Genomic DNA, 44,771 nt, shown 5'->3' with positions numbered 1-44,771 from the left:
GGGTGGCCTCGGGAAGAGGCGCGGGTTACGAATCTAACGCAGTGAGGGCTTTCTCCCAAGCTGCCTGGTCACGGGGTTCGCCGGGGGCGTTCATTTCGGCGAAGCGGATGATGCCGGACTTGTCCACTACGAAGGTGCCGCGGTTGGCGAAGCCGGTTTTGTCGTTGAAGACGCCGTAGGTTTGCGCGATGGCGCCGTGCGGCCAGAAATCGGACAGGAGCGGGAAGGTGTAGCCCTGTTCGGCGGCCCAGATCTTGTGGGTCGGCGGCGGGCCGACCGAGACCGCGAGAATCTCGGCGTTGTCGTTCTGGAATTTGGGCAACTCGTCGCGCACCTTGCACAACTCGCCCTGGCAGACGCCAGTGAAGGCGAGCGGGTAGAACACGATCAGGACGTTCTTGCTGCCGCGATAATCGGACAGGCTGACATCCTGGTTGTTCTGGTCCTTGAGTGTGAAATCCGGTGCGGCCGTACCTACTTCGAGCGGCATGCGCGAATCCTCCTGTCTGTGATGCGTCCCGCGCCTACGCTGCGCGGCACGGGGCTCGCCTACCGGCCGCGGTGAGCGTCGGCTCCCGCAGCCACGATTCCGGTGCGGATTCGCGACAACACGACGCACGCCCCGGGTGAACCCCTGCCGCGCCGCGACTCAGCGCTGTTTGGAGGGCGTCTTGGGCTGGGTGAGCTTGATTCCCGTCCAGCCACCGAGACTGACCGGCGTGGTGGAGGTCAGTCCGGCCGGGGTTGCCGACTCGGCGATCTCGCTGGGGTCCACATGACCCGACTCCCCGGTCTTGGGGCACAGGACCCAGACGAAGCCGTCGTCGGCCAGCGGGCCGATCGCGTCCATCAGCTCGTCGACCAGATCCCCGTCTCCATCACGCCACCACAGCAGGACGACATCGACTACCTCGTCGGTGTCCTCGTCCAGCATCTCGGAGCCACTCCCCTCCTCGATGGCTGCCCGCAGCTCGTCGTCGGTGTCCTCGTCCCAGCCCAGTTCCTGAACAACAAGCCCCGGCGAAATGCCGAGCTTCTGAGCATAGTTGTGCGCGTCCGCCGCGGCGACCACGGTGGTGTCCTCCTCAACTCCAGACAATAGGTAGTTGCAAGCGAACATGGTCCAGCGCCACAACGCAAGCCGATCCGACCAAAATCTCGGCGAAATGTCGCAGGACCGTTCGGTGAACACGTCTGGGACCAGCATCTCCCCGCGTCTGGAACCGGGGCTGCCGTACCCGTGCAATCAGCTGATCGAACCGACCTCCTAGCGTGCCGAGCAGGCGTCACGCGCCGTGTTGAGAGCGTCGTTGACCCGCTTGCTGGCGTCGTTGAGCGCGCCGACCGGGGCGGTGTAGGTCATCTTCCGCGACTCCGCGGCCAACGCACGCGCGGCCGCCACATACGCGGTGAACTTCTGCGTCAGATCGGCAGGCAGGGCGTCACCGGAAGTGTTCACCCGGCCCTCGACCGTCTTGGCGGCGTCCTCGAGGGTCTGCGCCGCGCTGTCGCGCTTGGCGTCCTGATCGGGCGCGTTCGCGTCGTGGGCGTCGACGAACTCGTTGTACTTGGTGACCGCGACACTGGTCGTGCCCCGGAACGGCGTGCAGTTGTCGCTGATCGCCTTCGCCTGCGCGGCCGCCTTCTGCGAGGAGGTGGCCGCCGCTGAGGACGAGGCCATCTCGGTCCGATACGCCGAGGCCTCCACCTCGTTCGCGGTAGCGGTACCGTGAATGGAGCTCGAGCAGCCGGCCACCACCAGTCCCGTGCCGACCGCCACGGTCGCGCACATCAGTCCGAACCCGCGTGGGTCCAGCAGCTTCATCGTCCTCCCCGCTTCTCGACATCGACTGTGTCCAAGGGCACTTATGGATGCAAATGTTGCCTCGTGCACGGTACTGGATTTCCGGCTGACATGATGACCTGGGACGCATCATCGGCAAGGATGTGAGATGCGCCCTATCCGTTCGCGTCGGATAGCCCGCCCACCAGCGTGGCTACCCGGGGTTCAGCGCCAACAGCCTGTCCACCCCTGTACGAGGAGCATTGATTTTGACCGACCTGCTGCACCCGATGTCTTCGTCCGGTCCCACAGCCGACGGCCACGGCGACGCCGCACAGGCGCCCAACCGGCCCGCCGGGGCTCGCGTGCGAGTGATCCGCGAGGGGGTGGCGTCGTACCTACCGGACATCGATCCGGACGAGACCAGCGAATGGCTCGAATCCTTCGACGAGATGCTCGACCGCGAAGGTCCGGGCCGCGCCCGCTACCTGATGCTGCGCCTGCTCGAGCGCGCCGGTGAACGGCACGTCACCATCCCCGCCCTGACCTCCACCGACTACGTCAACACCATCCCCACCGAGAACGAGCCCTGGTTCCCCGGTGACGAGGAGGTCGAGCGCCGCTACCGCGCCTGGATCCGCTGGAACGCCGCGGTCATGGTGCATCGCGCCCAGCGTCCGGGAATCGGTGTGGGCGGCCACATTTCGACCTACGCGTCCTCGGCGGCGCTGTACGAGGTCGGCTTCAACCACTTCTTCCGGGGCAAGGATCATCCCGGCGGCGGCGACCAGGTGTTCATGCAGGGCCACGCCTCCCCCGGCATGTACGCGCGGGCGTTCCTGGAGGGCAGGCTGACCACCGATCAGCTCGACGGCTTCCGTCAGGAGTACAGCCACGGCGGTCCCGGGCACGGCCTGTCCTCGTATCCGCATCCGCGGCTCATGCCGGACTTCTGGGAGTTCCCCACGGTGTCCATGGGCCTGGGTCCGATGAACGCCATCTACCAGGCGCGGTTCAACCACTACCTGCACGACCGCGGCATCAAGGACACCTCCGATCAGCACGTGTGGGCGTTCCTGGGCGACGGCGAGATGGACGAGCCCGAATCGCGCGGCCTGATCCAGGTGGCCGCGAACGAGGCCCTGGACAATCTGACCTTCGTCATCAACTGCAACTTGCAGCGCCTGGACGGCCCGGTGCGCGGTAACGGCAAGATCATCCAGGAGCTGGAGTCGTTCTTCCGCGGCGCGGGCTGGAACGTCATCAAGGTCATCTGGGGCCGCGAGTGGGACGCGCTGCTGGGCGCGGACCGCGACGGCGCACTGGTGAACCTGATGAACTCCACCCCCGACGGCGATTACCAGACCTACAAGGCCAACGACGGCGCGTATGTGCGCGAGCACTTCTTCGGCCGCGACCCGCGCACCAAGGAACTGGTGAAGGGCCTGACCGATCAGGAGATCTGGAACCTCAAGCGCGGCGGCCACGACTACCGCAAGATCTACGCGGCGTACGCGGCGGCGCTGGCGCACCAGGGCAAGCCGACTGTGATCCTGGCCAAGACCATCAAGGGATACGGCCTGGGCAAGCACTTCGAGGCGCGCAACGCCACCCACCAGATGAAGAAGATGACGCTGGACGATCTCAAGGCGTTCCGCGACGTGCAGCGCATCCCGATCACCGACGCGCAACTCGAAGAGAACCCCTACCTGCCGCCGTACTACCACCCCGGCATGGAGTCCCCGGAGATCCAGTACCTGCTGGGCCGCCGCCAGGCGCTGGGCGGTTATCTGCCCGAGCGACGCACTGCGGCAAAGCCTCTGCAACTCCCCGGCGACGAGCCGTACCGTGGCGTGCGCAAGGGCTCGGGCAAGCAGAACGTCGCCACCACGATGGCGTTCGTGCGACTGATGAAGGAACTGCTGCGGGACAAGGAGATCGGCAAGCGGATCGTGCCGATCATCCCCGACGAGGCCCGCACCTTCGGTATGGACTCGTGGTTCCCTTCGTTGAAGATCTACAACCGCAACGGCCAGTTGTACACGTCGGTCGACGCGGAATTGATGCTTGCCTACAAAGAGAGCACCGTCGGGCAGATCCTGCACGAGGGCATCAACGAGGCCGGTTCGACGGCGTCGTTCACCGCGGCGGGCACCTCGTACGCCACCCACGGCGAGCCGATGATCCCGCTGTACATCTTCTACTCGATGTTCGGCTTCCAGCGCACGGGCGACGGCCTGTGGGCCGCGGCGGATCAGCTCGCGCGCGGTTTCGTGCTCGGAGCTACCGCCGGGCGAACCACGCTGACCGGTGAGGGCCTGCAGCACAACGACGGTCACTCGCTGCTGCTCGCCGCGACCAATCCGGCGGCGGTCGCCTACGACCCGGCGTTCGCGTTCGAGATCGCGCACATCGTGCGCGACGGCATGCGGCGGATGTACGGCGGCGGCACCACGCCGCCCGATCCGGCCGCGGTGCCGGGCACGCATCCGCACAAGCAGCAGGATGTCTTCGGCGGAGAGAACATCTTCTACTACATCACCCTGTACAACGAGCCCTATCCGCAACCGGCCGAGCCGGACGGCATCGATATCGACGGTTTGCTCAAGGGTCTCTATCTGTACAAGCGCGGCGGCGACGGTGACGTGCGCGCGCAGATCCTGGTCTCGGGCGTGACCGTGCCCGACGGCCTGCGCGCACAGGAACTGCTGTCCGAATGGGGTGTGCAAGCCGATGTCTGGTCGGTGACCTCGTGGAGTGAGCTGCGGCGCGAAGCGCTCGCCAAAGAGATTGCGGCACTGCGTAATCCGGGCGTCGCGGCGGAGGTTCCCTACGTCACCCGGGCGCTGTCGCAGGCGCAGGGGCCGTTCATCGCCGCCTCGGACTGGATGCGCGCGGTGCAGGACCAGATCCGCAAGTGGGTTCCGGGCGACTACACCACGCTCGGCACGGACGGTTTCGGATTCTCCGACACCCGTCCGGCGGCGCGGCGGGTGTTCAACGTCGATGCCCAGTCGATCACGGTGGCCACGCTGTCCGCGCTTGCCCGCACCGGTGCGATCGACGCGTCGAAGGTCGCCGAGGCCGCGGCCCGGTACCGCATCGACGACGTGGACGCCGCCGAACAGTCCAGCGCGACTGGCGAAGAGTAGTTGCCCGAGTTTCGCCACGGCGAATCCTCCGGGGCCCGATGGCACGTCGTCGCGCGGTCGAGACGCATACCTCGACCGCGCGAGGACGACCCGTGCCGGAAAGCGGTGCGGCGCTGTGTCCGAGCTGACACCGCCGGTGGGCAGGGGGCGCCCACAATTCGAGCCCGCCGCAGAGGACTATTGAGCCGTGGATCGTAAACCGCCGAGGCCGCGCCGGATATCCGAGTCCGATACCTCCACCTCGCACGAGGTGTATCTGCCGACCGGCGCGCTCTCACCCAATCGGCAGACCCGCGACCCGCTGCCGGACACGCTGCTCAAACGGGTCAAGCAGTTCTCCGGTCGGTTGTCCACCGAGGCCGTCGCCTCGATGGAGGATCGGCTGCCGTTCTTCGGCAGTCTGGACGCCGCTCAACGCGCGGGCGTGCAGATGCTGGTGCAGACCGCGGTGGTGAATTTCCTGGAGTGGCTACAGGATCCGGAGAGCGATATCCGCTTCAGCCTGGACGCCTTCCAGGTCATCCCGCAGGATCTGGCACGGCGGCTCACCCTGCGGCAGACCGTGGACATGGTGCGGGTGGCCATGGACTTCTTCGAACAGTGGCTGCCCGCGCTGGCCCGCAACGACCGGCAACTGGTGGCCCTGACCGAGGCCGTGCTGCGGTACGGACGCGAGCTCGGCTTCGCCGCGGCCTCGGTGTACGCCAGCGCCGCCGAATCCCGCGGCGCCTGGGACACCCGGCTCGAGGCCCTGGTCGTCGACGCGGTGGTGCGCGGGGACACCGGACCCGAAATGCTCTCCCGCGCGGCCACTCTCAACTGGGACGCCACCGCACCGGCGACGGTCATGGTCGGCACGCCTCCGAAAGATCAGGTGGCCGTGGTGAGTTCGGTGCACACCACCGCGGCCCGGCACGGTCGCGCGGCCCTGGCCGTCGTGCAGGGCTCGCGGCTGGTGATGGTCGTCAGCGGCCATCTCGGCGACACCTCCTATCCCTCCCCTTTCCTGACCGACCTGCTCGCCGAGGCGTTCTCCGAGGGCCCGGTGGTGATCGGCCCGACCACCCGCACCCTGTCCGCGGCGCATGCCAGCGCGGTGGAGGCGATGGCCGGAATGGAGGCCGTGGTCGGCTGGCGGGGCGCCCCGCGGCCGGTGCACGCCTCGGAACTACTGCCCGAACGGGCCCTGCTCGGAGATCGCGCTGCGGTCGAGGCCCTGAACGAGTATCTTGTGCTACCGTTGGCCGCCGCCGGGTCGGCTCTGTCGGACACTCTCGACGCCTACCTGGATTGCGGTGGAGCCGTCGAGACATGCGCCCGCCAGCTGTACGTTCATCCAAATACGGTTCGTTATCGCCTCAAGCGCATCGGCGAGGTCACGGGCCGGGATCCGATGAATCCGCGCGACGCGTACGTGCTCCGAATCGCCGCGACCATAGGCCGTCTGACACGAACGCGTAACGAATCGTCAACATCCGCCCCACAGGAACCTGTCGGCACAGCACACGAGCATCGGCTGTAACGCCATAGACGAGTCCGTCGATGGCGGGGATCGACTAGCCGTTTTGTGGAGTCCACACAAAAGCAGTCCGCAAACATCATTCGCGTCGACATCTCCACAACCCCCCGAAACGGTGTTGTCTAGAGAGGTGATCGCGTTGTTCGCCCCAGGACAGGGCTCTCAGACACCCGGCATGCTCGCGCCTTGGCTCGACCTCCCCGGCGCGCGTGACCGACTCGAACTCTGGTCCAAGGCCGCGGGCCTGGACCTGGTGCGGCTCGGCACCACCGCGACGGCGGAGGAGATCACCGATACGGCGATCACCCAGCCGCTCGTGGTGGCCGCCGCACTGCTCGCGTGTGCGGAGATACCGCAGAATGCGCTTCCGCCCGCTACGATCATCGCCGGACACTCGGTCGGCGAACTCGCCGCCGCCGCCGTCGCCGGCGTCATCTCCGCCGATGACGCGGTGATGCTCGCCGCGATCCGCGGTGCGGAGATGGCCAAGGCGTGCGCGCTGGAGCCGACCGGTATGTCCGCTGTGCTCGGCGGCGACGAGGCCGTCGTGCTCGCCCGGCTCGCGGAACTGGATCTCGTTCCGGCCAATCGCAACGCGGTGGGTCAGATCGTGGCCGCGGGTCGGCTCGATGCGCTGGCCGAACTTGCGGCGAACCCGCCGGAGAAGGCTCGCGTGCGTGCCCTTCCCGTCGCCGGGGCGTTCCACACCGCGTACATGGCTCCGGCCCAGGACGCTGTGACGAATGCCATCGCACAGATTTCCCCCGGCGAACCGACCCGGACCCTGCTGTCGAATTTCGACGGCAAACCGGTCAGCTCGGGCAAGGACGCCATCGAAAAGCTCGCGGCACAGGTGACCCGGCCCGTCCGGTGGGACCTGTGCACCGAAACCGTTCGCGCGGCAGGGGTTTCCGGGGTGGCCGAATTGCCGCCCGCTGGAACCCTGGTCGGCATCGCCAAGCGGGAGCTCAAGGGCACCCCGAATCTGGCGTTGAAGACCCCCGAGAACATCCCCGCGTTGTCCGACCTGTCGGCAACCGGCTAGCTTTTCTGCGGCTTGCAGTGATGCAACCGCAACCGAGTGGATCGAAACGTTCGCCCACCCGGTTCCGAAAAAGTAAACAGACCCCGTCCGAAATGAGAACAAAGAAGGGAGCCACGCAGTGGCCGCTCTGACCCAGGAACAGATCGTCGAAGAGCTCGGCAAGATCATCGAAGAGGTGACCGGTATCGAGCCCTCCGAGGTCACGATCGAGAAGTCCTTCGTCGACGACCTGGACATCGACTCCCTGTCGATGGTCGAGATCGCGGTGCAGACCGAGGACAAGTACGGCGTCAAGATCCCGGACGAGGATCTGGCGAGCCTGAAGACCGTCGGCGACGCCGTCGCGTACATCCAGAAGCTCGAGTCCGAGAACTCCGAGGCCGCGGCCGAGCTGAAGGCCAAATTCGGCGCGGACTCCGAGTAGGACCGATACCGTGACCACTCCTTCCACTCTGAACGGGAACTTCCCCAACGTCGTCGTAACAAGCCTGGCGGCGACCACGTCGATCGCGGGTGACGTCGATGCGACGTGGAAGGGACTCCTCAACGGCGAGAGCGGCATCGACGTTCTCGAGGATTCCTTCGTCGAGGAATACGACCTTCCGGTCCGCATCGGCGGTCATCTGAAGGTTCGGCCCGAGACCCTGCTCAGCCGGGTCGAGTGCCGTCGCATGGCGTACGTCGAGCAGCTCGCGACCGTGCTCGGTCGCGAGGTGTGGAAGAACGCCGGCTCTCCGGAGGTCGACCCGGAGCGCCTGGGCGTCGCCATCGGCACCGGGCTGGGCGGCGGCGACGCGCTGATCGATTCTGTCGACAAGCTCAAGAACGGTGGTTATCGCAAGATTTCGCCGCTGGCGGTGCAGATGGTCATGCCGAACGGGCCGTCCGCCGTCGTGGGCCTGGAGTTGAAGGCCAGGGCGGGAGTGGTCACTCCGGTCTCGGCGTGCTCATCGGGATCCGAAGCCATCGCGAACGCGTGGCGGATGATCGTCATGGGCGACGCCGACGTGGTTGTCACCGGTGGCGTCGAGGGTTATATCGACGCCGTGCCGATCGCGGCATTCTCCATGATGCGCGCGATGAGCACCCGTAACGACGACCCGAAGTCGGCCTCGCGTCCCTTCGACAAGGATCGCGACGGTTTCGTCTTCGGTGAAGCCGGTGCGCTCATGGTCATCGAGACCGAGGAGCACGCCAAGGCGCGTGGAGCAACGATCCACGCACGGCTGATGGGAGCCGGAATCACTTCCGACGGTTTCCATCTGGTCGCCCCCGCCCCGGACGGGCAGGGCGCGGCACGCGCGATGACACGGGCGATGCAGACCGCTGGTCTGAGCAAGCAGGACATCACCCACGTCAACGCGCACGCGACCGCGACGCCGATCGGTGATTCGGCCGAGGCGAACGCAATCAACCTGGCCGTGGGCAACCATGCCTCGGTCTACGCGCCCAAGTCCGCCCTGGGCCACTCGATCGGCGCGGTCGGCGCCCTCGAGTCGGTGCTCACCGTGCTCAGCGTTCGCGACGGCATCGTGCCGCCGACGCTGAACCTCGAGAACCAGGATCCGGAGATCGATCTCGATGTCGTGCACGGCGAGGCTCGCCGCCAGGACATCGCGTACGCGATCAACAACTCGTTCGGCTTCGGCGGTCACAACGTGGCGCTCGCCTTCGGCCGGTACTGAGTTTCGCGGTCAACTCCACAACGAATCCCCGTGCGGCCTTCGGCCTCGGTCGACCCGGCTCCGAAGGCCGCACGGGGATTTCTGTTTCTCACACCCCCATCAGCTCGACTCACAGCCGCGTCAGCGACTCACCATCGTCTCGAGGAGAGAACGCGATGACCATCATGGCTCCCGCGCAGGCGGATGCCGTCACCGATCCCCGGGATCCGCTGGGCCGGTTGCAACGGTTCTTCGATCCCGGCACGGTGCTTGCGTTGCATCCCCGCGACAAGTCCGGCGTGCTGGCCGCCATCGGCGAGGTGGACGGTGTGCGCACCGTCGCCTACTGCTCGGACGCCACGATCATGGGCGGCGCGATGGGCATCGAGGGATGTAAGCACATCGTCGACGCGATCGACACCGCCATCGAATCCCGGCTGCCCGTGGTGGGCATCTGGCATTCCGGTGGCGCCCGGCTGGCCGAGGGCGTGGAGGCCCTGCACGCGGTCGGCCTGGTCTTCGAGGCCATGGTCCGCGCGTCCGGCCTGGTCCCCCAGATTTCGGTGGTGCTCGGCTTCGCCGCCGGTGGCGCCGCCTACGGTCCCGCGCTCACCGACGTGGTCATCATGGCCCCCGAGGGCCGGGTCTTCGTGACCGGTCCCGACGTCGTGCGCAGTGTGACCGGCGAGAACGTCGACATGGCCACCCTCGGCGGCCCGGATACGCACCACAAGAAGTCCGGTGTGTGCCACATCGTCGCCGCCGACGAATCCGATGCCATGCATCGTGGTCGCCGTCTGGTCTCGATGTTCGCCGAGCAGGGCGAGTTCGACATGGTCGCCGCCGAACACGGCGATGTCGACCTGAAGGCGATGATGCCCGAATCGGCCAAGCGCGCCTACGACGTCAAGCCGATCGTGCACGAGCTGCTGGACAACATCAACGGCGAGTCGACGTTCGAGGAGTTCCAGGGCGGTTACGCCCGCAGCATGGTCACCGGCCTGGGTCGTCTGGCCGGGCGGACCGTCGGCGTGCTGGCCAACAACCCGCTGCGCCTGGGCGGGTGCCTGGATTCCCAGAGCGCGGAGAAGGCGGCGCGTTTCGTGCGGCTGTGCAACTCGTTCGGTATCCCGCTGGTCGTGATCACCGACGTGCCCGGCTACCTGCCCGGTGTCGGCATGGAGTGGGAGGGCGTGGTGCGCCGCGGCGCGAAGCTGCTGCACGCCTTCGCCGAGGCCCGCGTTCCGCGCGTGACCCTGGTGACCCGCAAGATCTACGGCGGCGCGTACATCGCGATGAACGCCCGCTCGCTCGGCGCGACCGCGGTATTCGCCTGGCCGGGTTCGGAAGTCGCGGTCATGGGGGCCAAGGCCGCCGTCGGCATCCTGCACAAGAAGGCCATCGCCGCCGCGCCCGAATCCGAGCGCGAGGCGCTGATCGAGCGGCTGACCGTCGAGCACGAGCAGATCGCCGGTGGTCTGGGCCGGGCGATGTCTATCGGCGTGGTCGACGAGGTCATCGATCCGGCCAAGACCCGCTCCACCATCGCCGCCGCGCTGGCCGCCGCGCCCGCCCGGCCGAGTCATCTCAAGAATATTCCGCTGTAGCCCGGCGGACATCTCTTCCACTACAACGATTTGCGGGTGGTCTCCTCGGGGGCCACCCGTAAATCATTACCTCACAACAGAATCGAGGGGGACGCATGGATGACCTGCGTGAGCGGCTCATGGCGGTCCTGGACGAACTGCACGCCTCCTATGCCGAGCAGACCGCCCTGCGGGCCGAACTGACGCGGGCGCGGGCCGAGCAGAGCGCACTTGCCACCGAATTGCGTTATGCCCGAAGCGAATTGGACAACACCCGGACCGATACCGCGCGGTTGCACGCGGACTATCTGCGCATCCAGGGCGATTACGTCCAGATGCAGTACGAGCAGATCGATATGCGGCACGATCTGATCGCTGTCGAACATCTGGTGACGGTGCGGCTGGCCGCGCAGGAGGAGGAACTGCGGCTGCTGCGGGGACGCGAGCTGCCGCCGGAGGGCTGAATTCCTCCCGGCCGGAACATTCGCCGCGGTCAGGGCTCGGTCGGGTCCGGTTCGTCGGAGTATCCGGTGACGGTAAGTTCGATCAGCAGCAGTTTGGGCGAGTCCGACGTGGGGACCAGGGTGCCCACGGCATCGGCCACGGTCCAGCCGCCGCCGTTGCGGCGCAGACGAATTCCGGTCAGGCGCCCGCCCGTCTCCTGTGCCCGGACGGCCCGGCCGATCTCGGCGAAGATGCGCGCGACGTCGTCCGGGTGCGGGGTGTCGCGATCGTCGACCACACCCTTCCACTGGATGTCCGGTACCGGATCGGTGACCCAGCGGATCAGCCGGACCTTCTCCACATCGGCGAGCACCAGATGGGAGCGGCCGGGACGCTGGCGGCCGAGCGCGGCGAGGGCCGCGGTGTCCACCGAAGCCGGTTCGGGCGCAAGGAATTCGGTGACGTCGTGCAACAGTCCGCGCCACCGGGTGAGATCGGTTCCGGTGCCGTTGCGCAGTGCCATGTGGTAGCGCCGCGGCGTGCCGCCCACGCAGGCGGTGACATCGCCCGCCCAGCGCATCCGCTCCTGCGGGTCGAGCGTCTGCAGGATCAGCTCCATCGAGCCGTCGCACCGCCGCACGTGCCGGAACGCCTCCGGAACCGTCCAGTGCGACCTGGATTCGGATAAATTCCATCCGAAAGGGTTGTCCGCCAGATGGATCGATCGCCGCCGGGACGAATAGTCGAATGCGACAACCGAATACGGTTCGGGCAGCTCGGATCCCACGGCGGCGCTGCGCACCTGCACCGCGTAGACCTGCCCATCGGGGCCGAACACCGGTGAGGCGCACACGATCTCGACCTGTTCCGCATCGCGCGAACGGCGTCGTGCCGCCATCTCGACGGACTCCCCGCGACGCCAAACCGGTTCGATCATGCGCTGCACCTCGGGCCGCAGCACCCGCGCCGCGGACCGCCAGCGCGCCGGGCGCTCGTCGACCGCGAGCACGGTCCGGTCCTCGTACTCTCCCAGTGTTTCGATCAGTACCCGGCCGCTGTTCACTCCACCCCTCCTCCTCGGTGCCGGAAATCGACTCTGCCACACGGCTGCGCCGGGTTCGCCGAGAGTCGCTCGGGGCACTGCCCGGAAGAGCGGATCAGCCGACGTCGCGGCGCAGCCAGGTGACCTCCGCGCCCTCACTGCCGATGCGGAACGGTTCGAGATCCTCGTCCCAGGCGGCGCCGAGGACCCGATCGATCTCGGCTGCGATCTCGACGGGGCTGTACCGGCCCCGCTCGCGCGCCAGACGCACGATCTCCCGCAGCCGCATCTCCCCGACCATCACATCGCCGTTGGCGCTCATCGCACCGCACCACAGGCCGAGTCCGGGCACGAAGCTGTAGCGCTCGCCGTCGACGCCCTCACTGGGATCCTCGGTCACCTCGAAACGCAGAACCGGCCAGGCTCGCAACGCATTGGCAATCTTCGATCCGGTACCGGCCGGACCTGCCCACTCGGTGGTTGCGCGCAGTTGTCCCGAGGCGGCGGGTTGCGCGGTCCACCGCAATTGCGCGGGCGATTTCAGCGTCGAGGCGAGCGTCCATTCGATGTGCGGGCACAGCGCGGCCGGCGACGCGTGGATATGCACCACTCCAGACGTCGCGTCCGCGAACTGACTCGTTCCGCGCACCAGTAACACCTCCAGCCTCGACCTGGAACGTCTTCCCCAACGATCGGTCGAGCTGGCGTTGCCCGAGTGTACTGGAGTGTCCGGAGTTACGTGTGTTACTTTGCCGACGTGTCGCGATCCGCCGAGATCTCGGCCAATATCGAGTCGCTCAGCGGCGGCCAGGCCGCGCGAGCCCAGTCGCCGAAATTCTCGTCGCTCAGCGCCACGCACGCCACCCCCTGCGCGGGATCCACCCACAGGAAGGTGCCGGATTGCCCGAAATGGCCGTAGGTGCGCGGTGAATTCGCACTTCCGGTCCAATGGGGAGTCTTGTGGTCGCGGAGCTCGAATCCCAGCCCCCAATCGTTGGGGCGCTGCGAACCGTAGCCGGGCAGCACTCCATTGCAGCCAGGAAATTGCACGGTGATGGCTTCACCGAGAGTTTCCGGAGAAAGCAAACTCGGATTGAGCAACTCACCGGCAAAACTCAGCAGATCGGCGGTCGTCGACCGGGCGCCGTGGCCGGCCGAGCCGTCCAGAGCCGAGGATTTCATCCCGAGCGGCTCGAATACCGCCTCGTGCAGATAGTCCTTGAACTCGATCCCGGTCTGATCGGCCACGAACCGCGCCAGCACCTCGAACCCGGAACTCGAGTAGATCCGCCGCGTCCCCGGCTCGGCCATGATCACGGTGGTGTCGAAGGCCAGCCCCGAGGTGTGCGCCAGCAGATGCCGCACCGTCGACCCCGGCGGCCCCGCCGGTTGGTCCAGTTCGACCGCCCCCTCCTCCACCGCGACCAGAACCGCATAGGCGACAAGCGGTTTCGTCACCGAGGCCAACGCGAACTCCCGGTCGAGGTCCCCCTCGGTCGCCAGGTTCCCCGTAGCGGTCGCCACGCCCGCAGCCGCATGCCCGACCGGCCATTCCCGAATCTGCTCCAACGCTCGCACGCAGATCAGCTTAGAACTCGCCATTTCGCCACCGCCCCGGGACCGCTCCCCTCGCTGCCGGGACGTCAGCGTTTCGAAAGACGCCGCGAGACTTGCATGTCGAGTCGGAGGTCGGCGGACACTTTCGGGTGTTCCGGTGAGTCACAGTCACCGATGCTCTTGCCGGATCGGCTCACCCGTCGGCATCGCGGATCACGACGGTCAGGCCTGGATGTCGTGCAGGTGGTGGACGAGGTCGTGCAGGAAGTAGGTGGCCATGGTGTCGACGGTGAACAGGGAGCCGTTGCTGCGGCGGGCGGCGCGGCTGCGGTCGGCTTCGGGAACGGATTCGAAAGCGCGGGAAACGGTTTCGGCCGCATCGGTCAGTTCGGCGGCTACCGTGGCGGGTGTCTGCGCGAGGTAGGCGCCGGCCTCGGCGGTGCGGTCCTGGTCCCAGTTCGCGAAGACGGGCAGTCCCTCGGCGGACCCGGTCGTCGCCTCGAACGCGGTGATCGCGGGCGGGGTGGCGGGATTGCCCAGGGCGATGTCCAGGCGGTATCGGAACATTCGGCATACGTCGCGGACGTGGGCGGCGTATTCGATTGGGGCCCAGGTGGATTCGTCGGGGCGTACGGCGATGTCCGGGCGCTCGAGGGCGGCGGCGAAACGCGCGGCGGCGGCGCGGGTCAGGCCGGGCACCGCGTCATAGGCGATGGCCGGGCCGTCGAATCCGCATTCGGGGCAGGACTCGTCCAGCACCCAGGTCCAGTCTTTGTCTTCGGCAACGATCGGCATGACCGGTAATCTAATCTGGCCGCAAATCATCTACCACAAATAAACCGCCAAACCTCGTCGAGATGCGGCCGCACCCGACGAGGACGACGATTCACTCCACCAGTTGATTCGCCTTCTCGAACAGTTCCAGGGTGATCGCGTGCAGGAAATCGCCGACCTGCTCGGGGGCCTTGCCGGCGAAGGCGCGGGCGTGGGTGCCCTCGAGCACGATGCCGAGTTTGAAGCAGGCCAGGACCGTGTACCAGGTGATATCGCTCAGGTCGCGGCCGGAGAACTTGCCGTAGTGCGCGATCATCTCCTCGGCGGTGGGCAGCCCGCCGACCTGGCCGAGCGTGCCGAACAGGCCCGCACCGGCGGTGCCGGGCTCGGGGCGGGTCGCGATCTGCCAGCCCAGGTCCAGCAGCGGATCGCCGATCGTCGACATCTCCCAGTCGACCAGCGCCGCCACCTGCGGACCGTCGTAGCGGAACATGATGTTGGCCAGATGACAGTCGCCGTGCAGGATTCCGGGCTCCCACCGAGCGGGCCGGTTGCGCTCGAGCCACTCGCCGACCCGTTCCACACCGCGGATCTCCGGACCGGGGTAGCCCTCGTTGGCGCTGTAGGAGTCGAGTTCGGCGAGCCAGCGCGGCACCTGCCGCTCCAGGAAGCCGTCCGGCTTGCCGTAGTCCTCGAGACCCAGCTCCCGGTAGTCCAGCGCGCCCAGCCGGGCGATCGCCTCCACCGCTGACAAACCCATCCCCCTGCGGATCTCCGGGTCACCGGCGTGCAGTTCGGGCAGTTCGTTCTGCGGGTTGAAACCGATGATCGGCTCCATCAGATAGAACACCGCGCCCAGGACGGATTCGTCCGGACAGGCCGCGATCACCTCCGGCGCGCGCACACCCGTCCCGGCGAGCGCGCCCAGCAGCCGCGCCTCCCGGCGGATCACGTCATTGCTCTTGGCGCGCAGATGTTTCGGGCCGCGTCGCAGGACGTAGTCACGCCCGGCGCGGGTGAACCGCAGCATGATGTTCTGGGTGCCGCCGCCGAGCGCGCTCACGCCCTCGAACGGCCCGCCGGGCAGCCCCCGCTCTTCCATCCACTTGCCGACGATCGCGAAGTCGACCACATCACGGTCCACATCGGCCGGTTGCACCACAGACATGTCCCACATTGTGCACCAGAGGACACGCGAAACTGAAGGCACACGCCCTCAATAGGCCGTCCGACCTGCCCGGCCACACGGACTACGGTGAACCCATGCGCAAGACCCGCCCCGGGGTCCGACCGGGGCCCGCATCAGATCCCACCGAAGGCACCCGATCGACGGCCGCTGATCACGAACTCCCCACCGCACCCGCGGCCGGATCGCCACACAGCGGGTCTATGCCGACCGGACGCGCCGAGTCCCAGCGCAGCGCGATAGCCGCGACCACTCGGTACCAGTCCGCAACCGGGGAACCGCCGATCACGCTGACGGTGCTGCATGAGCGGATCGATCGCGCACTGGATGCCGAGGCGGTCTTCCTGGCCCTGTACCGAGAGTCGGCGACGGCGTTCTGGCTCGACAGCACGCATGCCGAACCGGGGCTCGACCGGTTCTCCTATCTCGGGGACGCGACCGGTCCACTGGCCGAGACGGTGCGGTACCGGGTGGGCGCGGGGCGGGTGGAGATCGCTCGGCGGGCGGGTCGCACTACCGTGCCGGGCAGCGTATTCGATTATCTGACAAGACAATTGGCCCGCACCGAAATCGAATTCCCGGATGTCCCTTTCGATTTCGTCGGCGGATACGTGGGCTATCTCGGCTACGAGATGAAGGCCGACTGCGGCGCGTCCGCCCGGCATCGCGCACCCACGCCCGACGCGCAGTGGATCTTCGCCGATCGCCTGATCGTCGTCGATCACGTCGCGGAACACACCTATCTGGTCGCCCTGGCCGACGCGGACACCCTTGCGGCAGCGGATGATTGGCTGTCCACGACCCGGGCGGCCCTCGCGACGCTGCCCGACCGGGCCACGCCGATCCGGCTCGAGCTCGCGGCCGACGAGGGGGCCGTGGAATCCCGGCTCACCCGGGGCAGGCAGCGCTATCTGGCCGATATCGCCCGGATCCACGCGCAACTACGGGCCGGTGAGACATACGAGGTCAACCTGACCGACAGTGCCTACGTCGAGCGGGACTGCGACGGGCTGGCGGTGTATCACGCGCTGCGGCGCTCGAATCCGGCCCCCTACGCGGCGTTCCTGCGATTCGGCGAACTCGAGGTCGCCTGTTCCTCGCCGGAGCGATTCCTGAAGGTGGACCGCACCGGCGTGGTGGAGACCAAGCCGATCAAGGGCACCGCACCACGTGGGAACACCCCCGAACAGGACGAAATCCTGCGCCGCGCGCTGGAATCCGATCCCAAGACCCGCGCGGAGAACCTGATGATCGTCGACCTGCTGCGCAACGATCTGGGCCGGGTGTGCGAGCTGGGCAGCGTGCGCGTCGCGGCGCTCATGCACACCGAGACCTACACCACGATGCATCAGTTGGTGACCACCATCCGCGGCCGCCTGCGCCCGGAGGTGGACGCGGTGGCCTGCCTGCGCGCCTGCTTCCCCGGCGGCTCGATGACCGGTGCGCCGAAACTGCGCACCATGGACATCATCGACGACCTGGAAACCGAAGCGCGCGGCATCTATTCGGGCACCATCGGATTCCTCGGCCTGGGCGGCACGGCCGATCTGAACATCGTCATCCGCACCGCGGTCCGGTACGGCGGGCGCTGGCGGGTCGGCGCGGGCGGCGCGATCGTGCTGGATTCCGATCCCGAGCAGGAGTACCACGAGATGGTGCTCAAGGCGACCGCCGCGCTGCGCGCCGTCACCGAGGTCGCCGCGGCGCATACGCCTGCCTGAACGAGCGAACCGGCGGCACGCCGGCCGAGCGCCGGCGAGGCGCAGCCGTGGGCAGTCCTATTTTCCTCGTCCCCGCCCGCGCCGGCGCCGATCGATCGGCTCCGACGGGGCGTTCTCCCGTCCGGCGAGACGTCCGATCATCGATATACCCGGCAACCGGGACAGGCGGTTGAAGACCTCCTCGCCCATCGACACCATCGCCTCGAGCCGCGGCAGCAGCCGGTCGTAGGCCGCGAACGCCGGATCGGCCAGCGCCAGGGTCCGGTCCAGGCGGTCGATGGTCCGGTTGAGCCGATCGATCGCCATCGAGAGGTTCTCGATCAGATCCGGCAGCTGCGCGGCGAGCTGCACCGAGGCCGGCGGCAGCCGGATCGCGGTATCGAATGCCTGTCCGGCGGTCACCTGCGCGGCGTCCAGGGCCTGTCCGGCCGCCCGCTGCGCCGCCTCCGCCGCGGCCTGGGCGGCGGCGATCAGCTCACCCGCGCCGGGCACGCGGGGCGTTCCGGGCTTGCGGGCGGGATCCTTCGGATCGCTCATGCCCCCATCGTGCCGCATCGAGCGCGTCCCGCCCGCGCACGACAGACCCTACGGTCTGTCGGTGTCGCCTGGCATAGTTCCACGACGATGACTTTCACCGACAACGGCGCGACGCCGATACCGACTTCGCTGCTGAGCGTGGAACTTTCGTGGCGCTCGGCCCACGCGCTGGACGCGCATGCGCTGTTGCTCGGCGAGGACGGCCTGGTCCGCACACCGCGCGATGCGGTGTTCTTCAACGCGCCCCGGCATCCGTCGCAGGCGGTGACCCTGGACCAGGAGCCCGAGCCGCGTACGGCCCGGCTCTCGGTCTCACTGCCCCGTACCGAATCGGCGGTCGTGCGGATGGTGCTGGGCGTCTCGTCGGAGGGTCCACTGCACGAACTCGCGGCTCTGACGGTGGCGGTGCGGGACGCCGCCGGATTGGTGGCCCGCCGCGACGTTCCCGCGCCGCGGTCGAGCGAGGTGACGGCGATATCGTTCGCGGAGTTCGGCCGAGACGAGGACCGCTGGCTCTTCCGCCCCCTCGACCGGTCTCGGGCCGAATTGTCGCAGCTGTTCGAAGATTTCGGCATCGCCCCGAACACAGCGGCGGGATGCGACCGGATTTCGCTGCGCCGAAAGGGATTCGGCAACCGCGCCATCGAAAGCCCCACGGCCGCACCGCCGGAGGATCCCCGCCCGGACTGGCATCCGCAGGGCGCGACGCTGCGCTGGTGGGACGGCGCGCGGTGGTCCGATACGACCGTCCCGCTGCCCACGCCCGACGCCCGCGTCTGCCCGCACTGCGGCCGACGACGCGGCTGGCGTGTTCTGGGCGCACCCGCGCCGTGCCGGTCCTGCGCCGCCGAGATCGAGGAGTACCTCGACAGCTGGCGGGCCCGCGCCTGGCGCGTCCTGACCGGCGACGGCCCGCGCGGCACGGCCTGGGCCGAGCTGTGGACCGCCCTGCGCTACCGGCGCATTCCCGAGGACACCGGGCGCGCGGCCCTGCGCGGCCCCGGTCTGGCATATGTCGAGCGGCTGGCCGCCTTCGCCGGCGAGGAGATCACCGCGCAGGAGGTCGAGGAGTTCGACACCGCCCTGCGGGAACTGGATCTGTCCGGCCCGCAGGTGGAGGAATTGCGACGCCGCATGCACCGCGGCCGCACGCTCTCCCGCCTGCGTGCCGGGGAGTTGCCGGTGGTGCGCACGCACGGGCTGCATCTGGATCCCGAGGAACGCGTCCACTTGGACATCGAGGCGACCCGCATCCGCCACCTGGCCCGCGGTGAGCGCGCCACGGCTGGCCGGTTGATCGGCACGAACAAGAAACTGCGTTTCATCGGCCCCGAGGCAGGCATCGAAATCCCTTGGTCCCGAATCGTTTCCGTATCCATCGCCGACGGCTTGGTCGCACTGGCGGCGACCTCGGCGCGCGGCGGAGCCGAATTCGACGTCGAGGACCCGGATCTGGTGGCAGCGGTGCTGGAAGGTGCTCTGCGCGTGGCCAAACGGCTCACCCTGGCCCCGGGCCGACGCGACACCCGCGTGATCCCGCCGGAGATCAAAGCGCAGGTGTGGCATCGGGACGGGGGCGCCTGCATCGAATGCGGCGCCACGCACTATCTGGAGTTCGACCACGTCATCCCGCTGAGCCGCGGCGGCGCGACCAGTCCGGGAAATCTACAGGTCCTGTGCCGGTCCTGTAATCGCGCCAAGGGCGCGCGCATCTGAAATCAGCGGTTCGATCCGGCATTCGGCGACGGCACCGGCAGGCGGACGCCCAGCACCGATCGCGGCAGTGCGGACAGCACGTCGGCGGTCTGGTCGGCGGGGGTGCCGTCGGTCTGCGCGGAGATGGCGAAGCCGGGCCCGAAGGACGCCGAACCCACCTGCTGCTGACCGAGATCCGACCAGCCCCACTTGTTTCCGATCACGCCGGGCACCCGGGCGGTGCCCCAGTTCTGCGCGGTGCCGTCGGCGGCCACCGGACTCGCCATGGCCATCCAGCGCAGGACGGGCGAGCCCGGATCGGTGGTCATCTTGCGGTCCAGGAACTTCGTGATGTCGGCGGTGCTGGTGTAGGACTGCCCCCAGGTGGGGCCGGAGTGCGTGGCCAGCAGGCCGTATTCGGCGGCCTCGGCATCGATGGCGTTCGGATACTTCGCCGCGATGGCGACGGTCGCCGAATCATCGGAGTAGCGGATCATTCGCTCAGCGAGCTGGCGGTCCTGTGCCGACCGATCGCCGTGGCGGAGTGCGTAATCCACCATGTAGAGCTTCACCAACGACAGCCCCGCGCGGGACTGGGTGGCGTTGGCTGTGCCCCACTGCAGGTTCAGGAACGCCACCCGCATCGATATCGAGGTTCGGCCAGGAACGCCGGGGATGTTCATGCTGGTCGGAGTCGTGTCCGGCGGCACTGGATCCGCCGCAGCATGCCCCGCGATCAGGCACGCCCCGGCCGCGACCATCCCCGTCACTACCATTCGACAGCGCACGAGTTGCCTCCTCGATCCACACTTCGGTTCCGGTCGGAAACATCCAGCGTCAACAACGTTGCGGATACGAAATGTCAGCCAGGTTAACGTGCCCGCGCGGACCTCAGCGGCGATCGGCCACGAACGCATCCGGCGCTTCCTCCGAACACGCCGGTTACCACGTGTTTTCGGAATCCGTTGTCGACCTCGGCCTACCGGCGTGTCCGAGTCGCGCGGCCGCATCCCGCCACCGCGGGCCCGCGCGTGTCGCAAGTCCGGAAGCGGGCAAACCGGCCTTTTCGCGACCTGGGCGGAGTTACCCTGACGAATGCGTTGCGCCGGGGGCGTTCGCGCCGGACGCGACGTCAGGCGAGCAACTCTCCAGAGGATCAACCATGAGCGTCACCGATGACCGCACGGTTCAACCCACTTCCGCGATAGCCGATCCGGCGCCGCTGGGTCTGGGCGCATTCGCACTCACCACATTCCTGTTATCGGTGGTCAACGCCGGTTGGGCGACCGCCTCCACCGGCGACGCTTGGGTCGGCTACGCCTTCGCCTACGGCGGACTGTGTCAGCTACTGGCCGGGATGTGGGAATTCCGCAACCGCAACGTCTTCGGCGCGACGGCGTTCTCCACCTACGGCGGATTCTGGATCGGCCTGGGGCTGTGGGCCCGGCTGGTGGCCCCGCACGCCACGGGCGCGGGCGCCTCGCACGATCTGGGCTGGATCCTGCTGGCGTTCGCGATCTTCAACACCTACATGCTGATCATGTCGGCCCAGGTGAACCGCGCGGTATTCGCGGTCTTCCTCACCTTGGAGATCACCGAGATCGTTTTGTTCGCAGGCAATTTCGCGGTCAGCGACGCCACCGTGAAGATCGGCGGCTACATCGGTGTGATCACCGCGCTGTGTGCCTGGTACGCCTCGGCGGCGGGCGTCGCCGGCGGCATCGGCGGCAAACTCCGGCTCCCGGTGGGCGCTCCGCTGGTCGCGTAACGCCTGCCGGTAGCCGGATACCGAAAGTCATTGTCCTCCAGACAGATCGGCGGACAGGTCGGCCACCTCGACCCCCTCGGGGATCTGCACTTCCTCGACGGGTTCGGGGCGATCGTCGAATTCGAGCCGCAACGCGCGGGCCATGGTGGCGTGCATGTCGTACATCGCGGTGATGTAGGTCAGCTGCAGGATTTCCGGATCGCTGAGATTGGCCCTGAGCACCGCGAACACCTCGTCGGGAACCCGGCCGCCGGACAGGACCAGCCCGTCGGTGTAGGCGAGGACGGCGCGCTCGAGTTCGGAGAAGCAGTCGGCGATCTGCCAGTGCGGGATCGCGGCGATCTTCTCCTCGGCGACGCCGAGCGAACGCATCTGCTTGCAGTGCTGGGAGAATACGAACTGGCTGCCGCGGGCATATCCGGCCCGGCTCTGGCCGAGCTCACGCAGTTTCGGGTCCAGTGTGGCGTTGCGGTAGAGGGCGAAACCCTTTACCGCATGCCGGAATACGTCCGGGGACTGAGCGAATACGGTCCACCAGTCACCGGGAGTGGCATGGATGGTGCCGTGATCGACGGCCGGATCCTTGTCGGGGCCGAACAGCCGATCGTAGAAGAACAGAATCCGTTCGTCGGTGACTTCGGCGCGCGGTACTTCGCGAAGACGCGGCATGGTACGTAATCCTCTCGGGTGGTGGAGATTCGGGAAGTCGGTCAGAGCCCTGCGGACACGTGCCGGTCGGCAGCGGTCTTCGGCTCGTGCGCGACGTCTGCCTCGGTGAAAGTACGTGTCCAGCAGGCGAATTCGAGAAGCACACCGTCGGGGTCCTGGAAATAGAACGACCGAACGAAAGTTCCCTCGTGCACCTCGCGCGAGACGCCCCGCGGACTGTCGTCGTGGTTGAGGATCCGGCTGACCTTGATACCCTCCGCAGCGACGCGCTCGTAGTACTCGTCGAACCGCTCCGGCGGCACCGCGAAGGCGACGTGATTCATCGATCCCACCCCGCTGAGCAGCTCACCTTCATCGGGCAGCCCCTTCGGGGCGGTGAGCCCGGGACTGGCGTCGGGCGCGTCGGCGAGCCAGAAGAACGCGAGGCTGTTGCCGCCCCCGCAGTCGAAGAAGAAATGCTGCCCCAGGTTTCCGGGCAGTTCGATAGTCTTTATCAACGGCATACCCAGTGTCCCCGAATAGAAGTCGATGGTTCGACGCATATCGGAGCACACCAGCGCGAGGTGATTGATCCCGCCTAGTTCGTATTTCGGATTGGAGGGGCTCATGGCATTCCTTCCTACTGGGCCGCGACCACGAACTCGCGCGGCTTGGACGCCCACAAAATGACTTGACAGTCATGTCATGTTGTTGGATAGTGTGGTCCGTGGCGAAGTCATCTGTCAATAGCCCCGCCGCCGCGGCCGAAACCTTGACGCCGCGGGGCCGCAAGACGCGTGAGGCCTTGCTCGACGCCGCCCGGACGGTCTTCGAATCCGTCGGCTTCCTGGACACCCGGGTCGAACAGATATCGCAGGAGGCCAACGTCTCCTACGGCACCTTCTATCGCTACTTCGAGTCGAAGGAACACGTCTTCGGCGAACTGAGCACCCAGTTGTTCGAGGATATGCACCGCCGCGAACCGACCGCGGCGAACCTGTCCCCCGCCGCGAAACTCGTCGCGGCCAACCGCTCCTACTACCGAGCGTATCGACGCAACGCCCGGATGATGGCGATCGTCGAACAGGTCGCGACCTTCAACGAGGAGTTCCGGCAGCTGCGGCACGAACACCGCCGCCAGCTCGTCGACCGCACCTCCAAGGCCATCGCACGCTGGCAGAGCGAGGGGCTGGTCCGCCCCGAACTCGATCCCGAGCTGGCGGCGCGCGTCATGGCCGCGATGGTGGAACACACCATCTACCTGTGGCTCATCCAGGGCGAGGACGCCGACGAGGACGCTCTGCTGGACACACTCGACCGGATGTCCGTAGGCGCACTCGGACTCGATCCGGACCAGCAGTAACACATCGGCGCCGAGTCAGGAGGCACCCATGACATCAGCTCTCTCCCCCACGGGCGATGCGAGCACCACCCCCGGACCGCTGGACGGCTTCCGCGTCCTCGAACTCGGCACGCTCATCGCCGGGCCGTACTGCGGTCGCCTGCTCGGCGACATGGGCGCCGACGTGATCAAGATCGAAGCGCCGGATCGTCCCGACCCACTGCGGGATTGGGGTCAGGCCGAGGGCGGGAACCAGTACTTCTGGGCCGTGCACGCGCGCAACAAGCGGTGCATGAGCCTGGATCTGCGCACCGAGGCGGGCCGGGACATCTTCCTGGATCTCGCGGCCACGGCCGATGTCGTGGTGGAGAGTTTCCGGCCCGGCACGCTGGAACGCTGGGGTATCGGATACGACGAACTCACCGCCCGAAATCCGCGGCTGGTGCTGGCGCGCGTGTCCGGATACGGGCAAACCGGGCCGTATGCCGCGCGTCCGGGATACGCCTCGGTCGCCGAGGGCATCAGCGGTCTGCGGCACCTTAACGGATTCCCCGGTCAGGCGCCGCCGCGCATGGCGCTGTCCATCGGTGACAGCCTGGCCGGCCTGTTCGCCTTCCAGGGCGTGCTGGCGGCTCTGCTGGTGCGTGAGCGGACCGGGCGCGGGCAGATCGTGGACGCCGCGCTCACCGAGGCGTCGCTGGCCATTCAGGAGTCCACGGTCCCCGATTACCACAAGACCGGCCACGTGCGGCAGCCCTCGGGCACCCGGCTGGACCGGGTCGCCCCGTCGAATCTGTACCGGTCGAAGGACGGACTGTGGGTGATCATCGCGGCCAATCAGGACACGGTGTTCCGCCGCCTGACCGCCGCCATGGGACGCCCCGAACTCGCCGACGATCCCCGCTACGTCAACCACGGCGCGCGCGGTGAGCACCAGGACGAACTCGATGAGCTGATCGGTTCCTGGGCAGCGGATTTCAACGCTACCGACCTGATCGACAACCTCGCCGAACACGGCGTGGTCGCGGGTCCGGTGAACACCGTCGCCGAGGTCATGAGCGATCCGCAATTCCTCGCCCGCGGCATCTTCGTCGATCATGCCGATCCGTCGCTGACCAGCCAGGACGCCGGATTCGACCCGGTGCCCGCCAAGGGCGTCGGCGTGGTGCCCCGGCTCAGCGAGACCGCGGGCGGGGTGCGGTGGGGCGGTGCGAGTCGTCCGGGGACGCATACCGACGAGGTGCTCACCGAGGTGCTCGGTTACGACGCCGAGCGCCTGACCCAACTGCGCGAGAAGGGCACGATCGCATGAGCGCCGTGGATATTCGCGAGGTCGGCCCACGGGACGGACTGCAGATCGAGCACCCGATCCCGACCGAGGCCAAACTCGAATTCATCGACGCGCTCGTGGCGACGGGCGTGCGCCGGATCGAGGTGACCTCCTTCGTCTCCCCGCGGGCGGTGCCATCGCTGGCCGACGCGCAAGCCGTTGCCGCCCAGCTGGATCGGTGGCCGGGCGTGGAATTCTCCGCACTGGTCGCGAGCCTCGGCGGCGCGCGGCGGGCGCTGGCCGCGGGGGTCACTCGGGTCGAGTACGTCGTCTCCGCCTCGGACGGGCACAGCCGGGCCAACGTCGGGCGCGACAGTGCGGCCTCGGTCGCGCTCATCGCGCCGATCGCCGAGCTGGTGCACGACGCGGGCGGGCATCTCGAGGTGATCATCGCCATCGCGTTCGACTGCCCCTTCGACGGGCCGACACCGCCGGAGCGAGCGGCCGAGATCGCCAGGAGCGCAATGACTTCCGGAGCGGACGCACTAGCGATAGCCGATACGATCGGGACCGCATCACCGATCCGGATGGTCGATGTCCTCGGCCGCGTCCGGGCTGCCGCGCCCAGGACGGTACCGGCGGTCCACCTGCACAACACCCGAGGTCAGGGGCTGGCCAACGCCTGGGCCGCGTACGGCGAGGGCGTGCGCCAATTCGATTCCACCGCAGGCGGTCTGGGCGGCTGCCCGTTCGCGCCGGGCGCCAGCGGCAATATCGCCACCGAGGAACTGGCCTACATGTTCGAGGACGGCGGCATCGCCACCGGCATCGATATCGACCGGGCCCTGGACGCGGCCCGGCTGATCTCCGGTCTGCTCGGTAAACCCGTCGCCAGCAATCTGCTCGCCGCGGGCGGCCGGTCGGTGCCGACCGCCTGATCCGCCCCGACGAGCAGCGAATCATCCACCCCGGGAAGAGGTCCCAATCGTGAACGAACTGGCCGATCGCTTCTTCGCCGCTGTCAGCAGCGGCGATGCGGCGGCGCTGACCGATATGTACGCACCCGATGCGCGCATCTGGCACAACGACAAGAACGCCGAGGAGACCGTCGCGGAGAATCTGCGGGTGCTGCGCTGGCTGTCGCGGACGGTGGAAAACCTTCGCTACGAGGACATCCGGCGCTATCCGCTGCCCGACGGATTCGCCCAGCAGCACGTCGTGCGCGGTAACCTGCCGGGCCACGGGCCGCTGGAGGTCGCCGCCGGACTGTTCGTGCAGGTGCGGGACGGCCGGATAACGCGTATCGACGAATACGTGGACTCGGCCGCGATCCAGCCGCTCTACGCGGTATCCGCCTCGCCACGGGAGCAGTGATGACGAAAATGGACCGGCCCGCGGGTCGTATCGCCGAATTGACCTCGCGCATGCGGGAATTCATCGACGGCGAGGTCATCGCGTCCGAGCCGGTGCTGATCCGGGACGACGCGGCCGCGGGCGCCGAGCTGGACCGGCTGCGCGGCCGGGCCAAGGAACTGCACCTGTGGGCGCTGGGACATCCGGCCGAGATCGGCGGCGGCGGAGTGCCTTTCCTGGATTTCGTCTATCTCAACGAGATCATCGGCCGGTCGGAATTCGGCCAGCTGGCCGTCGGTTCGGTCTCCATGCAGGACACCCTGATGCTGCACCGGCACGGCACCGAGGAGCAGCGCCGCCGCTGGATTCCGCCCATGGTGGCCGGGGATGTGCTGCCCTCGGTCGGGCTGACCGAGCCGGAGGTCGCCGGATCCGATCCGACCCTCATCGCCACCCGCGCCGAACTCGACGGCGACACCTGGATCATCAATGGGCACAAGTGGTTCACCACCGGCGCGGCGCAGGCGGCCTACTGCACGGTGTTCGCCAACACCGAATCCGATTCCGTGCCGAGGCATTCCCGGATCAGCGCGATCATCGTGCCGACCGACACCCCCGGCTTCGAGATCGTCCGCTCCATCCCGACCATGGGCCACGACCCCAGTGACCACTACGAGGTCCGGCTCACCGATGTGCGCGTCCCGGCCGAGGCCCTGCTGGGCGAGCGCGGCAAGGGTTTCGCGGTGGCGCAGGATCGGCTCGGGCCCGGACGGATCTTCCACTGCATGCGCTGGCTCGGGCAGGCCCAGCGCGCCTACGAGCTGATGTGCGAGCGGGCCAACACCCGGTACGCGCACGGTTCGCTGCTCGCCGAGAAGGGCGAAATCCACCGGTACATCGCCGAATCCGCCGCCGAGATCCACGCCGCCAGGCTGATGACGCTCGACGCGGCCCGCGCGATGGACGCCGGGGAGGACTACCGGGTGCGGGTCGGGCTGATCAAGTTCTGGGGTGCGCGCATGCTGCACAACGTGATCGATCGCGCCATCCAGGTGCACGGCGCGCTCGGCCTGACGGCCGACACCCCGCTCGAACGCATGTATCGGCAGGCGCGCTACGCCCGCGTCTACGACGGTCCGGACGAGGTGCACCGCATGTCCACCGCGCGCCGCCTGCTGCGCTCCCCCGAGGCAGCGCCGTGGCTGTGACGCCGGATTCCCCTGCGCCGGAGTCGATCACGCTGGCCGAGGGCGTTGGCGCGGTGTTGCGCGAAGCCACCGGGCGCACCATCGACTCGGTCTCGCTGCGCCGATTCACCGGAGGCGCGAGTAAACAGGTCTACGCCGTCTCCGCCCGTGACGATGCGGACGAGCCCGTGCACGCGGTACTGCGCCGCGATCCTCCCGGGCACGGCGACGCCACTCGGATGCGCGCCGAGGCGGCCTGCCTGCGGGCGGCCGCTTCGGCCGGGGTGCCCGTCCCGGCCGTGCTCGCCGCCGCGGACACCGCGCCCGGAATCGACGCACCGTATCTGCTGATGGATATGGTCGAGGGCGAGTCGATTCCCCGTAAGCTGCACCGTGATCCGGAGTTCGCCCCGGTGCGCGATCGGCTCGCCGCGGATCTCGGCCGCGTGCTGGGCCTGATCCACCGCACCCCGCTGGACACCCTGGACACGCTCGACGACCAGGACCCCCTGGAGACGATCGAGCAGATCTACCTGGACCTGGACGAGCCCCGCCCCGCGGTGGAGATGGGTCTGCGCTGGCTGCGCGAGCATCGCCCGCCACCCCGCCGGAAAACGTTGGTGCACGGCGATTTCCGGCTCGGCAACTTTCTCATCAGCCCGGACGGCGTCCGCGCGGTGCTGGATTGGGAGCTGGCTCATCGCGGCGACCCGGTCGAGGATCTGGGCTGGTTGTGCGTGCGCGCCTGGCGTTTCGGCGCAGCGGCCCCGGTCGGGGGGCTCGGCACCCGCGAACAGCTCCTGGACGGTTACGCGCAGACCACCGGAATCCGGCCCACCTCCGAAGAATTGCACTGGTGGGAGACGTTCGGCACGCTGAAGTGGCTGGTGCTGAGCAGATTTCAGGCCGAACGTCATCTCGGCGGCGACGAGCACTCGGTGGAACTGGCCGCCATCGGGCGACGGGTCTGCGAATCCGAATACGATCTGCTGGCCGCCCTGCGCCTGCTCGACGAATCCGTCAGCGTCCCAGCGTCATCCGAACCGTTGACCGCGGTCCACGATCGTCCCGGCCTCACCGAGATTCTCGATCTGGTCGCCGAGACGCTCACCGAGGAGATGGCACCCACCCTGACCGCCGAGCAGCAGCGCCAGCGATTCCTGCTGCGGATCTGCGTCAACCTGCTCGGCACCGCGTCGCGCGAAGTCCGAGCCGGGCCCACGGCCGCCGCCGAGGTCGCCGGGCTGCTCGGCGAGCTCGGCTGCAAGTCGGAAGCCGAGCTCGCCGCGGGATTGCGTTCGGAATCACTGTCCTACTCCGACAACGAGGTTCGCCGAGTGGTCTCGCTCGCCGTCCTGTCCCGCCTACAGGTCGCAAATCCTCGTTATTCGGGCTAGTCCACCTCGACGGCGTGGAACTACGGCCCGTTCGATCAGCTTCGCAATGAGCAGCGGCCGCCCTGGATGGGGGCGGGCGCTGCTCCTGTTCGATGTCGTGCCGCGGGCCCGAAATCGGTTCGGACAGCGCGTCTCTAAGTGAGCGTCCGGGAACTTCCCTTGCTGCCTGACATTCCCTGTCGGCGGAGCCCTCAGGGCCGGGTATAAAGGAGGGCTGTGGCAACTGAGCTGACTGTGTTCTCCGACTACCAGCAGATCCATCTTCTTGATAGCGACTCGTCCGCCGAACTGGCTGACTGGGCGAATTCCGCACTGCTCAACTACTTGGCGCTGGAGGACGACGCGATCGGCATCCGCACAGGGGTCAACGGCGACGTCATCGTCACCATCGACGTGACCGCCACCCCGCCCGCCGATGACATGGATGCCTTCGACACTGTGACGGAGTGTGGCCTCCGAGCCGATTCCGGCACGTTGAGGCTCACCTCTCCGGCCTACGGCGAGGACGACGGTGATCTGGTGACAGTTCCGAGGGGGTGGCTGCGGTTGCGCGTGTCCTTGACGAGGTCGCCCGATGACGAGGAATACGACGAGGACTCCGACGATCCCGCCGATCGGCAACACATCCGGATTCAGTGCTGGCCCGCTGCACCCACCGGCGCCGTCTTGGTCAAGGGATGGAATCCCGAGACAGGCGCATTCCACCCCGTACCGACCAACTGAACTCCCTCGCGCCGGTCATGTTCGGGTGAGTCGGCGTGAGGTGGTCATGATGGTGGCGATGTAGACCATGGCTTCGTGGTGGTCGGGGCGGGTTTCGTAGTCGCGGACGCAGCGGCGGTGTTTTTGCGGCCTCCGACCTTCTTGCCGTTGTCCCATCCGCCTGATGTGGTGGGCACGGTGTCCGCGCCCCGCACCGACTGGGAGTCGATGATCGCCGCGGTCGGGGTCGGCCGGCGGCACGCGCGGACTCGGATCCGATCACGCAGAACATCGGTGATACGTTGCCACACACCGGCTTTGGTCCATCGGCAGAAGATGTCATAGACCGTTGTCGGGGGCGGGAAGTCCCTGGGCAGCGCCCGCCAGGCGATGCCGCCACGCACGAGGTAGAAGATCGCGTCCAGCACCAGGCGGCGAGGGTGTTTCTCACCGCGCCCGCCCTTGCCACCGGTGTTTCCCGGCGGCGGCAGCAGCGGTTCGAGCAGCTCCCACTGCTCGTCACTGCACGAGGATGGATACCCCGGACACACCCGGATCAACGACGAGTCATGGACTGGGCAGGACGAACACAGACAACTCGGCAATACTGGCACACGAACTCCTGGCAGAACATCGTCTCGACAACCGCTGATCTACCAGGAGTTCTTCATCTCAGGCGCCCACACACCGGACCGAACGCCATTCACCCGCAACCACATTCGACAAACCCCGCACCCCACGGTCACCCCGCCGACAACCCACCACCAGCCAGACTGACAAGAGTTCCCGGACGCTCACTAAGCGCTGAGGCGGGCCGGCAACGACTTGTGGCCGTTCATGACGAAGGTCTGCATCGGACGCAGTTCATCCGCGGCAGCGGCCAATCGCAGGTCCGGAAAGCGGGACAGCAACGCGGGCACGGCGATTCGCGCCTCGAGGCGGGCCAGGGGTGCGCCCAGACAGTGGTGCACGCCGTAACCGAATGCCAGGTGGCCCTTGCTGCCGGTCTCCCGGTCCCAGGACGGGTCGAACTCGTCGGCGTTGCGGCCGAACGTATTCCGATCGCGATTGGCTCCGGCGAACGAGGCCAGGATCGCCTCGCCCGCGGGTATCCGGACACCGCCGCCGAGATCGAGGTCCGCGCGGGCGTATCGGAACGGCATATTCGCGATCGGCGACTGCCAGCGCAGGCTCTCCTCGATCACCTCCTCCCACTCGACCTCCCCGGCCAGAGCCTCGGCACGGGCCTGCGGATGGGTCAGCAGCGCGACGATCGTGTGGTCGATCAGATTCACCGTCGTCTCGTGCCCCGCGCTGATGATCAACGTCAGGGTGTCCAGCAGTTCCTGGTCGCTCAGCAGCGGGCCGGTCGCCTCGTCGGGGCCGGTGATCAGGGTGCTGGTCAGGTCGTCGCCCAGATGCTCACGCTTGTAGGCGATCAGCTTGGCGACCTGATCCAGCAGCCCCATGAAATCCTTCTGCACCTGCTCCGGCGCGGCGGAGGTGTCCAGTGAGCCGTCGGCGTGCTTACACAGCGGGGTCGCGATCTCCGGCGGCACCCCCATCAGCTCGGTGATCACCTTGATCGGCAGCGGACGCGCGAAATCCGCTCGCAGATCCGCGATGTCGCCGACCGGGGCGGCCGCGAGCCCGTCCAGCAGATCGGTGACGATCGCCTCGATCCTGGGCCGCAGATCCGCCACCCGGCGCGGGCCGAAGGCGGGGCCGACCGCCTTGCGCAGTCGTGCGTGCTCCTCCCCCGAACTCCGCAGCATGTTGCGGAGCCCGATCCACGGGTTCATCACCCAGTCGGCCGGAATCCGCCCCTCCCGCAACGTCGTCCAGTCCTGTGGTTCCTTGGAGACCTGCGGATCGGTCATCAGACGCCGCAGCGCGGCGTAGTCGGTGACCATCCACACCACCACTCCGCCGGGCAGCTCCACCCGGGCAGCCGGGCCGAGGTCTCGTATACGGGCGATTTCGCCGTGGATATCGGTGCCGGTCGGATCCAGCACGATGGGTTGATCGTCCGTCACGGGAACTCCTTACAAGCGGGCGTCCGGTTCGGACCTCGACGACGTGGCGGTGTGTATCGACGTCGTGGCCAGGAACTCCACCGGCAGGCGAACCAGCGCGCGATGGAAAGGTCCCGTACCTCAGGATAATTCGCTCGGCCGATCAACACCGGTCGATGCGGAGGGCGTCACACCCCGGGGGCGGCCGTCGCAGGATCGGATCGGCCATCGGCTCGGGCCCCGGAGAGAACCGCATCGCGGTCGCGTCCGGACTCCGAAGACGCCCGCTCCCAACGGGAACGGGCGTCATCGGTTCGCATCCGCTCACGAGAACTGCTGGCGCAGTTCCCGTTTCAGAATCTTGCCGGTCACATTCTTCGGCAGTGCGTCGACGAACTCCACCCGGCGCGGCACCTGGAACCCGCCCAGATGTTCCCGGCATCCGGTGATGATGTCATCGGACGTCGCGGAGGCGTTCTCGCGCAGCACGATCACCGCGCACACCACCTCGCCCCAGGTATCGTCGCGGACGCCGATCGCGGCCGCCTCGGCGACGCCCGGCTGCCGGTAGAGGGCCTGCTCGACGGTCAGCGAGGCGACGTTCTCACCGCCGCTGATGATGAGATCCTTCTTCCGGTCGACGATGTAGACGAAGCCCTCCTCGTCCTGGCGGACCAGATCGCCGGTGTGGAACCAGCCGTCGGTGAACGCCTCGGCGGTGGCCTCCGGATCCTTCCAGTAGCCGACCATCACCTGATCGCCGCGCACGATCATCTCCCCGACCTGCCCGGTCGGCACGTCAGCGAATTCGTCGTCCACGATGCGAATATCGGCCAGCCGCATGGGTTTTCCGGCCGAGGCCAGCAGTCCGGTCTCACCGTTCGCGGCGCGGCGGTGTGCGTCCTCGTCCAGATGCAGGACGTTGCCGGCGAGTTCGGTCATGCCCATGCCCTGATAGAAATCGCAGCCGAACCGCTCGAGCCCGGCGCGCAGCACCGCGGCGGGGATGGCCGAGGAGCCGTAGCCCACCGCCTGGAGAGTATCGAGCGAATGCTTGTCCAGCTCCGGGTCCTGCAGCAGGAAATTGATCATCGTCGGCGCCAAACCCGTTTGGGTGACCTGCCATTCGTCCACCAGACGCAGGAACGTGGCGTTGTCGTAGGACCGCAGAATCCCGACCGTGCAGCCGAGCAGATGGTTGATCATCACCACATATCCGCCGATGTGACACAGCGGGAAGCAGAACAGGAACACCGTCTCCTCCGGCACCTCCCATTGCAGCGCCGACGAGGTCACGCCGGCGAGCAGATTCCGGTGCGAGATCAGCACTCCCTTCGGCGCGCCCGTGGTTCCGCTGGTGTACACCAGCCAGCCCGGATCGTCGGGGCTCGGAGTGTGCTCGGGCACGTCCGCCGAAGCGCCCGAAAGGAATTCGTCCCAGCCGATCGCTCCGGGGGCGGTTCCGGTCGACACCACCGTGGTCACCGACGGGATGCGATCGCGGATACGGTCCACCACCTCGGCGAACTCCGGCGCGATGATCAGCACCCGTGCCTCGGAATGCTCCAGGAGAGTGACGATCTGGTCCGGATGCAGCCGGACGTTGAGAATCGTCAGCGCCATACCCGCCATCGGGACGCCGTAGTAGCAGTCCATGTACTGCGTGCAGTTCGAGGACAGGATGGCGATCCGATCCCCGGGCGAAGCCACGCCCAGCAGCGCATTCGCCAAGCGGCGGCAGCGATCTCGCAACTGCCCGTAGGTGACCTGTTCCGCTTCGAACCGCAGCGCGATCCGCTCCGGGTGTTTGCGCGCACCGTATTCGACGATGTCACCGATCAACATCTGTTCTGCTCCTTGCCGATTCGAATCCGCCGCACCGTCACCGGATCGCCATCGGATTGATCGGTGAGCCGACACCGCGCGTGAACGGCAGCGGTGGCCCGGCGTAGAAGAAGTCCCATCGGCCGTCGGCCGCGCAAGCCTGCGAAAGGTCTTCGAAGTCCAGCATTTCCGCGAGCGTCACGCCCATGTCGCGGATGAGCACCATATGCAGTTCGAATGCGCTGCCGGGATGCTCGCCGGGCATCACCTCCACGGCCCAGTTGTCCGAGCCGACGACGGCGATGTCCTTCTCGCGCAACCATTTCGCGCAGGCCAGACTCAATCCGGGCTCACCGGCCATGAAGCTGTTCGGATCGCGCTCGGTCAGGAATTTCCGGCGCCACCCCGTGCGGAACAACAGGATGTCACCCGAGCCGATCTGCACGCCCTGCGCCGCGGCGACCTCGTCGAGCTCCTCGGGGCCGATCGCGGTTCCGGCCTCGAGCCAGTCCACCCCGCGCGCCCGCGCGATGTCCAGCAGTACGCCCCGTCCGGCGATGCCACCGGCCTGGGTGTGGATGCCGCACTTGTCCGCGCCCTTGACCGTGACCCCGTCGCCCGGGTGACCGTTGTAGAGCTGATCGTCGTAGTGCACATGCGCCAGCGAGTCGTACTGCGAACCGGCCTGCAGCGGCATGAACACGAAGTCGTCAGCCCATTTGAACCCGCCCGGAAGCACCTGCTCCTGCCCGTTCTCCGACATCAACCGGATCGGATTGATCCGCAACCCACCCGGCTGCGGGCCGTCGCCGTCGAGCGGAATGCCCAGCGTGAAAACCTGCCCCGTGCGAATCAGCCCTGCCGCGGCCAGCACTCGCTCGGTCGTGAGCAGATTCGTCGTCCCCCGCTCATCATCGCTCCCCCACCGCCCCCAATTGCTGACCTCCTGGCCCAACGCGCGCATATCGGGAACTTCAGGCACCGCTGCCTCCTAGCTGAATCCATTAGTGACGTGACAGTCATGTCAACTTGCCCAGTGTGATCGACCGCACTATCGCTGTCAATAGCGCATCGCCGAGCTGTTCAGACCGCTCCCCCGATGCACGGAACTGCCCCGCGGTCGACGGCTCGAACAGCGAAACCGGAGTTTCCATGCAAAACCTCTATGTGGTGAGCCACCCGCACGCCGAACACACAGAACTCGATCTTGTCGGCGGCTGGTACGACTCACACCTGACGTCAGGCGGCCGCCGCGACGCGCAACTGGTGGCTCATGAACTCGAGCGCCGTCACAACCCCCTGCGACCGATTCGGATCACGACATCCGACCTCGTCCGATGTGCCGAAACCGCAGAGATTCTCGCCGCCGCGCTGCACTCCCCGGTAACTACAGACGCGCGCCTCCGCGAGATCAGTTTCGGCGCAGTCGGATTCGCGTCCTTCGCGACAACCCGGGCGCGATAACCCACCTGCGAATCGACGACTACTGGCGCAACCGAACCCTGCTCAGCCTCGCCGACACCACCCACCTGACCGCCGAGCGGAGCTGACCACCGCGCACGCTCCAGGCATCGGCTACGGTCGTTCGCTCGGTACGCGGCTTACTTCGGCGCATCCGCGTCCGCTACACCTGAATCGAGGAAACCGAATAGCTTCGGCCCAATAAGCGTGTGCTGGTAGAATTTTCGATCGACTCCGGGAGTCAGCACGGGAAATCGCGTGCCAGGCCTGATGAGATGCGTTCTACACGAAACAACTCAGTGAAGGGGTGAATCATGCCCGAGAATCTTCCCCGCAAGGCGCTGATCGCCATTAGTAGCTACCACGGGGTGATCTATCCGGACGGCACCAAAACGGGCCTCTTCTACACCGAGGCCCTTCATCCATTCGAAGTGTTCACGAAGGCTGGGTTCGAGGTGGATCTGGCCACGGAAACAGGCACATACGGTTTGGATGATCTCTCGCTTACCGAACGTTTTCTGGCGGGTGACGACAAGGCGGTCTTCGACAACCCCGAACATCCGTTCAACGTGAAGTTGAATTCGCAATTGCGCAAAGCATCCGACTTGCAGAAAGCGGAGTACGGTTTGTTCTTCGCTTCTGCCGGGCACGCAGCGCTCTATGACTATCCGAGCGCTCGAGGGCTTCAGGTTGTCGGCGAAGACGTCTGGAATCGAGGAGGTATCGTCGCCGCTATCTGCCACGGACCGGTGATCCTGCCCAAGATGATCGACTCCGAGACCGGCAATTCGGTCATTGTGGGAAAAACCGTGACCGGATTCACGATCGAGGGCGAGATCGTCTTGAGTGTCCTCGAAAAACTCGACTCCGACGGGGTGAAGCCCGTCGTCGAAGCAGTGAGCAGCGTGGGAGCGGACTACAGCTCTCCCATGCATCCGTTCGACGACTACTCCATCACTGCCGGTCGAGTCATCACCGGAGCCAATCCGGCAAGTGCGCGTAGCGCAGCCGAGAGGGTCGTGAAAGCATTCGACAGCCTTCAGGAGGCATAACGAGAGGCAGCTGTTTCATCGCTGTCCCCGCGAATTCCGGTCCAGCCCAGCGGTAACTGGAGATGTCGCCAGCGTATTTCGTTCACCATCGCCGTATAACCCTCACAGGCCTCCCCCAGATGGAACCATGCCCGGTGCCGCGTCTCGCTGTCGGCCGAATGCAGCACCGTCCACCACGTCTCGGTCTACATTTTGGCTATGCGGCTGGTCACCTCGCCTAGTCCACATCGATATAGCGTGCGACTGGCATATCCGCCGCACATATTGGTGACGATAGCCCGCCGCGAATTTCATCCGAAGACGATGACTTGGCGTCCGACGACCTCGCCGCGGCCCAGGGCTTCCAGGTTCTCGTTGATGTCCTCGAGCCTGACTTTGGTGACGTTGTGCTTGATGAGGCCCGCCTCGGCGAGAGAAAGCACCTCGACCAGGTCCAGGTGGTTGCCCCAGAAGGAACCGAGGTAGGACAGCTCCGTGCCCACGAAGGGGAACTGGCGGTGTTCGACGCGGTGGCTCATGAGACCGACAGCCGCCAGCGCGCCTTCGGGCCCCAGCAGATCGAACCCCATCGAGACGGATGCCTCGCTGCCGACGCAGTCCAGGATGGCATCGATTGTTCTCCGGCCGGTCAGCCTCTCCAGTTCGTACTGGATGGCCGCGGGGGACTTGTCCTTGACATTGATCCCGAGATCCGCGCCGTTCTCCTTTGCCACATCCAGTTTGCTGTCCGTTCGTGCGAGCGCCACCACGGTCGCCCCGGCTCCAAGCAGCTTCGCGTATTGGACGGCGTAGCTTCCCAGCCCACCGATGCCCGTTACCGCGACGGTGCGGCCGGGGCCGAGCTTGCCTGCGTCCCGAAGCTTGCGCATCCCTCGATACGGGGTCATGCCCGCGTCGGTCATGGGGGCGAGAAGCTCGGGAGCTTTCGCGGCGTCCTCCGAGACCGGGATCGCATGGCGGTACTCCACGGCCATGTACTCGGCGAAGCCTCCGGGAGGGCCGAAGCCCACCCACCTGCCGCCACCGCTGCACAACTGCTCGTTGCCTTCGCGGCACTGCCGGCACGTGCCGTCTCCCCAGCTCGGATTCACCACGACCATGTCGCCCTCCGAGTAAGCCACGGTCTTCGGTACACCGCTGCCCAGTCCCGCTACTCGGCCCGTGACCTCGTGACCGGGGATGTAGGGGAACTCGAGGGGGAACGGGTCCTTGAAGTAACCGTCGAGGAGTTGATAGTCGCTTCGGCACATGCCCGTCGCGGCGACCTGAAGGAGAATCTCGTCCGGCCTGGGCTCAGGCACCGGAACCTCTTCGATCCGAAGGGGCTCCCGGTACCCGTACATCCGGGCTGCTCGCATTTGCATCACGTGTTCCTCGTTTCGCTGTGGGTGGGACGAGGGTGCAAATGGGTGTATCGCGGGTCATGTTAGGCGGTCGTACCGTTAATTTGTGGCTATCGCAACGACCAGTACAGTGACGGGTGAGGTCCTCAGGAGGTTCGACGAACTGACTTCCTGAAGAACTGGAGGAAAAGCTCGCCCGCGCGTCAGCAGCGGCTGCCTTGTACCGGCTCACGAGCGTCGAGGAGCGGGTGGGATTGCTGCAGCACGCGGCCGAACGCCTGGAGAAAGAGGCCGAGAGCGTCAGCCGGATGATCACCATGGAAATGGGCAAGAAGTGCAGTCGGGCATGGCCTTCATCAACGGCAACACGACCAGCTACCCCGAGATCCCGTTCGGCCGCGTCAAGCACAGCGGCTACGGACGCGAGCTGTCCGATCTCGGCATGCGCGAGTTCATGAATGCCAAGACCGTCTGGATCGGCCGGGACGCCTAGGCTGGAGTAAGTGGGGCGGGTGGGGCTCGAACCCACGACCAGCGGATTATGAGTCCGCGGCTCTAACCGACTGAGCTACCGCCCCCGACCGCGAGTAATCCTCGGGCAGGGCGATGGTACCGGGTCGGGCGACTGTTCGCCTATTCGGATCGCCGGAAACGGCGTTTTCCAGGACACGGGGTAGCGGATAGTGTGGCCGTTGAAGGGGACGGACGGGAGGATCGGGCGTGGCGGATTTGTTCGTGAAGGTGTTGCGAGCGCATCAGTGGGTTTACGAGCACAGTGGCGGGCTGGTGGGGCATCGGCTGCTGGCGGGGAATCCGACGTTGCTGTTGCGGACGGTCGGGCGCAAGTCGGGGCAGGCGCGGACCAGCGCGCTGACCTACGCGCGCGACGGGCAGGACTATCTGGTGACCGCGTCGAACGGCGGCTCGCCCCGGCCGCCGGGGTGGCTGGCGAATCTGAAAGCCAAGCAGGACTGCGAGATTCAGGTCGGGCGGCGAAAGATCGCGGTGCGCGCACGGGCGACGTATCCCGACGATGCGGACTACGCGCGACGTTGGGGACTGGTCGACAAGGTGAATCAGGGGCGGTATTCGCAGTACCAGAAGCAGACCGAGCGGCCGATCGCGGTCGTCGTGCTGAGTCCACGCTGACCGCGAACCGCCCCCGACACCGGCTCAAACCGTCAGGATAGTCCGTCCTACCGCGGCACGCGACTCGATGGCCGCATGGGCCGCCGTCGCCTCGTCGAGCGGGAAGGTCTGTCCCACAACGACTTCCAAGTTCCCTGCGGCCGCCTCGGTGAGTGCGCGGCGGCCGAGGGCCGGCCAGTCGATATCGGCCTTGGTCATCTCCAGCAGCGGTCGCACAGTAATGTTCTGTGCGGCTGCGTATTCGGCTATATTCTCCAGGAATCCGCCTGCGGCGTTACCGTATCCGAGGAAGCGGCCACCGGGAGCGGTGGCGCGCAGGGCATCCGCGCCGATCGGTCCGCCCGCGCCGTCGAGCACCACCGTCACACCCGCCCCGCCGGTCGTCTCCCGGACTCGGTCCACCCAGCCCGGGGCCTCGTAGTCGAGCACCACTTTCGCGCCGAGGCGTTGTGCCAGTGCGAGTTTCGTCTCGCCGTGCGCCGCCGCGATGACCGAGGCGCCGGCCGCCGTCGCCAATTGCGTGAGCAGCGTGCCCAATCCGCCGCCCGCGGCGGTGATCAGCACCCACTCCCCCGAACGGATCCGGGCCTGTTCGGCGAGCATCAACGAGGTTCGCCCGTCGTGTACCAGGGCCGCGGCTCGGATGTCGTCCAGGCCGTCGGGGATCTCGGCCAGCGTCTGCGCCTTCGCCAGCGCCTTGGTCGCGTAGCCGCCGGTCGGCACTCCGCCGCCGATACCGCTGGCCGCGGTGGCCGTAGCCACTCGCTTGCCGATCCAGCCGGGATCGACGTCCTCGCCGACCGACGAGACCACACCGGCGACCGCGCCACCGGGGACGTACGGCGGCTCGACCGGGAAGAAGTCCCGGCCCCAACCCCCGCGCAGCCGCACATCCAGGAACATCACATCGGCCGCCGCGACGTCCACGACCACCTGACCGGGCCCGGCGACCGGATCGGGCGCCTCGGCGGGCGCCAGCACCTCCGGTCCCCCGAACGACTTCACTTCCACAACACGCATGATCGGCCACATCCTCTCGTCTCGAACGATGCGACCAGCCTGATACCTCGAGCTGAGTTGAGGTCAATCCCCGTTCGCCGAGAGCGAGAACACGTCGCGAAGGATTTGCCGGTCACGGCCGGTTCCGGATACGATCACCCGCGAGGGGAGTACTTCCCAAGCGCTATACCGGTCAGTACGGATTTCACGGTTGAGATCCCCGGGTGGCCGCCCGTTTCACGGGCGAAGGAGACCTCGGGTGGTTTGCCATACCCGAGGAGTCTCATGAGTTCGACCCCGACCGTTCTCGCATCATCTCAGCTACACACCATCGGCTCGCCCTGGCTGTGGGCGGCGACCATCGCCGGTGTGTTGCTGCTGCTGGTGCTCGACTTCGCCGTCACCCGACGCCCACACGAGGTGTCGATGCGCGAGGCTCTCGGGTGGACGGCGTTCTATCTGGCGTTGCCGGTCACGTTCGGCATCGTGATCTGGTTGGCGTACGGGTCGCGGCCGGGCACGGAATTCTTCACCGGCTATCTGCTGGAGAAATCGCTGTCGGTGGACAATCTGTTCGTCTTCATGCTGCTCCTGGCCGCATTCGCGGTGCCGGCGAGGCTGGCCCAGCGGGTCCTGCTGTTCGGCATCGCGGGTGCGCTGGTGCTGCGCGGCATCTTCATCGCACTGGGCGCCGCCGCGCTGGCCGCACTGGATTGGGCATTCCTGCTGTTCGGCGCGATCCTGCTGGTCACGGCCGCCAAGTTGCTGAAGGACGCGATCACCGGACAGGAGACCGAGGTCGAGGTCACCACGATGCGTTCGGTGCGGCTGCTGCGCCGGGTGATGCCCGTGACCGACGGCTATCGCGAGGCCCGGATGAGCGTGCGGGAGGCCGGACGTCGCGCGCTGACGCCGCTGGCCCTGGTTGTCACCGCGGTGATGACCACCGATCTGGTATTCGCGGTCGATTCGGTGCCCGCGGTCTACGGCGTCACCGGCGACCCGTATCTGGTGTTCGCCACCAACGCCTTCGCGCTGCTGGGCCTGCGCGCTCTGTATTTCGTCCTGCACGCGGCGCTGAACCGACTGGTGCACCTGGCCTACGGGCTCGCGGTGATCCTCGCCTTCATCGGCGTGAAACTGGTGTTGCACTGGGCGCACGAGATCTGGGCGGGCGTGCCGCAGGTGTCGACGGCGGCCTCGCTTCTGGTGATCGTCGTGGTGCTGGCGGCGGTCACCGCGACGAGTCTGTGGTCCACCCGGGGTGAGAGCGAAAGCGATTCCACCCCGAAGACTCCCGCACCGTAGTGGTGAGCCCGGATACTCCGCGCCTCAGGTGAGCTTGACCCGCGCCGCGACGAACCGGGCGACCGCGGGGGCGAGCCGCTGGAAGTGGTACTGCAGATGGGCCTCCGGGGTCACCGGGACGATGTCGCGGCCGTCCTGCACGGCCCGCACTATCTGCTCGGCGACCTTCTCCGGGCCGTAGTGCCGCTTGCGGTACAGCTCATCGTATTTCGCCTGCTTGTCCGCCTCGTCCGAGGCGGACAAGCCCGAGAATCGGGTTGTGGCAACGATATTCGTGTGCACGATGCCGGGACAGATGGTGTGCACCTCGATGCCCTTACCGGCCAGCTCGGCGCGCAGGCAGTCGGAGAACATGAACACCGCCGACTTGCTCGTCGAGTAGGCGCTGAACCCGCGCTGCGGCATATAGGCGGCCATACTGGACAGATTCACGATGTGCCCGCCGAGCCCGCGCTCGGCCATGGCCGCGCCGAAGGTGCGGCAGCCGTTGATCACCCCGCCCAGATTCACCCGCAGCACGCGGTCGAAATCCTCTGCCGAGGTCTCGAAGAAGTCGCCCGCCTGACCGATTCCGGCATTGTTGATCAGGATGTCGGGTACCGCGTGCGCGGCGATGACCGCGGCGGCGTGCTCGGCGACGGCCTTCTCGTCCGAGACATCGACCGAATAGGCATGTGCCACACCGCCTTCGGCCTCCACCAGCGCGACGGTCTGTTTGGCCGCATCCAGATTCAGGTCCGAGACCACGATCTCCGCACCCCGTCGAGCGAAGGACAGCGCGGTCTCCCGGCCGATGCCACTGCCGCCGCCGGTGATCACGACGAGCTGGTCCTCGAACTCACGACGCTCCCGGCCACGCGCGACCTCCGCGCGCCGCAGCCCGCGCGGGGACGCGCCCTCGGTGAGCGAATCGACGAGTTCGGTTGTGGCCGTTGCCAACAGCTCCGGATGCGAGAACGGCAGCCAGTGTCCGGCGGGCACCTCACGACGCCACAGCCGCGAGGTCCACCGCGCCTCGTCCGCGTATCCCGCCGGCCGCACCGCGACGTCGCGGCCGGCGATCACCAGTTGCACCGGCACCTCGGTGTAGCGGTCGCGGGCGTTGACCAGGCGCTGCAGGATATTCGCGCGGTAGATGCGCATCCCGTCGAAGAAATCCTCCCGGAACCTCGGGCCCAGACGCACATTCGCGGGCGCGGTCTCGTTCATCAAGCCGACGAAACGCTGCCAGATCGTGGCCGCCGACAGCGGCCGCAACACCACGCGCGGCACACCCGGGGTCATGAACAGGAACGTGTACGCCGAGGACAGCAACTGGGTGAACGGGCCCCACGCCGCGCCACGGGAAAGCTTGGCGCGCATCCACTTTCCCATGTGATCGAGGTTCGGCCCCGAGACCGAGGTGAACGAGGCGATCCGCGCGTCGGCCCGCGGCTCGCACACCGCCTCCCACATCTGCACCGATCCCCAATCGTGCGCGAGCACGTGAACCGGCCGTTCGGGACTGACCGCATCGGCGACCGCGAAGAAGTCCGACGCGAAGGCATCGAGCCGGTAGTCGCTCGTACGGCTGGTGCGGGTGGAGCGGCCGTGGCCCCGGGTGTCGTAGGCGACGACGTGGAACCGCCGGGCCAGCAGCGGAATCACCCGATCCCACAGGTGATGATCGTCCGGCCAGCCGTGCACCAGCACGACCGTCTCGGCGGCGGCGTCGCCGTATTCGTAGACGGCGAGGTCGAATTCGCCGTTGCGGACGATTCGTTCGGCATCTGGAACGGGGGTCTGATCGGTCACGATATCTCCCTTCGGAGCCGGTGGAGGGGACGCGGGTGGGCGCGGGGCCTCATAGGTCCAGCACCAGACGCTCACCAGCACAACGGGATACGCAGATGAGCAGGTCGCCCGCTGCTCGCTCGGCGTCGGTCAGCACGGTGTCGCGATGGTCGACCGGTCCGGACAGCGCGTTCACCCGGCAGGTGCGGCAGAAGCCCTGACGGCACGAATACGGGCTGTCCGGGCGGACTTTCAGCAACTCCTGCAGAACCGTGCGATCGGCGGGCACCGCGATGACCTCACCGGTACGCGCCAATTCGACCTCGAAGGCGGTGCCGTCCCGGACGGGCAATGGGGAGAACCGCTCGGAATGCAGTTCCACACCGGGCATCTCGCGAACCCGGTCGGCGATCAGCGTGGTCATCGGGACCGGACCGCAGCAGTAGACCGCGGTGGCGGTGTCCACACCGGCGAGCAGATCCCCGGCCTCGGGCAGCCCGGACTCGTCGTCGGTGCGGATGCTCACCCGAGAGCCCAGGAGTTCGAGTTCGCCGAGGAAGGCCATGGAGTCGCGGCTGCGCCCGGTGTAGACCATCGACCAGTCGACGCCGAGCCGTCGCGCCATCCGCACCATCGGCAGAATCGGCGTGATCCCGATGCCCCCGGCCACGAAATGCACACGCGCGGCGGCGGATCCGTGTCCGGGCAGCACGAACGGGAAGGCGTTGCGCGGACCCCGCACCGTGACCGAGCTGCCGATCGTCAACGCCTCGTGCACCTCACGCGAACCGCCCGCACCGTCCGGAATGCGCCGCACCGCAACGCGATACGCATGCCGTTCGGCCGGATCTCCGCACAGCGAATACTGCCGCAACCGGCCCGAGGGCAGTTCCAGGTCCAGATGCGCACCGGGCCGCCAGGGCGGCAGCGCGCGGCCGTCGGGCGCGGTCAGCAGCAGGCTCACCACATCGGTGTCGTGCGCCTCCACCCGCCGCTGCGCGACCGTGAGCGCGATGCGGTGATCGTCCACCGTCCCGGCGGCCGTTCGGCGATTGATCAGGGCCGTCCAGCGCATCCGGGTCTCGGCGACCGCATCGATGACGCGAATCGCCCTGTCGCTGCGGCGTCTCCCGTACAGGTCCGCCGGAGGCAGCAGCGGAACCCGCCGCGCGCTCACGACGCCATTGCCTGCGCGGCAGGCGATTTGGCGAGATAGGCGACGGCCTGCGCGGTCGAGCCGACGGATCCGGGATCGTACCCGGGCCGCAGCACCGTGGCCGCACTCCACAGCAGTGCGGGCACCCCGGGCAGCGCACCGCGCCACATCGCGCCGAACACCCGCAGCACCAGGCGCGGATAACGCATATTCGGCAGCGAAGGGTCTTCGTGCACAAGGTATTTGGTGCCACGAAGCACCAGGGCCAGGAAGATCGGGAAGACGATCAGCATCAGCGCGGATCGGCGCACATAGCCGACATCGAAGTACTGCGCCACATCGTGCGCGACGTGCCGATGCTCGACCTCCTCGGCACCGTGCCAGCGGAACAGATCCAGCACGCGCGGGTCCGCGCCGAACCGCTCGAGGTCGGCGTTGAGCACCCAGTCGCCCAGGTAGGCGAAGAAATGCTCGAGGGTGGCGATGAAGCCGATGCGTTCGACCAGGGTCTGGAATTGCGCGGCGGCCCCCTGGGCGGGGCGAGGGCCGAGGGTCTTGCGGAACAAGAACTCCATCTGACGCACGTAGGCGTCGACATCGATGCCGTGCGCGGTGAGTACCTGTTGCAGCACGTCGTTGTGGGTTTCGGCGTGCATCGATTCCTGACCGATGAAGCCGAGCATCTGCTCGCGCAGTTTCTCGTCCTGCACCAGCGCCAGCGCCTCGGAGAACGCCAGCACGAACATCCGCTCGCCCTCGGGCAGCAGCAGGTTCAGCGCGTTGATCAGGTGGGAGGCGATCGGCTCGTCCGGCATCCAGCGCAACGGGGTGTCGCGCCAGTCGAACCGCACATTCCGTGCGTGCAGGGCTACCTCGCCCGGATCGGTCCCGTCCCGAGGCGTCCACTGGGGAAGCAGCTTCATCGGTACTCCTGGTCTCGTCGTGCGACGTCACCGCCGCCGATACCCGAGCGTAGCAAAATTTCGGGTGTATATGCGACTGGGAGTTACATCTATAGCTTCGGGGCGGTCACCGCTTCTCTTCCAGGGGAAAGTGCGAGGCCTTTCCGGTCGAGTCGATGGTGGTGGCCTTGGTGTAGAGGTTCGCGGGCTGGGCCGGATCGGACAGTACGACGTGCACGGGCTTGTCGACGTAGTTCCCGGCGGCGCAGTTGGGCGTGCAGGTGTTGTCGTGCTCGGTGCCGTCGCCCTCGGCCTTGTCGGCCGTCCAGGACTTCCAGGTGATCTTCTCGACCTGCACACCCAGATCCGCGCACGCGAGGATCAGGTTCTGCGGCCGCACGGCCGGTTTGTCGAACG

Annotated in this window: 44 protein-coding genes, 1 tRNA gene and 1 pseudogene (1 of these 46 cut by a window edge); 23 read left to right on the top strand and 23 right to left on the bottom strand. The window is 67.2% G+C overall.

What is annotated here, in order from left to right:
- Positions 1-25: 25 nt before the first annotated feature.
- The 3 genes from NM2_RS27500 to NM2_RS27490 all read right to left on the bottom strand — a co-directional run bounded on the left by NM2_RS27500 (position 26) and on the right by NM2_RS27490 (position 1,825).
- Entirely contained in the window at positions 26-490 is a 465-nt protein-coding gene (locus NM2_RS27500; RefSeq protein ID WP_067674374.1) for a peroxiredoxin, read from the bottom strand.
- Positions 491-649: 159 nt separating this feature from the next.
- Entirely contained in the window at positions 650-1,072 is a 423-nt protein-coding gene (locus NM2_RS27495) for a DUF3052 domain-containing protein (protein WP_084531609.1), read from the bottom strand.
- Between the two features lie 195 nt (positions 1,073-1,267).
- The gene (locus tag NM2_RS27490; protein ID WP_067674370.1) at positions 1,268-1,825 is read right to left on the bottom strand and encodes an Rv2240c family protein; all 558 of its coding nucleotides are present in this window, start codon (positions 1,823-1,825) and stop codon (positions 1,268-1,270) included.
- 248 nt (positions 1,826-2,073) lie between these two features.
- On the opposite strand from NM2_RS27490, the gene aceE reads away from it, so the two are divergent.
- From aceE to NM2_RS27455, 7 genes are all read left to right on the top strand, one after another.
- On the top strand, positions 2,074-4,935 hold the full coding sequence (aceE, locus tag NM2_RS27485; RefSeq protein ID WP_157121344.1) for a pyruvate dehydrogenase (acetyl-transferring), homodimeric type: 2,862 nt from the start codon (positions 2,074-2,076) through the stop codon (positions 4,933-4,935).
- Positions 4,936-5,152: 217 nt separating this feature from the next.
- Entirely contained in the window at positions 5,153-6,457 is a 1,305-nt protein-coding gene (locus tag NM2_RS27480) for a PucR family transcriptional regulator (protein ID WP_439956923.1), read from the top strand.
- Between the two features lie 127 nt (positions 6,458-6,584).
- Positions 6,585-7,499 carry an ACP S-malonyltransferase gene (locus NM2_RS27475; RefSeq protein ID WP_067674364.1) on the top strand — a complete coding sequence of 305 codons (915 nt, stop codon included), beginning with the start codon at positions 6,585-6,587 and terminating at the stop codon, positions 7,497-7,499.
- Positions 7,500-7,617: 118 nt separating this feature from the next.
- On the top strand, positions 7,618-7,923 hold the full coding sequence (gene acpM, locus NM2_RS27470) for a meromycolate extension acyl carrier protein AcpM (protein ID WP_067674362.1): 306 nt from the start codon (positions 7,618-7,620) through the stop codon (positions 7,921-7,923).
- Positions 7,924-7,933: 10 nt separating this feature from the next.
- On the top strand, positions 7,934-9,184 hold the full coding sequence (locus tag NM2_RS27465; RefSeq protein ID WP_067674360.1) for a KasA/KasB family beta-ketoacyl-ACP synthase: 1,251 nt from the start codon (positions 7,934-7,936) through the stop codon (positions 9,182-9,184).
- 155 nt (positions 9,185-9,339) lie between these two features.
- Positions 9,340-10,770, top strand: coding sequence for an acyl-CoA carboxylase subunit beta (locus NM2_RS27460; RefSeq protein ID WP_067674358.1), 1,431 nt, complete (start codon positions 9,340-9,342; stop codon positions 10,768-10,770).
- Positions 10,771-10,865: 95 nt separating this feature from the next.
- Positions 10,866-11,213 carry a hypothetical protein gene (locus tag NM2_RS27455; RefSeq protein ID WP_067674356.1) on the top strand — a complete coding sequence of 116 codons (348 nt, stop codon included), beginning with the start codon at positions 10,866-10,868 and terminating at the stop codon, positions 11,211-11,213.
- A 29-nt stretch (positions 11,214-11,242) separates the two neighbouring features.
- On the opposite strand, the gene NM2_RS27450 is transcribed toward NM2_RS27455, so the two are convergent.
- The 5 genes from NM2_RS27450 to NM2_RS27430 all read right to left on the bottom strand — a co-directional run bounded on the left by NM2_RS27450 (position 11,243) and on the right by NM2_RS27430 (position 15,734).
- On the bottom strand, positions 11,243-12,256 hold the full coding sequence (locus NM2_RS27450; protein ID WP_067674354.1) for a GAF domain-containing protein: 1,014 nt from the start codon (positions 12,254-12,256) through the stop codon (positions 11,243-11,245).
- A 94-nt stretch (positions 12,257-12,350) separates the two neighbouring features.
- Positions 12,351-12,884: a DUF3145 domain-containing protein gene (locus NM2_RS27445; protein WP_067674411.1), complete on the bottom strand. Its 534-nt coding sequence runs from the start codon at positions 12,882-12,884 to the stop codon at positions 12,351-12,353.
- Positions 12,885-12,979: 95 nt separating this feature from the next.
- Positions 12,980-13,813, bottom strand: coding sequence for a serine hydrolase domain-containing protein (locus NM2_RS27440; protein WP_067674409.1), 834 nt, complete (start codon positions 13,811-13,813; stop codon positions 12,980-12,982).
- 201 nt (positions 13,814-14,014) lie between these two features.
- Positions 14,015-14,587 (bottom strand): DinB family protein, encoded by a 573-nt coding sequence (locus NM2_RS27435; protein WP_067674352.1) that lies wholly within the window; start codon positions 14,585-14,587, stop codon positions 14,015-14,017.
- Between the two features lie 91 nt (positions 14,588-14,678).
- On the bottom strand, positions 14,679-15,734 hold the full coding sequence (locus NM2_RS27430) for a phosphotransferase family protein (protein ID WP_067674350.1): 1,056 nt from the start codon (positions 15,732-15,734) through the stop codon (positions 14,679-14,681).
- A gap of 221 nt (positions 15,735-15,955) precedes the next feature.
- Between NM2_RS27430 and pabB the strand changes: the two genes are divergently transcribed.
- Positions 15,956-17,473, top strand: a complete 1,518-nt coding sequence (gene pabB / locus NM2_RS27425) for an aminodeoxychorismate synthase component I (RefSeq protein ID WP_067674348.1) — start codon at positions 15,956-15,958, stop codon at positions 17,471-17,473.
- A gap of 57 nt (positions 17,474-17,530) precedes the next feature.
- Here the strand turns inward: pabB and NM2_RS27420 are convergent, their stop codons facing one another.
- Positions 17,531-18,010 carry a hypothetical protein gene (locus tag NM2_RS27420; protein ID WP_067674345.1) on the bottom strand — a complete coding sequence of 160 codons (480 nt, stop codon included), beginning with the start codon at positions 18,008-18,010 and terminating at the stop codon, positions 17,531-17,533.
- Positions 18,011-18,097: 87 nt separating this feature from the next.
- Here NM2_RS27420 and NM2_RS27415 point away from each other — a divergent pair, with 87 nt between their 5' ends.
- Positions 18,098-19,726, top strand: a complete 1,629-nt coding sequence (locus NM2_RS27415; RefSeq protein ID WP_067674343.1) for an HNH endonuclease — start codon at positions 18,098-18,100, stop codon at positions 19,724-19,726.
- Positions 19,727-19,728: 2 nt separating this feature from the next.
- Here NM2_RS27415 and NM2_RS27410 read toward each other — a convergent pair whose 3' ends face one another.
- Positions 19,729-20,493, bottom strand: a complete 765-nt coding sequence (locus tag NM2_RS27410) for a serine hydrolase (protein WP_174575686.1) — start codon at positions 20,491-20,493, stop codon at positions 19,729-19,731.
- A 374-nt stretch (positions 20,494-20,867) separates the two neighbouring features.
- Between NM2_RS27410 and NM2_RS27405 the strand changes: the two genes are divergently transcribed.
- Positions 20,868-21,473, top strand: a complete 606-nt coding sequence (locus NM2_RS27405) for an acetate uptake transporter (RefSeq protein WP_067674339.1) — start codon at positions 20,868-20,870, stop codon at positions 21,471-21,473.
- Between the two features lie 27 nt (positions 21,474-21,500).
- Here the strand turns inward: NM2_RS27405 and NM2_RS27400 are convergent, their stop codons facing one another.
- Together NM2_RS27400 and NM2_RS27395 are read right to left on the bottom strand one after the other, a co-directional pair.
- Positions 21,501-22,142: a carboxymuconolactone decarboxylase family protein gene (locus tag NM2_RS27400; protein WP_067674337.1), complete on the bottom strand. Its 642-nt coding sequence runs from the start codon at positions 22,140-22,142 to the stop codon at positions 21,501-21,503.
- A 41-nt stretch (positions 22,143-22,183) separates the two neighbouring features.
- Complete coding sequence (locus NM2_RS27395) at positions 22,184-22,750, bottom strand: VOC family protein (protein WP_067674335.1); 567 nt, start codon at positions 22,748-22,750, stop codon at positions 22,184-22,186.
- 98 nt (positions 22,751-22,848) lie between these two features.
- Between NM2_RS27395 and NM2_RS27390 the strand changes: the two genes are divergently transcribed.
- The 7 genes from NM2_RS27390 to NM2_RS27360 all read left to right on the top strand — a co-directional run bounded on the left by NM2_RS27390 (position 22,849) and on the right by NM2_RS27360 (position 29,393).
- On the top strand, positions 22,849-23,484 hold the full coding sequence (locus NM2_RS27390) for a TetR/AcrR family transcriptional regulator (protein WP_067674407.1): 636 nt from the start codon (positions 22,849-22,851) through the stop codon (positions 23,482-23,484).
- Between the two features lie 28 nt (positions 23,485-23,512).
- Positions 23,513-24,775 (top strand): CaiB/BaiF CoA transferase family protein, encoded by a 1,263-nt coding sequence (locus NM2_RS27385; protein WP_067674333.1) that lies wholly within the window; start codon positions 23,513-23,515, stop codon positions 24,773-24,775.
- Positions 24,772-25,671: a hydroxymethylglutaryl-CoA lyase gene (locus NM2_RS27380; RefSeq protein WP_067674331.1), complete on the top strand. Its 900-nt coding sequence runs from the start codon at positions 24,772-24,774 to the stop codon at positions 25,669-25,671. Before NM2_RS27385 ends, NM2_RS27380 begins: the two co-directional genes overlap by 4 nt.
- 49 nt (positions 25,672-25,720) lie before the next feature.
- On the top strand, positions 25,721-26,107 hold the full coding sequence (locus NM2_RS27375) for a nuclear transport factor 2 family protein (protein WP_067674329.1): 387 nt from the start codon (positions 25,721-25,723) through the stop codon (positions 26,105-26,107).
- Entirely contained in the window at positions 26,107-27,294 is a 1,188-nt protein-coding gene (locus tag NM2_RS27370; RefSeq protein ID WP_174575685.1) for an acyl-CoA dehydrogenase family protein, read from the top strand. Before NM2_RS27375 ends, NM2_RS27370 begins: the two co-directional genes overlap by 1 nt.
- Entirely contained in the window at positions 27,285-28,670 is a 1,386-nt protein-coding gene (locus tag NM2_RS27365) for a phosphotransferase family protein (protein ID WP_067674327.1), read from the top strand. Before NM2_RS27370 ends, NM2_RS27365 begins: the two co-directional genes overlap by 10 nt.
- A gap of 216 nt (positions 28,671-28,886) precedes the next feature.
- Positions 28,887-29,393, top strand: a complete 507-nt coding sequence (locus tag NM2_RS27360) for a hypothetical protein (protein WP_067674325.1) — start codon at positions 28,887-28,889, stop codon at positions 29,391-29,393.
- Between the two features lie 44 nt (positions 29,394-29,437).
- Here NM2_RS27360 and NM2_RS27355 read toward each other — a convergent pair whose 3' ends face one another.
- The 4 genes from NM2_RS27355 to NM2_RS27340 form a co-directional block, all read right to left on the bottom strand.
- The gene (locus tag NM2_RS27355) at positions 29,438-29,923 is read right to left on the bottom strand and encodes a transposase (protein WP_245718246.1); all 486 of its coding nucleotides are present in this window, start codon (positions 29,921-29,923) and stop codon (positions 29,438-29,440) included.
- A gap of 246 nt (positions 29,924-30,169) precedes the next feature.
- On the bottom strand, positions 30,170-31,408 hold the full coding sequence (locus NM2_RS27350) for a cytochrome P450 family protein (RefSeq protein ID WP_067674323.1): 1,239 nt from the start codon (positions 31,406-31,408) through the stop codon (positions 30,170-30,172).
- Between the two features lie 303 nt (positions 31,409-31,711).
- Positions 31,712-33,232, bottom strand: a complete 1,521-nt coding sequence (locus NM2_RS27345) for a long-chain-fatty-acid--CoA ligase (protein WP_067674321.1) — start codon at positions 33,230-33,232, stop codon at positions 31,712-31,714.
- 37 nt (positions 33,233-33,269) lie between these two features.
- The gene (locus NM2_RS27340) at positions 33,270-34,175 is read right to left on the bottom strand and encodes a cyclase family protein (RefSeq protein ID WP_067674319.1); all 906 of its coding nucleotides are present in this window, start codon (positions 34,173-34,175) and stop codon (positions 33,270-33,272) included.
- Positions 34,176-34,249: 74 nt separating this feature from the next.
- Here NM2_RS27340 and NM2_RS27335 point away from each other — a divergent pair, with 74 nt between their 5' ends.
- A complete protein-coding gene (locus NM2_RS27335; RefSeq protein WP_245718244.1) occupies positions 34,250-34,675 on the top strand; it encodes a histidine phosphatase family protein in 426 nt (141 codons plus the stop codon).
- Positions 34,676-34,986: 311 nt separating this feature from the next.
- Positions 34,987-35,724 carry a type 1 glutamine amidotransferase family protein gene (locus tag NM2_RS27330; protein WP_067674317.1) on the top strand — a complete coding sequence of 246 codons (738 nt, stop codon included), beginning with the start codon at positions 34,987-34,989 and terminating at the stop codon, positions 35,722-35,724.
- A 290-nt stretch (positions 35,725-36,014) separates the two neighbouring features.
- Here the strand turns inward: NM2_RS27330 and NM2_RS27325 are convergent, their stop codons facing one another.
- Positions 36,015-37,067, bottom strand: a complete 1,053-nt coding sequence (locus NM2_RS27325; protein ID WP_157121339.1) for an NAD(P)-dependent alcohol dehydrogenase — start codon at positions 37,065-37,067, stop codon at positions 36,015-36,017.
- Positions 37,068-37,285: 218 nt separating this feature from the next.
- Here NM2_RS27325 and NM2_RS53075 point away from each other — a divergent pair.
- Together NM2_RS53075 and NM2_RS49380 are read left to right on the top strand one after the other, a co-directional pair.
- A pseudogene (locus NM2_RS53075) lies at positions 37,286-37,357 on the top strand (hypothetical protein); the annotation flags it as partial.
- 56 nt (positions 37,358-37,413) lie between these two features.
- Positions 37,414-37,560: an aldehyde dehydrogenase family protein gene (locus tag NM2_RS49380; protein WP_157121338.1), complete on the top strand. Its 147-nt coding sequence runs from the start codon at positions 37,414-37,416 to the stop codon at positions 37,558-37,560.
- Between the two features lie 11 nt (positions 37,561-37,571).
- Here the strand turns inward: NM2_RS49380 and NM2_RS27320 are convergent.
- Positions 37,572-37,645: transfer RNA gene (locus tag NM2_RS27320), tRNA-Ile, on the bottom strand.
- A gap of 142 nt (positions 37,646-37,787) precedes the next feature.
- Between NM2_RS27320 and NM2_RS27315 the strand changes: the two genes are divergently transcribed.
- Entirely contained in the window at positions 37,788-38,216 is a 429-nt protein-coding gene (locus tag NM2_RS27315) for a nitroreductase family deazaflavin-dependent oxidoreductase (protein ID WP_067674315.1), read from the top strand.
- A 24-nt stretch (positions 38,217-38,240) separates the two neighbouring features.
- Here NM2_RS27315 and NM2_RS27310 read toward each other — a convergent pair whose 3' ends face one another.
- Positions 38,241-39,236 carry a zinc-binding dehydrogenase gene (locus tag NM2_RS27310; RefSeq protein ID WP_067674401.1) on the bottom strand — a complete coding sequence of 332 codons (996 nt, stop codon included), beginning with the start codon at positions 39,234-39,236 and terminating at the stop codon, positions 38,241-38,243.
- Positions 39,237-39,500: 264 nt separating this feature from the next.
- On the opposite strand from NM2_RS27310, the gene NM2_RS27305 reads away from it, so the two are divergent.
- Positions 39,501-40,523, top strand: coding sequence for a TerC/Alx family metal homeostasis membrane protein (locus tag NM2_RS27305; RefSeq protein WP_067674313.1), 1,023 nt, complete (start codon positions 39,501-39,503; stop codon positions 40,521-40,523).
- A 24-nt stretch (positions 40,524-40,547) separates the two neighbouring features.
- Here NM2_RS27305 and NM2_RS27300 read toward each other — a convergent pair whose 3' ends face one another.
- From NM2_RS27300 to NM2_RS27285, 4 genes are all read right to left on the bottom strand, one after another.
- A complete protein-coding gene (locus NM2_RS27300) occupies positions 40,548-42,317 on the bottom strand; it encodes an SDR family oxidoreductase (protein ID WP_084531601.1) in 1,770 nt (589 codons plus the stop codon).
- A 49-nt stretch (positions 42,318-42,366) separates the two neighbouring features.
- Positions 42,367-43,473, bottom strand: a complete 1,107-nt coding sequence (locus NM2_RS27295) for a PDR/VanB family oxidoreductase (protein ID WP_067674311.1) — start codon at positions 43,471-43,473, stop codon at positions 42,367-42,369.
- Positions 43,470-44,375, bottom strand: a complete 906-nt coding sequence (locus tag NM2_RS27290) for a metal-dependent hydrolase (RefSeq protein ID WP_067674309.1) — start codon at positions 44,373-44,375, stop codon at positions 43,470-43,472. The genes NM2_RS27295 and NM2_RS27290 overlap by 4 nt, the downstream gene beginning before the upstream one ends.
- 106 nt (positions 44,376-44,481) lie before the next feature.
- On the bottom strand, positions 44,482-44,771 hold the 3' portion of the coding sequence (locus tag NM2_RS27285) for a hypothetical protein (protein ID WP_157121337.1). It continues 166 nt past the right edge of the window; 290 of the gene's 456 nt are visible here — the last part of the coding sequence; its start codon lies off the right edge, out of view — the gene reads right to left on this strand; it ends in the stop codon at positions 44,482-44,484.

The organism is Nocardia miyunensis NBRC 108239 (assembly GCF_001613065.1).
GTDB classification, from domain to species: domain Bacteria; phylum Actinomycetota; class Actinomycetes; order Mycobacteriales; family Mycobacteriaceae; genus Nocardia; species Nocardia miyunensis.
Note: the sequence above shows the minus strand (reverse complement) of the source record. Positions and strands in the feature narration are given on the sequence as shown.

What these genes read in the sequence shown, in the direction of transcription:
- NM2_RS27455 (WP_067674356.1), top strand. Translation starts at nt 10,866, where the DNA reads ATGGATGACCTGCGTGAGCGGCTCATGGCGGTCCTGGACGAACTGCAC.
- NM2_RS27305 (WP_067674313.1), top strand. Translation starts at nt 39,501, where the DNA reads ATGAGTTCGACCCCGACCGTTCTCGCATCATCTCAGCTACACACCATC.
- NM2_RS27460 (WP_067674358.1), top strand. Translation starts at nt 9,340, where the DNA reads ATGACCATCATGGCTCCCGCGCAGGCGGATGCCGTCACCGATCCCCGG.
- NM2_RS27290 (WP_067674309.1), bottom strand. Translation starts at nt 44,375, where the DNA reads ATGAAGCTGCTTCCCCAGTGGACGCCTCGGGACGGGACCGATCCGGGC.
- NM2_RS27340 (WP_067674319.1), bottom strand. Translation starts at nt 34,175, where the DNA reads ATGCGCGCGTTGGGCCAGGAGGTCAGCAATTGGGGGCGGTGGGGGAGC.
- NM2_RS27435 (WP_067674352.1), bottom strand. Translation starts at nt 14,587, where the DNA reads ATGCCGATCGTTGCCGAAGACAAAGACTGGACCTGGGTGCTGGACGAG.
- NM2_RS27415 (WP_067674343.1), top strand. Translation starts at nt 18,098, where the DNA reads ATGACTTTCACCGACAACGGCGCGACGCCGATACCGACTTCGCTGCTG.
- NM2_RS27395 (WP_067674335.1), bottom strand. Translation starts at nt 22,750, where the DNA reads ATGAGCCCCTCCAATCCGAAATACGAACTAGGCGGGATCAATCACCTC.
- aceE (WP_157121344.1), top strand. Translation starts at nt 2,074, where the DNA reads ATGTCTTCGTCCGGTCCCACAGCCGACGGCCACGGCGACGCCGCACAG.
- NM2_RS27325 (WP_157121339.1), bottom strand. Translation starts at nt 37,067, where the DNA reads ATGTACGGGTACCGGGAGCCCCTTCGGATCGAAGAGGTTCCGGTGCCT.
- NM2_RS27490 (WP_067674370.1), bottom strand. Translation starts at nt 1,825, where the DNA reads ATGAAGCTGCTGGACCCACGCGGGTTCGGACTGATGTGCGCGACCGTG.
- NM2_RS27500 (WP_067674374.1), bottom strand. Translation starts at nt 490, where the DNA reads ATGCCGCTCGAAGTAGGTACGGCCGCACCGGATTTCACACTCAAGGAC.
- NM2_RS27430 (WP_067674350.1), bottom strand. Translation starts at nt 15,734, where the DNA reads ATGTCTGTGGTGCAACCGGCCGATGTGGACCGTGATGTGGTCGACTTC.
- NM2_RS27310 (WP_067674401.1), bottom strand. Translation starts at nt 39,236, where the DNA reads ATGCGTGTTGTGGAAGTGAAGTCGTTCGGGGGACCGGAGGTGCTGGCG.
- NM2_RS27400 (WP_067674337.1), bottom strand. Translation starts at nt 22,142, where the DNA reads ATGCCGCGTCTTCGCGAAGTACCGCGCGCCGAAGTCACCGACGAACGG.
- NM2_RS27385 (WP_067674333.1), top strand. Translation starts at nt 23,513, where the DNA reads ATGACATCAGCTCTCTCCCCCACGGGCGATGCGAGCACCACCCCCGGA.
- NM2_RS49380 (WP_157121338.1), top strand. Translation starts at nt 37,414, where the DNA reads ATGGCCTTCATCAACGGCAACACGACCAGCTACCCCGAGATCCCGTTC.
- NM2_RS27420 (WP_067674345.1), bottom strand. Translation starts at nt 18,010, where the DNA reads ATGAGCGATCCGAAGGATCCCGCCCGCAAGCCCGGAACGCCCCGCGTG.
- NM2_RS27405 (WP_067674339.1), top strand. Translation starts at nt 20,868, where the DNA reads ATGAGCGTCACCGATGACCGCACGGTTCAACCCACTTCCGCGATAGCC.
- pabB (WP_067674348.1), top strand. Translation starts at nt 15,956, where the DNA reads ATGCCGACCGGACGCGCCGAGTCCCAGCGCAGCGCGATAGCCGCGACC.
- NM2_RS27345 (WP_067674321.1), bottom strand. Translation starts at nt 33,232, where the DNA reads ATGTTGATCGGTGACATCGTCGAATACGGTGCGCGCAAACACCCGGAG.
- NM2_RS27370 (WP_174575685.1), top strand. Translation starts at nt 26,107, where the DNA reads ATGACGAAAATGGACCGGCCCGCGGGTCGTATCGCCGAATTGACCTCG.
- NM2_RS27380 (WP_067674331.1), top strand. Translation starts at nt 24,772, where the DNA reads ATGAGCGCCGTGGATATTCGCGAGGTCGGCCCACGGGACGGACTGCAG.
- NM2_RS27330 (WP_067674317.1), top strand. Translation starts at nt 34,987, where the DNA reads ATGCCCGAGAATCTTCCCCGCAAGGCGCTGATCGCCATTAGTAGCTAC.